The sequence below is a fragment of the Alkaliphilus serpentinus genome (genome assembly GCF_009017255.1).
GTDB lineage: Bacteria > Bacillota > Clostridia > Peptostreptococcales > Natronincolaceae > Alkaliphilus_D > Alkaliphilus_D serpentinus.
In genome coordinates, this window is record NZ_WBZB01000015.1 from 1 (window position 1) to 44,501 (window position 44,501).

The following is a 44,501-nucleotide window of genomic DNA, read 5'->3' on the forward strand; positions in this document are numbered from 1 at the left end:
AGAAGAAACGGTGGAAGCTATTGGAGTAAATGCTCGGCTGGAGGAGTTTGAGAATTGTGGTCATTCTCCATTGGTGGATTGTCCAGATGCTTTAGCAGAGAAGATTCTAAACTTTATTAAAGAGTAGGGTGATAAAATGCCACTAATAAAGATCAATGATTTGGAAATCAACTATAAGCTTACTGGGGAGGGAAATAGAGTCTTAGTTATCCTAAATGGCATCATGATGAGTGCCGAAAGTTGGAATGGACTAACCCCCTCCTATGCCAAGGCTGGGTATCGGGTATTGAATGTAGATTTTAGAGATCAAGGCATGTCTCAGTCTTCTCCTGTAGGATATGAAATAGGTCAACATGTAGAGGACTTAAGGGAGCTTTTAATGATTCTTGGAATAGAGAAGTGTAACCTGTTTGGCATTTCCTATGGAGGCCAGGTGGCAATGTTGTTTGCCTTAAAACATCCAGACATGCTAGAAAGCTTGCTGCTAGCCAATACAATGGCGAGACTAACCAACTATTTAAAGGCCATAGGTGGAGCGTGGGATGAAGCAGCAAAGCTTAAGGACGGTAGGAAGTTTTTTAGATTGGCAATGCCCCTAATCTATTCAGATAGGTTCTATGAGAAGAACTGGCAATGGTTGAAGGAGCGGGAAGAAACCATGGGTAAGGCCCTCAGTGAAGAGTGGTTTGATAGATATCTTAGGCTTTCCTCTAGTCATGGAGAATATGATATTGTAGAAAGGCTACATAACATCAACCTCCCTACCCTTGTAATAGCCGCTGATAGAGATGTTATAACCCCTTACGAGGAACAATTGATTATTCATAAAGAGATAAAGGGTTCAAACCTTGTGGTTATTCCTGAGGCTGGCCATGCGTCCTGCTATGAAAAAATGGAGGAGTTTATTTTCATAGTGTTAGGGTTCTTAGCTATAAAACCTTAATACAGTATTTGGAGTAGGAGGCTGAAGGGTTTATGGATATTTACAGCAAATATTAGATAGCTTTGACGAGGTTGAGGAAGTGTCTAATACCATTGCAAATCTTGCAAATATTCAGGTTTATTAGCAGATCACTTTTAGGAGGTAATTTCATGAAGGATATATATGTTGGAATTGTTGGTACTGGGCTGTATATTCCAAATACCTATGAAACTGCTGAAGAAATATCTCAGCAATCGGGAATTCCTGTTGATGTTATAAAGAATAAGTTTGGATTCTACAAAAAACCAGTTGCCGGCAGAGAAGACGGCACCATGGAAATGGGAGTAAAGGCAGCACTGGATTGTCTAGAAAAAACGAAAACTGACCCATTGGATATTGATGTCATCATTTGTATTGGCGAAGAATATAAGGAATATCCACTAACGACTTCCGGTATTTATATTCAGGAGGCTATAGGCGCCCATAGGGCTTGGGCCTTTGATATAGCCCAAAGGTGCGGGACGGCAGTTGTGGCTATGAAGATGGCAAAATCTTTAATGTTGTCAGATGACAAAATTAATACCGTTTTAATAGCTGGCGGCTATAGAAATGGCGACTTAATCGACTACAAAAACGATAGAGTTACCTTTATGTTTAATCTCGGAGCTGGTGGAGGCGCCATTTTACTTAAGAAAAACTACGGGAAAAACCTGTTATTAGAAACCTCCATCATTACCGATGGGTCCTTTTCTAGAGATGTGGCAGTGAAGTACGGAGGTACAGAAAACCCATTAACAAAGGAGAATATTGATTATGGCTTAAAATCTCTAGATGTTCTAGATCCCCAGCATATGAAAAAGGGCTTAGGCGAAAAAAGCATGCCGAACTTTGTAAGGGTAATAGATGAGAGCCTAAAGGCCAGTGGATATTCTCTGAGGGACATTGATTATATTGCTATGCTCCATATGAAACCCTCAGCTCATAAATTTGTTCTTGAGGAATTAGGTTTACCACTAGATAAATCTATATATCTTAAAGATTATGGTCATATAGGTCAAATTGATCAAATCCTTTCAACAACCCTTGCCCTTCAGGAAGGAAAAATAAAGGATGGTGACGTGGTAGTATGGGTTAGCGCAGGCATTGGCTATGCATGGGATGCTTGTACAATTAAATGGGGCAAGGCTTAAGGGGGGTTAAGAATGACAACAAGGATAATGGAACTATATAAAAAAAGGCTAACCAATATAGATGGTGCATTAAAGAATATTCAATCCAATGATTTTATCATTGCGGCCTTAGGGGGGAGTGAGCCAATTCCCCTATTAGAGGAGCTCCATAGAGTGAAGGATTTAGGGGTAAGGAATTGTGAGCTTAGTAACTGTCTTCCCATGAAGGATTATGAATTTATAAAGAACCCAGAGTACCAAGATGCCATATTTACAGCTGGGTGGTTTTATTCCCCTATCATGCGAAAGGCTAACAAAAATGGAAATGTCTCATTTGCACCCCAGCACTTGCATAATGCCTTTACAAAAAGATTATATGCTAGGGATGGTAGAAGGCTGGTACTATTGTGTAGCTGCTCCTCAATGGATAAGCATGGTTATTTAACCCTATCCTTGGGAACCACCTACGAGCGTCATGCCATTGAAGAGGGAGCCTTTGTGATTGCTGTGGTCAATTCGAAGCTTCCTAGAACCTTTGGAGACACAATTGTCCACGTTAGTGAAGTAGATGTAATTATAGAAGCGGATTATGAAGTGCCTACTTTACCAATAGCACCTATAAATGAACTGGATCAAAAAATTGGTGATTATATTGCTGAGTTGGTGGAGGATGGATCAACTATCCAGCTGGGGATAGGGGGCATTCCCAACGCAGTGGCAGAAGCACTGAAGGTTAAAAAACACCTAGGTATCCATACAGAAATGTTTACCGATGGTATGGTTGACCTCTTAAACTGTGGTGCAGTAGATAACTCTCACAAAACTTTATACAAAGGTAAAACCATAGCCACCTTTGCATTAGGTAGTGGAAAACTCTACGATTTTATCGATGATAACCCATCGGTGGTGTTTAAATATGGAAAATGGACCAATAGTCCCTATGTTGTTGGGCAAAATCACAAGATGGTATCCATCAATACTACAATAGAGGTTGATTTGTCCGGCCAATGTGCATCTGAATCTATTGGACCTGTCCAGTTCTCAGGAACTGGAGGACAATCAGATACAGCCATCGGAGCTCAACTTTCTCCTGAAGGCAAATCCTTTATTGCCCTTTATTCTACTACAGATATCAAGGACAAAGAGGGTGGAGTCACTACCATTTCCAAAATTGTGCCAATGCTTAAGCAAGGGGCAGCAGTCAGTCTTTCAAGGAATGATGTAGACTATGTTGTTACAGAATATGGAGCTGTAAGACTACGGGGTAGAACAATAAAAGAACGAGTAGAAAGATTAATCAGTATTGCCCATCCAGACTTTAGGGATCAGTTGAGATTTGAAGCAAAGCAGCATGGGATTTGGTAAAAAGCAATTAGTAATTAACAATTAATAATTAATAATTAAAAACCAAGAATTTAAGAATGAATGAAGAGTGAAGAATTAAGAATTAGGAATTAAGAATTAAGAATTAAGAATTAAGTATGAAGAATTAAGATAAGCAGATAACCCAATCTCTGATTGGTGCTAGTCACTTAGCTAGAAATTTGATATAAAATTTCATTTTGTTGTATCTGTATTTTATGTCAAATTAACTAGCAACATCAATTCAACATTCAACATTTAACATTTAACATTTAATTTGATATATAGGGGGTTTTAAAATGCGTTTAAAGGATAAAGTAGCAATCGTAACAGGCTCAACCAGAGGCTTGGGTAGGGCAATAGCCGAGAAGTATGCCCTAGAGGGAGCTAAGGTAGTGATTATTGATAGAAATGAAGAACCCTTAGCAACGGCTGTAAAGGAAATGAAGGAAAAATATAATGAAATATATGGCTATGTAATGGATGTTACAAATAGGCCGCAGGTAAAAGAGGTTTTTGCAAAAATAGTTGAAGAGTTAGGAACCGTGGATATTCTAGTGAATAATGCAGGGATTACAGCCGATGCACAGCTTTACAAGATGACGGATGATCAATGGGATCATGTGATCAATGTAAACCTTACAGGGGTATATAACTGCTCTAAAGAGGCTGTTAACATCATGCGACCTAAGGAATATGGAAAGATTATAAATATATCTTCTGTTGTGGGATTATATGGTAATTTTGGTCAAAGCAACTATGCAGCAACTAAATCAGGACTAATTGGTATGACAAAATCTATGGCTAAAGAGCTTGGAAGAAAAAATATCAATGTAAATGCAGTTTGCCCAGGCTTTATTGAAACAGAAATGACGGCTAAAATGCCAGAAAAGGTACTGGATATGATGAGGGATAAGGCACCCCTCAATAGGCTAGGTAAGCCATCAGATATCGCAAATGCTTGTTTATTTTTGGCATCTGAGGAATCAAGCTTTGTAACAGGTGCTGCATTATCGGTAGATGGTGGGATTGTTTTATAGAGACAGTTAGAAATAGTTTCCCCCAAAAATCAGTGGGACGGTACAGATTTTGTCCCACTGATTTTTTTATTTTTGCGCTTCTTGGAATATTGTTTTATAATGGATATAGAATAAAAAGATTATCTTGTTGTGAATTGAAGCATATTAATGTATGATAGATTCCAGTAATGAAATATAATGATATTTTTAGTTCTTATACATAAGTATTTAACTGAAGGGAGAAAGGCAATATGGATAGAAATCTAGCTATGGAGTTGGTTAGGGTAACGGAAACTGCTGCACTAACGGCTGCTGGGTATATGGGTAGAGGAGATAAGATCGGTGCCGATCAAGCAGCTGTTGACGGTATGAGGAGGGCTTTTTCTGGTCTTTCCATAAAGGGGACGGTTGTTATAGGTGAAGGTGAATTGGATGAAGCTCCTATGCTTTACATTGGCGAAACGGTAGGCTGTCTATGTGAAGCTGATGAAGAAGTAGATATTGCAGTTGATCCCTTAGAAGGTACCAATCTAATTGCAAAGGGATTACCAAATGCTATTGCAGTTGTTGCAATGGCACCAAAGGGATGTCTATTGCATGCTCCTGACACCTATATGAAGAAAATTGCTGTAGGGCCAAAGGCTAAGGGAGTTATTAATATTAATGGATCTGTAAAGGAAAATCTGGAGGCAGTCTCTAGGGTCTTAGATAAGGACATCGAAGATCTAACGGTTATTATACAGGATAGACCTCGACATGAAGAATATATTCGAGAGGTTAGGGAAGCTGGAGCTCGAATCAAGCTTTTTAGTGATGGCGATGTAGCTGCAGCTATTGCCACAGGCTTTGATAATACAGGAATTGATATAATGCTTGGTATCGGAGGAGCACCAGAGGGAGTTATTGCAGCAGCAGCAATAAAATGTCTAGGTGGGGATATGCAGGGAATACTAAATCCAATGAGCCCTGAAGAAATCGAAAGATGCCACCTTTTAGGAATTAAAGATGATGAAATCTATAAGGTATTAACCATAGAGGACTTGGTGAAGGGTGAGGATTGCTTTTTTGCCGCCACTGGAATTACCCAAGGAGATTTGTTAAGGGGCGTAGTTTACAAAGGAAACAATATGGCCCAAACCCATTCAGTGGTTATGAGGGGTAAAACCGGTACAATTCGATTTGTTGATGCAATCCATAGATTGAATAAAAATGATATTCTTACAGCCATGATGAAAAAGCATGGAAGAGGATAGGGGAAGGGCAATTAAGAATTTAGAATTAAGAGTGAAGATTTAAGAATTAAGGATGGGAAGAATTATGAATGAAGAACATAAGAAATTGAGAATTGAAAATTGAAATATATTTACTGCAAAACACTATATAATAATGGTTTTTATATATTAGTACTTTGGTACAAACTAATTAAGAAAAACACTATAAAAGAAACTTGCATGCAAATTTCAACTGAAATTCAACATTCATCATTTATCATTCAACATTAAATTTGATTTCAAGGAGTGTTTATATGGATCGTAATTTAGCCATTAATTTAATACGTGTTACTGAAGCAGCGGCCTTGGGTGCTGCAAAGCATATGGGTAGAGGAGATAAAAATGCAGCTGATCAAGCTGGCGTGGATGGCATGAGGCGGATGTTTGATACCATTGATGTTGAGGGCTTGGTGGTTATTGGTGAAGGGGAAATGGATGAGGCACCGATGCTATATATAGGAGAGGTTGTTGGATGCGGTGGAACTAAGGTGGATATCGCAGTAGATCCTGTTGAAGGTACCAATTCGGTGGCCAAGGGGCTTCCTAATGCAATAGCTGTAGTGGCAATGGCTCCAAGGGGCTGCCTTTTGAACGCACCAGATATGTATATGGATAAGATTGCTGTTGGACCGAAGGCTACCGGAAAAGTTCATTTAGATGCTCCCATTAGCGAAAATCTAAAGGCAACAGCCCATGCATTGGATAAAAGCATCTCTGATTTAACGGTTACAATGTTGGATAGGCCTAGGCACCAAGAAATCATTAAACAGTGTAGAGAGGTTGGGGCAAGAATAAAGCTATTTAAGGATGGGGACGTTGCAGCGGCACTATCTACATGCTTTGATGATACTGGCGTAGACATTTTATTAGGTATTGGTGGAGCACCTGAAGGTGTGATTGCAGCAGCCGCTTTGAAGTGTCTTGGTGGCCATTTTCAAGGTAGGTTAATGCCTAGTAGTGATGAGGAGCTTCAAAGATGTATAAGAATGGGGCTGGATGTCAATAAGATATTATATATGGAAGATCTTGTTAAAGGAAATGAAGTATATTTTGCTGCAACAGGGATATCCGATGGAGAATTATTAAAGGGCGTAGTGTATGTAGGTAAGGGTGCAGCTAAAACCCATTCTGTTGTTATGCGCTCAGAATCTGGTACTATAAGATTTATAGAAACCATCCATAAATTCAACAAAAAGCCTAAATACGCATATTAAATATTTATAAATGCAGATGAAAAATATACCATTGGAGGTGTAAGCTTGGATATTAATGAGATATCGTCCTTAAAGCTGACGGAGCTTAGGGAGATAGCCCATAAAATGGGTTTGAAAAGTGTTGTGAAGTACAAAAAAGACCAACTATTACAATGGATTAAAGAACATCAAGAAAAAAGCCATGAAATTGCAAATCAGGATGCCAAAGAGGAGTCTTCAGAAGATTTACAGCAGACAAGGGAAGGGGAAACTAAAAAGGAAAAGACAGCCCATAGGGTAAAAAACCCTAAACATCAAGATTTACCTGACCATCTCACGGACGAGATTCCAGAGGGGGAAGAGGTTAATATTGCTGCCGGCATATTAGAGATACATACAGACGGCTATGGCTTTTTAAGAAGGGAAAACTATCTGTCCAGTGACGAAGACATCTATATTTCTCCTTCTCAAATCAGAAGGTTTAATATGAGAACTGGTGATAAAATAACGGGAATAACTAGACCACCCAAAAGTGGAGAAAAGTTTAAGGCATTATTATACGTTAAAAAAATCAATGATCTTCCACCTGAATCCGCTACAAGAAGACCAAATTTCGAGGATCTCACCCCTATATATCCCCAACAAAGAATTAATTTAGAAATCAACTCAAATGAACTTTCAACAAGATTAATCGACTTTATCGCTCCCATTGGAAAGGGCCAAAGGGGTATCATTGTTGCGCCTCCAAAGGCAGGTAAAACAATACTACTACAAAAAATTGCCAACAGTATTTCTAAGAATTATCCTGATATTGATATTATCGTTTTATTAATAGATGAACGACCAGAGGAAGTAACGGATATGCAGAGATCTATTAAAGGTGATGTAGTGTATTCAACCTTTGATGAACTTCCAAGTCATCATGTTAAGGTGGCGGAGATGGTATTAAGTAGAGCCCAAAGGCTAGTTGAGCATGGCAAGGATGTTGTAATTCTTTTAGATAGTATTACAAGGCTTGCAAGGGCCTATAACTTAACCATTCCTCCTACAGGGAGAACCCTATCTGGAGGATTAGATCCAGGTGCCCTCCATAAGCCAAAGAGATTTTTCGGTGCTGCCAGAAAGCTTGAAGAAGCCGGCAGTTTGACCATTATAGCCACCGCTTTAGTTGAAACAGGCAGCAGAATGGACGACGTAATCTTCGAGGAATTTAAAGGCACAGGTAATATGGAGCTTCATTTAGATAGAAGGCTTTCAGAAAAGAGGATTTTCCCAGCCATTGACATAAATAAGTCTGGTACAAGAAGGGAAGAATTGTTGTTAAGTCAGGTGGAGTTAGAAACCATATGGAATATCCGTAGAGCTCTAAGCAATAATCCAGTTCAGGATGTCACTGAAAAGATCATAAGCTCCTTGGTGGAAACCAAGACAAATGCTGAATTTATTGAGATGTTTAGAAAACGGATATAAAGGAATTATTGCTTGCACCACCCCGCTGAGTGTGCTATAATGTAATAGTTAATTTGGCTTAACTCCGTTAAGATTAAATACTTATGATATATAAGGTATATGGAAAGAAGAGGTGAAGAATATGAAAAAAGACATTCATCCAGATTACAAAGAGGTAGAAGTTCATTGCGCATGTGGAAACACATTTAAAACTGGTTCAACAAAAAAAGAACTAAGAGTAGAAATATGCTCAGACTGTCATCCTTTTTTCACTGGTAAGCAAAAGACTATTGAAAAAGGCGGACGTGTTGAAAAGTTCAACAAGAAATTTGGAATGTAATTTTTCCATATTGTAAATTTCATCAAGGCTAGAGGGTTTCTTCTGGCCTTGATTTTTTATTTCATAGGAGTTTGTTTTAAGTCCTATGAAATGGGAGGTTGTTACGCATGAAATGCTTTTGTTCTTGCTTTCTTGATAGAGAGAGCTATGATATGGACACATTCTACTTTCAAATATTAAAAATCTGTCATATAATGTATTTATACGACTAAGGAATAGGGGGATGAAATATGGTAGATACTATGGAGTATTCTAAAAATGGTAGTATTGAAGTGATTGTTGGCTCGATGTATGCTGGTAAAAGTGAAGAGCTAATTAGGAGGATTAATAGGGCAAGAATAGCTGATTTAAAGGTTATGGCCTTTAAGCCTAAAATAGATAATCGTTACTCAATAGAATACATAACCTCCCATAATGGAAAGCAAACAGAATGTATTTCTGTGGATAATTCAGCAGAAATTATTGATATAATTAAAGATCAAGTATATGATGTTTTGGCTATAGATGAAGTACAATTTTTTGATGAAGGAATTATAAAGTTATGTCAAGAGGCTGCTGATAAGGGAAAGCGTGTTATTTGCTCCGGACTTGATATGGACTTTAGGGGTGAGCCCTTTAAGGTGGTGCCCCATCTTATGGCAATTGCTGAAAACGTTTTAAAACTAACAGCCATCTGTATGGTTTGTAAACTCCCTGCCACAAGAACCCAAAGGCTTGTTAATGGTAAGCCTGCCAATTACAATGACCCCATCATCCTTGTAGGTGCTAAGGAAGCCTATGAGGCGAGATGTAGGAAGTGCCATCAGGTGGTTTATTAAAAATGGAAATTTAATAAACATTAGGTATAATTATTAAGTTTAGTATTTAATTAAATAATAAATTGCTGAAACCACAAGGATTATATAATCCTTGTGGTTTTTTATGTATTTTAAGGGGAATGTTTAAACACTAAATTGATATAAAAAAGTCTTTGCAAAATGAAAGGAATGTATTATAATGAATTTATGATTTTTAAAGAAAGACAAATGTACATATGATATGAACAAAATAAACTTTTCATGTAATAATTATTCATCATACAAAAAAAACCTTATAAAAAAATTATAGGTACTAAAATTTAACTGGAATAAATTTAGAAAATGAAAAGTATCTTTTGGTATATTCACCTTCGTATAAGAAGGGATTATATATAGCAATTACAAACATAAAAGGAGGAATTGAAATGAAGAAGAGTTTATTAGTGGTACTGATATTAGTGCTAATTGCTTCGCTTTTTCTAGCAGGATGTAGCAAAGAAGAAGAAGACGTAATAAAGATTGGTGTATTTGAGCCTATAACCGGTGCCAATGCAGCGGGTGGAGAACTGGAGGTTGAAGGAGTTAAGCTGGCCAACAAATTATATCCTGAGGTTCTTGGCAAGAAGGTTGAGTTGGTCATCGCTGATAATAAGTCGGATGTAGTTGAAGCAGCCAGTGCTGCAGCTAGACTTGTTGACAGGGATAAGGTGGTTGCAATTGTTGGAAGCTGGGGAAGCGGTTTCTCTATGGCAGCAGGAGATATCGTTAGAGATGGCAAGGTTCCTGCAGTAGCTGCTTCAGCAACTAATCCCCTTGTAACATTAGACAATGATTATTACTTCAGAGTATGCTTCATTGACCCCTTCCAAGGAACAGTTATGGCAAACTATGCCTACAACAACTTAGGTGCAAAGAAGGTGGCCATCGTTAGAGAGGTAAATAATGACTATGCCGTCGGTTTGGCCAAGTTCTTTGAAGATGCTTTTGTTGAGCTAAGTGGAGATAGTAATGCTATAGTAGCAGTAACCAATTATAACACTGGAGATCAAGATTTTTCATCTCAGCTTCTTAATATAGCCAGCAAAAATCCTGACGTGATATTTGCCCCAGGGAACTTTACGGAATCAGCCCTAATTATTAAGCAGGCCAGACAATTGGGTATTGACGTACCTTTTATAGGTGGAGATACATGGGAGACACCTGAATTTATAGAGGTTGGTGGAGCAGATGTTGAGGGAGTAGTATTTTCTACCTTCTTCACTTCAGAGGTTCCGATAACCAAGGAATCAGAGAAATTCTTAGCAGAATATAGAAAGGAATATAACAAAGAACCAGCGGCCGTTACAGCTTTAGGCTATGATGCTTATATCTTAATTTTAGATGCCATTGAAAGGGCAGGCTCAACAGACCCTGTTAAGATTCGAGAAGCAATAGCTAAAACTCAGAATTTTGAAGGGGCTGCAGGAATTATAACCCTTGATGAAAACGGCGATGCTGTTAAGAGTGCTGTAATAAAAACCGTTAAGGATGGCAAGTTCACTTATCTAGACACCATCGAGCCAATACAATAATCAGAAGGGGACAGGGGGACAGGCACCTTGTCCCAGGGAATAAACTGGGACAAGGGACCTGTCCCCCTGTCCCAACTAAAAAACAATGAGGTGGTAGTATATGTTCTTCCAGGATATGACCTTTGAATTGTTCATGCAGCATCTTACCAACGGAATTTCTCTGGGTAGCTTATATGCATTAATTGCAATAGGCTACACCATGGTTTATGGAATATTACGATTGATTAACTTTGCCCATGGTGAAATTTTTATGATGTCTTTATATTTTGCTTTTTACGGGGTGGCAATGTTTGCAATGCCTTGGTATGTAGCATTTATTGTAACGATTATTCTCACATGCTTAATGGGGATGCTGGTGGAAAGGGCTGCCTATAAAACCCTTAGAGACTCCCCCAGAATTACTGTGATGGTATCTGCAATTGGAGCTTCTTTCTTCTTGCAAAACCTAGCAGTGGTTTTATTTGGTGGCAGACCTAAGGCCTTTCCAACGGTAGGTCTATTTACTGATGTACTAAAGATTGGTACGGTTTCATTACAAAGACTTACTTTAATGATTCCTATAGCAACGATGGTATTTTTGTGGGGCTTACTATATCTAGTCAACAAAACCAAAACAGGAATGGCCATGAGGGCTGTTTCCAAGGATCATGAAACTGCTAGGTTAATGGGGGTTGATGTCAATCGCACCATTACCATAACCTTTGCTGTAGGATCTATTTTAGCGGCTTTAGGGGGAATCATGTGGGGAATGAAGTTTCCGCAAATTCAGCCTACTATGGGTGTAATGCCAGGGTTAAAGGCCTTTATAGCAGCAGTATTAGGGGGTATAGGAAACATCCACGGGGCAGTAATAGGTGGATTCCTCCTTGGAATTGGGGAAATCCTGCTGGTGGCATTCCTGCCAGAGCTAACGGGTTATAGAGATGCCTTTGCCTTTATTATGCTTATAGCAATATTACTATTAAAGCCTACTGGTATTATGGGCGAAAAAATATCTGAGAAGGTGTAGCTTATGAAGAGACGAAATTTAGCTTTATCAATTATTGCAATAGCTTTACTGCTACTGTTCCTTATATTTGCCGACAGTAGCCTAGATTCCTATCAAAAAAGAATTCTAAATCTTTGTGCGATCTATGTTATTTTGGGTTTAAGTATGAATTTAATTAATGGCTTTACTGGCCTCTTTTCCCTAGGCCATGCAGGATTTATGGCAGTAGGGGCCTATACAACTGCCCTCCTAACAATGTCCCCTGCCATCAAAGAGCAAACCTTTTATTTAGAGCCTATAGTAGCTCCTTTGGCAAACCTTAATATGCCTTTTTTACCAGCTTTATTAATGGCGGGTATTCTATCAGCCTTTGTGGCCTTCATAATAGGTGCTCCAGTTTTAAGGCTTAAGGGAGATTACTTGGCAATAGCCACATTGGGCTTTTCGGAAATTATACGAATCATATTCACCAATACCCAATCCATTACCAACGGCTCCTTAGGGCTTAAATCTATACCTCCCCACACAAATCTGTGGTGGAGCTTTGGAGGGGCTGCCTTAACGGTGATCTTTATGGTATTTTTAATTAAAAGCAGCTATGGTAAGGCCTTTAAAGCCATCCGAGAGGACGAAATTGCTGCTGAAAGTATGGGGATAGGTTTATTTAAGCATAAGATGTTATCCTTTGTAACAGGAGCCTTTATTGCAGGTGTTGGCGGAGGTCTTCTAGGAAGTTTATTAGGAGCAATCAATCCTAATATGTTTAGATTTGTTCTCACCTTCAACGTATTGCTTGTTATTGTTTTAGGTGGTATGGGAAGTATTACGGGCACTGTTATATCCGCCTTTGTAGTTACCTCAGGACTGGAATATCTAAGGTTTTTGGATGAGACCATTGATTTGGGTTTTATTGAGATACCAGGGGTTGCAGGCTTGAGAATGGTGGTTTTCGCATTGCTTCTGATGATGGTGGTTGTTTTCTTTAGGAATGGTTTAATGGGAACCAATGAGTTTAGTTGGGATAAGCTAATAAGCTTCTTAAAGAGAAAATTCCCTTTTAAAAAGGAGGTGGGCCACTAATGACATTACTACTAAAAACCGATGGTATAACCATGAAATTCGGTGGACTAACGGCTGTAAAGGATCTCAATCTTGAGATAAATCAAGGGGAGATTGTGGCATTAATTGGTCCCAACGGTGCTGGTAAAACCACAGCCTTTAATATGATCACAGGAGTATATAAACCAACGGAGGGAAAGATTCACTTCTCGAAAAAAGATATAACGGGTTTAAAGCCCCATCTAATTACTAAGCATGGTATGGCTAGAACCTTTCAAAACATCAGATTGTTTAAAGAACTAAGTGTTATGGATAATGTACTAATAGCCAACCATCTTCACTTAAAGGCCAGCTACTTAGAATCCATATTACACCTGCCAAGATATAGACAACAAAAAAATGCCTCTGTAAAAAAGTCAGAATTCTTACTGGAACGATTGGGACTATCGCAATTTAAGGATGAGAAGGCCAGCAGCCTTCCCTATGGTCTCCAAAGAAGGTTAGAAATCGCTAGGGCATTAGCAACTGATCCAAAACTGTTGTTATTAGATGAGCCAGCAGCTGGAATGAATCCAAAGGAAACCGACGATTTAACCCATTTCATTAAAGAAATAAGGGATGAGTTCCAATTAACGATATTATTAATAGAGCATCACATGTCTGTTGTAATGGGAATATCCGACAGAATATACGTACTAGATCATGGAATAACCATTGCTGTGGGAAACCCTCAAAGCATTCAAAATGATCAAAAGGTAATAGAGGCATATCTGGGGGTGAGTGAAGATGCTTAAGATTGAAAATTTAGTAGTTTCCTATAATTCTATTGAAGCAATCAAGGGAATAACCTTAGAGGTAAATGAGGGGAAAATCGTTTCATTAATTGGTGCCAATGGTGCCGGTAAAAGTACTACCTTAAAGTCTATAGTAGGATTGGTAAAGCCTCAAAGGGGCTCCATAACCTACCAAGGGAAGGACCTTTTGAGTACACCCACAAAGGACATGGTAAAGCATGGGATTACCCTTGTACCTGAGGGACGAAGGGTTTTTGCCAATTTAACGGTTTTAGAGAATCTTAAAATAGGAGCCTATTCTAGAAAAGACGAAAAAGAAGTTCAAAAGGACTTAGAATGGGTTTATGAGCTCTTTCCTAAACTAAAGGAAAGAAGCTGGCAGCAGGCGGGGACCCTTTCTGGAGGAGAACAACAGATGCTAGCCGTTGGTAGGGGTCTAATGTCTAGGCCCAAGCTCCTGATGATGGATGAGCCTTCCTTGGGTTTGGCCCCTTTAATCGTAAAGGAAATCTTTCATATAATTAAGGAAATCCATAAACAAGGAGTAACCATACTTTTAATTGAGCAAAATGCCAATGCTGCTTTAAAGATCTCTGACGAAGCCTATGTGTTGGAAACTGGATTAATTTCTATGAAGGGCAAGGGTAAAGAACTACTGGAGAACAGTGATATCATCAAGGCCTATCTTGGTGAAACTGCGGGGCATAAATAATCAATTTAAAGAAATCCTAAAGGGTAAATAGTAGCTTAGATGATTCTAGGCTACTTTTTAATTACTTTTAAAATAAGCTTGTATACTATGGGGGGGTATGGTATATTATTTTTAGGAGGGGATTTAAATGGAAAAAAAAGAGAGAATGCCATCGGATCAATCGATTCAGGTGCAAAAATCCATAATGGATAGATTAAATCGAGTAGAAGGACAGATTAGGGGTATTAAAAATATGATTGAAAAAGGTACCTACTGTGATGATGTAATTATTCAAATTGAAGCTTCCAGATCAGCCCTTAGCTCAATCGCATTGATATTACTTGAGGGACATTTTAAAAACTGTATAGCCCAAGAGATTCGACAGGGTGATGACGAAGCCGTTGAGGCAGCCTTAAAGATTATAAAAAAACTCATTAAATGAAGGGATAGATTTGTATGGACAATAGAAATGTAAAAGCTACCTTTGGAGTAGAAGGTATGACCTGTACTGCTTGCGCCAAGGCGGTTGAAAGAAAACTGTCTAAGGAAGACGGGGTAATACAGGCCAACGTCAACTTTGCTACGGAAAAGCTTTCTGTAGAGTATGTAGAAGACAAAATAACAAAGGAAGAGATTTTTAACATTGTGAAGGGAATTGGTTATCTGCTTAGGGAAGACAGGCAGCTGAAGGAAATAAACATACCCATTGGGGGGATGACCTGCAGCTCATGCGCAGCGGCTGTTGAAAGAAAGCTTAAGAAGCTTGATGGAGTAGCTGATATTTCTGTTAACCTTACAACGGAGAAGGCTCATATTAAGTATGACAGTAGTAAGCTGAGGATTTCCCAGATAAAGCAAGAAATTGAGAAAGCAGGATATAAGGCCCTAGATATTGAAAGGGAAGCCTCTGTGGATAAAGAAGGAGAAAGGCGACAAAGGGAGATTAGCACCCTATGGATAAAGTTTGTGATATCAGCAATATTTACAGCACCACTCCTTTATATAGCTATGGGACATATGGTAGGGCTCCCTTTACCTGCAATTATTGATCCCCATCATCACCCAATAAATTTTGCCATGCTACAGCTAGTATTAACCATCCCTGTAATGGTGGCGGGCTACAGATTTTATACAGTAGGGTTTAAGTCTTTAATTAGAAGAAGTCCTAATATGGATTCATTAATTGCCATTGGAACAAGTGCAGCCTTTATATATGGTTTATATGCAATCTATGAGATCTTGAAGGGTAACAGCCATATGGTGATGGAGCTATACTTTGAAACGGCTGCAGTAATTATAACCTTAATATTACTAGGAAAATATCTAGAAGCTGTTTCAAAGGGCAAAACCTCTGAGGCCATCAAAAAACTGATGGGAATGCAACCGAAAACTGCAATTGTAATACAGGATGGTAAAGAAATTGTGATCCCCATCGAAGAGGTTGAGGTGGGGGATGTAGTTTTAGTGAAACCTGGTGAAAAAATCCCCGTTGATGGTGTTGTGGTTGAAGGTAACACCTCTGTGGATGAATCGATGCTGACGGGGGAAAGCATCCCTGTAGAAAAGCATCAAGGAGACAAGGTTATTGGAGGTAGTATTAACAAATATGGAGGAATAAAGTTTGAAGCTACCAAGGTAGGAAAGGATACAGCCTTATCTCAAATCATCAGATTGGTGGAGGAGGCTCAGGGTTCTAAGGCACCTATTGCAAAAATGGCAGATATTATTTCAGGTTATTTTGTGCCGGTTGTCATGGGTATTGCAATATTAGCCTCTGTACTATGGTATCTAACAGGTGAGTCTACTGTATTTTCTCTAACGATATTTATATCTGTATTGGTAATCGCTTGCCCTTGTGCTCTGGGCTTGGCTACACCAACGGCCATAATGGTGGGTACTGGTAAAGGAGCTGAAAATGGCGTTTTAATTAAGGGCGGAGGCGCTTTAGAAATGACCCATCGTATTAAAACCATTGTTTTTGATAAAACAGGAACCATAACAGAAGGGAAGCCTAAGGTTACGGATATTATTACCAAAGGTAAATTTAGTCAAGAGGATATTCTGATATTGGCAGCATCTGCAGAGAGGGGCTCCGAACATCCCCTGGGTGAAGCCATTGTTAAGGAACACAAAGATAAAAACCTAAACTATAGAGATGCTAAGGACTTTAAAGCCATACCTGGTCACGGTATAGAGGTAACAATAGATGGAGGGCAGGTTCTTTTAGGAAATAAAAAGCTTATGAAGGAAAGGAATATAACCATTAGTCTAGAGGAGGCCTCTGATAATTTGGCCAACGAAGGGAAAACCCCTATGTATATTTCTATAGACAATGAATTAGAGGGAATTATTGCTGTAGCCGATGTTGTAAAGGAAAATAGTAAACTAGCAATTGAAAAGCTTCATAGGATGGGTATACAGGTTGCCATGATTACAGGAGACAACAAACGAACTGCCCAAGCCATTGGTAAAGAGGTAGGAATAGACATCATTTTGGCTGAGGTACTGCCGGAGGATAAATCCAACGAGGTTAAAAAGCTCCAAGGGGAAGGCAAAAAGGTTGCTATGGTTGGAGATGGAATTAATGATGCTCCTGCCCTTGCTCAAGCAGATGTAGGAATAGCCATTGGTTCTGGTACCGATGTGGCAATGGAATCGGCAGATATCGTATTAATGAAGAGTGACTTAATGGATGTTGTTACTGCAATCCAATTAAGTAGAGCAACTATTAAAAATATCAAACAAAACCTATTCTGGGCCTTTGCCTATAATACGGCAGGAATACCCTTGGCAGCAGGTGTACTCCATATATTTGGTGGACCTTTGTTAGATCCGATGTTTGCTGCGGCTGCCATGGCCCTAAGCTCAGTATCGGTTGTAACCAATGCATTAAGGCTTAAAGGCTTTAAACCCCAGCTGGGAGATAAATAAACTAAAAAGATATTAAGGAGAGCATAATAGATGTATGCTCTTCTTTTGCGTTAACTTTAAGTAAAGTTTCATTTAATACATTGACATTTATCTATATGATGGGCATAATATACATAGATAATAATCAATGTGATGGAGGTGATTTGAATTTTGAAGGAGGTAGAGGTATTTAAAGCCTTAGGGGACGAGGGTAGATTAAAGATTCTATCTATGCTATCTCAGCATGAGTTGTGTGCCTGTGATATTCAGGATACTCTGAATCTAACCCAACCAACTATATCCCACCATATGAGAATCCTCCAGAAAGCAGGCTTAGTAGAGGTAGAAAAAAGAGGGAAATGGGCATTCTATACCTTAAATAAGGATGCTTTTCATGGGTTGCAGGATTACTTGAAGGATATAATATCCCCAACAGATGAAGAAAATTTCCCTATATCTAAATGTGATTGTGATGGTTTTAGAAAATAAATATTACTGTATTCAGTTTATAAAAGGAGTTGTTAGAATGTCAAAGAAGACGCAAGAGGCAGGCAAAGGCCTGGGCTTTTTTGAAACCTACTTAACAGTATGGGTGGCAGCGTGTATTGTTATAGGGGTTGTAATTGGTCAATTCTTACCTGTAGTACCAGAGATTTTAAGTAGATTTACCTATTACCAAATTTCATTACCCGTTGCAGTTCTTATTTGGTTAATGATCTATCCCATGATGTTAAAAATTGATTTTACCAGTATTATCGAGGCTACCAAGAAGCCTAAAGGACTTATTGTAACTTGCATAACAAATTGGCTAATAAAGCCCTTTACCATGTATTTAATTGCGGCCTTTTTCTTTAAGGTGGTATTTAGTAGATTTATTCCGGAAGTATTGGCAAATGAATATCTTGCTGGAGCTGTTATCTTAGGGGCAGCCCCTTGTACTGCTATGGTATTTGTTTGGAGTCACTTAACAAAGGGTGAGCCTGCCTATACCCTTGTACAGGTGGCGGTAAATGATCTTATTTTATTATTTGCCTTTACTCCTATAGTTGCTATTTTGTTGGGAGTATCAGATGTTATTGTACCCTATCCTACACTGATTTTATCGGTTGTTTTATTTGTGGTGATTCCTTTAACGGCGGGTTTTCTGTCCAGAAAATACATCATTAAAAATAAAGGGATAGATTATTTTGAAAAGGTATTCTTAAAGAAATTCGATCATATTACCATTGCTGGTTTATTATTAACCCTAATCATTATCTTCACCTTCCAAGGGGATGTAATCATTAATAATCCTTTACACATTTTATTAATAGCAATACCTTTAACCATTCAGACCTTCTTAATCTTTGCCATAGCCTATGGATGGGCAAGGGCTTGGAGGCTACCCCATAATATTGCAGCACCTGCTGGTTTAATAGGGGCTAGTAACTTCTTTGAGCTGGCGGTTGCTGTTGCTATTGCCCTCTTTACCATGGAATCCGGCGCTACCTTAGCAACTGTTGTAGGGGTACTGGTGGAGGTTCCGGTAATGCTTGCCTTGGTTAGAATAGCTAATAAAACTAAGCATTGGTTTGTTTAAAGGCAATGTCTAATGAGTAATGAGTAATTAGTAGCTAAAAGAATAATTAATGATTAAAGGATAAAAGACTAATAGAACTTGAATAATGAACCGGATATCATTGTGATAGAAGAGATATGAAAGGATTTGAGATAAATGAAAAAAAAAGTTGCATTTGTATGCGTTCATAATTCCTGTCGTTCTCAAATGGCAGAAGGATGGGCCAAGGCTTTAGGGTCGGAGGTCTTAGAGGTTTATTCGGCTGGAACTGAAGATTATCCTGAAGTTAAGGCTGGAGCTGTTGAGGTTATGGAGGAAATAGGCATTAGTATGAAGGAGCATTACCCAAAACTTTTAGCTGATATACCTGAGGATATAGACATACTAATCACAATGGGCTGTAATGTTTCCTGCCCCTATGTGCCATGTAAACACCAAGAGGATTGGGGTTTAGAGGATCCCTCGGGAGGACCCATTGAAGGCTTTAGAACTACAAGGGATTTAATAAAGGAAAAGGTAGAGAATTTGATAGATAGGGTTAAAAAGGGAGTTATATAGAAAACCAGCGTTGGCTGGTTTTTTGCATTTTATAATGGCACTGTGAAAGCGATTAAGGTTAATTATCTTATCCTGAATTTACAATTTTATATGAGACCATTCCTGACTACTTATAGGCTTTGGTTTTCATTTTCAACTTTCAATTTGATCATTATCAATTTTATTTACACCTTATAGTGAAGGATCATAGGAATATTTCCATAAACTTCTCTAACAAGCAAATAATCACTAAAGATCTTTTCCACCTTATCATGTATTACATGATGGGGAAGCTTTGCCTGTGTCTCCGAGTCTATTTCATAAATATCTACCTGTACCTCAACCCAATTAAGACGTCTAAGTTTAGGGGCTTGAAGGTTCTTAACCAGCTCTAAGGGCAGAGAGGCAAAAATATTACCGCTGGTAACTTCGTGGGCTTCCCAAAACTGATTATGAATCTCTAAGGCCCCACTTGTTTTCAAATCGGAGGTTCTCATAGAAGAGAATCTTTCTAGATAGTCACCATCATAATAATTTTTTACGGTTACTGGCTTATACAAAAATACTTCCTCTGAAATCTTTTTAAGCTTCAAATCTGATTGTATATTAGTATGTGGTTGCTGATTGTCAGGAGATGAAAGTTTAATTAAAGCCTTTTTATAGGATTCTGCATATTCAATCATCTGCTGTACTAATTTTATTTCTTCTTGAGGAGTACTATTATTTTTTTGCAGAGTCTTTAGTATGTAATTTATTTGAAAGAGTTCATTACTCAATATAGCCACCATCCCTGAAAATATTCATCATGCTTTTATATTATATTATAAAAAGTGTTAAAAATAAATCACTATACACAATCCTCATATAAATGTAGGGTTAATTAATGGCAAAAAATGATAATGGATGACCTCATTCCTTTAAATGAAATCACCCATTTATCTATTATAGAATCGGAAGTAGCTATGCCAATCAATGACATATGACTTTGGTGGACTATTATTTATCATTTCGTGTTATCGACATCCTTTCTTACTCTTTAGTGAAATAAATTTTACCTTATTCCCAACAAAACTGTTAAAGCCTAATACTAATGTACCTTAGATTTGATTGGAGGGAACTACCGGATTCTATATATCTATTATATACCATCAGGGGGAAAAATTAAACAGATAATTAAGAAAATTTAGAAAAATATTCTACTAAATTCTTCTTTTATTTTATACCAATGTAATTTGCTGCATAACATTCAGATAAAAGGATGAACTTACCAAATGTTTGATCATTATAGATTATTTTGTATTATTTCTTTATATAAAAACTGTAGGAGTATATCGTTAAAAGAATTGTAGAATCATGTAGACTTACAATGATCTATGTGTCGATTTTAAATGCATCATTAAAAAAATAGTTTATGCTAATTTAGTTAGGATATACCAATGATTGCAACATTTAGTTTTAATAAAATGTAAAGAATAAACATAATGAAGGATCCTTTAGCATTGTAGCTTATATTTTCATAAAAAATATGCTATATTTAATATAGAAGGAAAATTGGAGTTTAGAAAGGAAAGAAAACCATGGGTAAAGATCAATATACTTCTATAGGGGGTCAGGCATTAATCGAAGGCGTCATGATGCGGGGTCAAGATGAGATTGCCATAGCTGTAAGAACCTCTGAAACGGAGATTACTGTAAAGAAAGAGCCTGTTTCAGGTATTGTTAAGAAATATAACCTGCAAAAAATCCCCCTACTGCGGGGAGCTTTAGCTTTAATAGATTCTATGGTATTGGGAGTTCGCTCCCTAACCTATTCAGCAGAGCTATTGGAGGCTTCTATGGGGGAGGCTAATGAGCCCGATAAATTTGAGGAGTTTTTGAAGAAAATTTTCAAAGAGAAAACCAATGATGTAATTCTATACTTCTCGGTTTTTGTAGCTATTATAATGTCTGTGGGAATTTTCATCTTAGGGCCAACATTTATCGTAAGTGCTATAAAAAGATTTATCGATAGCATTGTTGTTTTAAATTTATTGGAAGGGACTATAAGACTAACCATATTTATTGTCTATATAGTTCTAGTATCAAAGCTTAAGGAAATGCAAAGGGTATTTCAATATCATGGTGCAGAGCATAAAGCCATATATTGTTATGAGAGTGGCCAAGAATTAACCGTTGAAAATTCTAGAAAGTTTACAACGCTACATCCTCGTTGTGGAACCAGCTTTATGTTTATTGTCATGATGGTTAGTATGCTGATATTCTCACTAGTAGGTTGGAATAACCTTTTAATCAGGGTTGTTAGTAGATTACTATTATTACCACTGATAGCCGGCATCTCTTATGAAATTATTAAGCTTGCAGGAAAAAGCAGCTCTCCGCTAATGAAAATCGTTAGTTATCCAGGATTGATGATGCAAAAGCTTACCACTATTGAACCTGATGATAGTCAACTGGAGGTGGCCATTGAGGCATTAAAGAATGTTCTTGTTGTTAATCAAGGAGGAATAGATAAATGAAGCTGTTGGACTTATTGAAGGCTGCTGAAGATCGGTTATTCAATAAAGGAATTAAAACACCTCGGCTCGATGCTGAGGTTCTTCTATGTCATCTGTTAGAAGTTGAAAGAATACAGCTTCATATATATCCTGAGAGGGAAATTTCCCGGGAAATTTGTCGGAAGTTTTGGATGTTGATAGAAAAAAGGTTAATGGGTATGCCTATTCAATATATCGTTAATCGACAAGAGTTTATGGGCTTGAACTTTTTTGTTGAAGAAGGAGTTTTAATCCCCAGGGGAGACACTGAAATTCTTGTCGAAGAGGTTATTGATCTTTTGAATCAATATGAAAAACCACAGCTCCTTAAGGTGGCGGAGGTAGGCACTGGCAGTGGCGCAATATCCATAAGCTTGGCGGTAATGATAGAAAAAATAAGGGTTTATTCCATTGATGTATCTGAAAAGGCCTTGGAAGTTGCTAAAAAAAATGCCATCATCAACAAGGTTGATGACAAAATCAAATTTATTTTAGGGGATAGGCTTTATCCTTTAATGGGAGATAATCTTAATGAAGGATATCAACTCATTGTATCTAACCCCCCATACATTCGGTCTAAGGAAATTGAAAACTTAGGCCCTGAGGTGAAGTTATATGAGCCTCATCTTGCTTTGGATGGTGGAGAGGATGGCTTAGATTTCTATGTGAACATAACAGCATCAGCTAGGGATTTGTTGGTTGATAATGGTTGGTTGGCCTTCGAAATTGGTTTTGACCAAGGAAGGGACGTAGAAAATATACTAAAAAGTAATAGCTTTAAGGATGTAAGGGTAATTAAGGATTTGGCAGGACTAGATAGAGTAGTGGTTGGAAGATGGAAACCATAGCTTTAGAGATCACAATATAGATTAAAAATGAGAGATGTAGGAAAGATAGGGAATAGGTAATAAGTAGTAGGGAAAAGTGAATAGTGAATAGTGAATAGTCGGAAATTAGCTATAGCCAATTTCTTCATCAATTCAACATTCAGCATTCAACATTCAACATTCAACATTTAGTATGGTTTATTATTAGTTTATTGGTCAAGAATAGATAATTATGGTATAATATTGTGTTGAGTAAAATATTGGTTGAGGTGAAAAAAATGTTTGATAAATTGGAGTTTCTTGAAGAAAAGCACATAGATTTAAGTAAGAAAATCAGCGATCCAGATGTAATTAATAATCAAGGCTTATGGCAAAAACTTGTTAAGGAGCATGCCGAGCTTGAGCCTATTGTAGAAAAATATAAGGAATACAAAATGTCTAAGCAAGGACTAGCAGATGCAAAAGAGGTTTTATATGATAAATCTGCTGATGATGAGCTTAGAGAGTTGGCAAAGATGGAAATGGATGATCTTGAGGAGAAAATAACCAACTTAGAGGAAGAGCTTAAAGTACTGTTATTACCTAAGGATCCTAATGATGATAAAAACGTTATAGTTGAAATAAGGGCTGGTGCAGGCGGAGATGAAGCTGGCTTATTTGCTGCTGAACTTTTTAGAATGTATACAAGGTATGCTGAAAATAATGGTTGGAAAACAGAACTTATGAGTTTGAACGAGACTGGTGTTGGAGGCTATAAAGAAGTAATCTTCCTGATTAGGGGCAAGGGTGCATACTCAAGACTGAAGTATGAAAGTGGTGCCCATAGGGTTCAAAGAATCCCTGCTACTGAATCTGGTGGAAGAATTCATACCTCTACTGCCACCGTTGCAGTATTGCCAGAGGTTGAAGATGTAGAATTTGAAATCAACCCCAATGATTTGAGAATAGATGTTTTTAGATCATCAGGAAGTGGTGGACAAAGTGTTAATACAACAGACTCTGCTGTTAGAGTAACCCACCTTCCCACCAATATGGTGGTATCATGCCAGGATGAAAAGTCGCAGCATAAGAATAAAGAGAAGGCAATAAAGATTTTAAAGGCTAGGCTACTGGACTTAAAGGTTAGGGAGCAGCAGGCGGAGATAGCAGAAAATCGTAAAAGCCAGGTTGGTACTGGAGATAGAAGTGAAAGGATTCGTACCTATAACTTCCCCCAGGGTAGAATCACAGACCATCGAATTAATATGACTATTTATAAGTTGGATAGCTTCATGGAGGGTGAAATAAGTGAGATGCTAGAAGCCTTAATAACCTCGGATCAAGCTGAGAAGTTAAAGCAGGTAGAAAATCAATAAATTGTGTTAAAAGCTAATGATCATCATTAGCTTTTTTATTTCTATTTCAGGGATATGAAAAATATTTTCGCTAGATTTTTATGTATGAAATGTTTTTGTTCTGCAAGCTATAAATTCCCTTACCAATGAATATATTTACATTGGAGTGAAAGGGGAGAGTTCCATGATAAATATATTAAGAACAACCTTTATTGGATTAGTGGTTGGAATACTAGGAACAGGATTAGGAGGATCGATGGCATTTTTTTTAAAGAACCCTTCTAAGAAATTTTTAAGTGGAATAATTGGCTTATCCAGTGGATTGATGATTGCTATTGTTACCTTTGAGTTGCTACCAGAGGCCTATATGCTTGGGGGTATCTATTGGACGATTCTTGGTTTAGCCTTGGGGGCCTTGATGGTGTCCTTTTTAGACGGTCTTCTAACGAGATTTTACCTATCAAATGTCAGGAGGGGTAAAGGCTTCATAAAGACTGGGATGCTTTTAGGGCTAGGGATTGCCCTTCATAATTTTCCAGAAGGCTTAGCAATAGGATCGGGCTTTGTTGCTCAAGAAAGACTTGGAGTTGGTTTGGCCATCGTAATAGCTCTGCATAATGTACCTGAGGGTTTGGCTATGGCCACTCCCATGAGGGCGGGAGGATTTTCTAGACTTAAAGCATTTATGTCTACAATATTAGCGGGTGTGCCTATGGGGGTGGGAGCTTTAGTTGGTTCAATGGTGGGTGAGTTTGCCAAGGGGCTAATCGGTCTTTGTCTAGCATTGGCCGGCGGTACTATGCTATTTATTACATTAGGAGAGCTTATTCCTAAGGGGAAAGAGCTTGATGGAGGTAAAATATCAACCTACTTTACCACTATTGGATTTATGCTTGGTATGCTCATATCAAAAAGGTTCTAGAAGACATTGTTTATTTATCATATTTTGGTATACAATATCTATAATAGGGTTAATGTTGAATGTTAAATGTTAAGTGTTAAATTGATGAAAAAATTTGCTTGGCAAATTTAGGTCTTTTTTATAAGAATCTGTAATCAGGTTTTGTGTAAATTTGGTCATCAAATTTCTACAATAATTCAACATTCACCATTCAATATTTTTCATTATGTCTTAAAAGCAGGTGATACCATGTATCAAATACTATCCTGGACCATTAGATATATATTTATTGTACTGATTTACTACTTTATCTATAGTATTATCAGGCTAATATATCTAGATATTCAGGCAATTAATAATAAGGGAAAAAGGAATGATAACCCCTACTTAAAGCTTGTCAATAGAAAGGACAGGCTAGATTTTCATGTTCAAGAATTTTATGACTTAAATGACTCAACTACCCTCGGTAGAGGAAAGGGAAATGATATTCAAATTGATGATAAATATATATCCTCAAAACACTTAAAAATTACCTTGGATGAGGGTGAATATTTTCTTGAAGATTTAGGAAGTGTTAATGGCACCTACCTAAACAGCACTGTGATAGAAGATGTTGTAAAGTTGAGGAATGGTGATAGAATTGGCTTGGGTCAAATAGAGTTTCTCTTTGTTAAAGAGGTGGATTAAATGAAGCTTGGAAGACTATTTGTAAAGAGACCCATAAACATTATAATAACTGTAAACCTCCTGCTCTTTTCACTGCTGTATCTTTTCCATGGAGTAGCAGACTATAGCGTTCCTTTGGCGGGGGGGTTGTTAACTCTCATTATGGTTATTTGTTATTATATAATTCTTAAGCTATCGATGGGGGATCAATATATCTTTTTAATCATATCATTACTATCCAGTATAGGCATTGCCATGCTATATAGATTAAATCCTGAATACGGATTTAGACAAATAACATGGTATGGTTTAGGAATGGTATTTTACTTCCTTTCCTATGGGATTTTTCTATGGATAAAGGGCTGGGATAGGTATCTTTATTTATACATCATTGCAGGTATAGGGTTATTTTTATTTACCTTCTTTTTTGGGACAACCATCAAAGGAGCCACCAATTGGATCAGAATTGGGCAATCTACCCTTCAGCCAGCGGAGGCAATCAAGATTCTTTATATTTTTTTTATAGCTGCTTACTTTAAGTATCCTGAAAAACTAAAAAAACCTTATGTTTTTCTTGGAATCATCTATATCCACATCTTGTTTTTGGTTCTTCAAAGAGATATGGGCATGGCGATGCTGTTTTTTGGTGTCTTTATAAGCATTTTTTATGCTTACAATACAGAGGTGAGACTATTCCTAATAAATATCCTTGCTTCTATTATGATTGGATTTCTTAGCTATTTTGCAATGGGACATATTCAAGTTCGTATAGAAACATGGCTGAATCCATGGAGGGATATAGCTGGCAAAGGATATCAAATTACACAATCCTTATTTGCCATTGCCTCCGGAGGATTTTTTGGAACAGGCCTAGGCTTAGGGCGGCCGGATTATATACCAGAGGTTCACACAGATTTTATTTTTTCTGCCATATGTGAAGAGTTTGGAATATTCGGCGGTATTGCAGTGATATTATTGTATTTTATTCTAGTATATAGATGCTTTAAAATCACCCTTAATATTAAAGAAACTTTTAAAAAGATTGTGGCATTGGGTATAACCTTGACTTATGCATATCAAACTTTTATTATTATTGGTGGCGTAATTAAGCTAATCCCTTTAACTGGTATAACTCTTCCCTTTATAAGCTACGGAGGAAGCTCTCTGGTATCTGCCTTTATAGCCTTTGGAATTATGCAGGCCCTTTCGAGAATATCTATAGATGGAGAGGGGTTGGATGTAATTGAATAGTCATAAAAAAATCATTCATCTTATTTTTGTAAGTAGTCTTTTGTTTCTAACTCTTATTGGCTATTTAACCCACTTTCAGATTTTTAGAGCTTCAACTGTGGCAAGAAACCAATACAACAGAAGACAATGGGCAAGGGAAGAGAATACCATACGAGGTACTATTTATGATCGAAATGGTGTGATTATAGCCGAAACTATTGATGATAATCAGCAGTTATTAAGGAGCTATCCCTTTGGTAATCTCTACAGTCACGTGGTAGGATATAGTCATCAGCAATATGGACGGGCTGGAATAGAAGCCCAGTATAATAATCAACTGATGGGTTATACCTCGGAAGGTACAGTGGCCAGATTACGTGATCGAATTATAGGGGAGCATTATAAGGGAAACCATATTTATCTCACCCTTAATCACCAGCTACAGCAGAGGGCTTTAGAGCTGATACAGTGGAAGACTGGAGGTATAGTAGCCCTAAACCCTTCAACAGGAGAAATATTGGCTATGGTAAGTGCTCCTGATTATAATCCCAATACCCTTAATGATGATTGGAGTAGACTGGTTGAGGATAATAGAAGTCCCCTCCTGAATAGAGTTACTACAGGCTTATATCCACCGGGATCTAGCTTTAAGCCAGTGATAGCAGCGGCAATTTTAGAAGCAGGAGATGTTGAAACAAATTATGATTGTACAGGAAGCATTGTAATTGATGGATATACCCTGTCTGACTTAAACCCCAGAGGTCATGGACCTCTAGATTTAAGACGCTCCTTAGTGGTTTCTTGTAATACCAATTTTGCAAGAATGGCTCAGGAGCTAGGAGAGGAAAAAATCGTTGATATAGCAAAACGCTTTAAAATAGGAAGTGATTTAAAGGCTGATTTTAATACTTCTGATAGTAGTATGAAATATCCAGAGGGTATGTCAGCTACCGATCTTGCGGCTGTAGCAATTGGTCAGGGGAAACTTCAAATGAGCCCCTTACATATGGCTATGATTGCTGCCACCATTGCCAATGATGGAGTGATGATGGAACCAAGGATTATCCGGGAAATGATCACCCCGGAAGGAAGGGTAGAAGATTATATTAGCATAAATGGAGAAACAATTGTTTCGTCAGAAATAGCCAGTGAAGTAAGAACCATGATGGTGGCTGTTGTTGAGGAGGGTACTGGTTGGAACGCCCGGATACCTGGAATAGGGGTTGGCGGAAAAACGGGTACAGCTGAAAATACCACTGGTGTCACTCATGGATGGTTTATAGCCTTTGCGCCAGCCGATAACCCTCAAATAGCAGTTGCTGTCTTGTTGGAAAGTGAAGGTCAAACTGGAGGAGCTTCGGCAGCCCCCATCGCTAGGGAACTAATAAGATTTGCAATAGAGAGGGGTGTCCTTTATTGAAGAATACATTAATTATAGAAATAAGTTGTGAGAACTTAGATAGAGGAAAGCTAAACTACTGTGGGGAGGTTCTCAAAGGGGGAGGCACTGTCGTATTTCCCACGGAAACGGTCTATGGATTGGGTGCCAATGCCATTTATGAGAAGGCCGTAGAAAAAATATTTAAAGCTAAGGGAAGACCCTCTGATAACCCATTAATTGTACATGTTACTGGGGAAGAGGATGTTATCCCTTTAGTTAAAGCTATTCCACCAAAGGCTAAAGAGGTAATGGATGCCTTTTGGCCAGGGCCCCTAACCATCATTATGGAAAAAAGCTCTAGGGTCCCCTATAATGTAACGGCTGGTTTAAATACAGTTGCCATAAGGTATCCTGCCCACCCTATAGCCAAGGCTTTAATTGAAGCTGCCGGAGTACCTATAGCTGCCCCCAGTGCAAATATCTCGGGAAAGCCTAGCCCAACAAAGGCCTCTCATGTTATAGATGATTTAGATGGTAGGGTTGATGTAATTATTGCTGGTGGAGATTGCAGTGTAGGTTTGGAATCTACTGTTTTGGATATGACCACAGATATTCCAACCATATTAAGGCCAGGGGGAGTCACAAAGGAGGAGTTAGAAGGGGTTTTAGGAAGGGTTGAGATGGATCCATCCTTGTTAACGGGAGTTCTGGACATTTCCCCCAAATCTCCAGGTATGAAATATACCCATTATTCTCCTAAGGCAGAGGTTGTGGTTTATGCCGGTGAGGATGAATCAGTGGTAAAGGCCATATCAAATAAAGCCAATGAACTAATGGCCAATGGCAAAGAAGTAGGGATTATTTGCACAAATGAAACCCAACACCGGTATAAGAAGGGAATTATTAAGCCTTTGGGTAGTAAAAAAGATATGAAGACAATTGCCGCTAAACTCTTTTCGACTCTGAGGGAGTTTGATGAAACAAAGGTAGATATCATTTTGGCAGAGGCCTTAGAAGAGGTAGAGCTTGGACAAGCCATCATGAATAGGTTAGTTAAAGCCGCAGGCTACAAGATTTACAGGGTCTAGAGGGAGTGAATTTATGAAAACTATATTGTTTGTTTGTACAGGAAACACCTGCCGAAGTTCTATGGCAGAGGCTATACTGATATCTATCCTAAAAGAAAATAACGCTGCAGAAAAAATAAAGGTAATATCGGCTGGAACCGGAGCTTTCTCAGGAGACCATGCTTCACCTAATTCTATCAAGGTAATGGAGGAGAAGGGCATAGATATTAGTGGACATAGGTCTACTCTCCTCTCTAGAGAGCTTATTGATGAAGCTGCTATAATATTAACCATGACACAAAATCATAAAAGGAATGTTCTGCGTTTAGCTCCTGATGCTGCTGAAAAGGTTTTTACCCTGAAGGAGTTTAGTTATGGTGATGATGTAGATTTAAATGAAAGAAATGATATTTTAGACCCCTTTGGACATTCTATAGAGGTATATAAAAGCTGTAGGGATGAAATTGAGGAGGCTTTACGCAGGGCGTGGGAAAAGAGGTATTTTAAATTTTGTGTAGAATAATATATAGGTTTGAGATTTTGAAGAGGAGACGGTTTTTATGAAAATTGCTTTAGGTAGTGATCATGGAGGATATGAGTTAAAGGAAACAATTAAGAAACATCTTGAGGAGAAGGGCTACACTGTAATGGATTTTGGCACCCATTCTGAAAGCTCCTGTAATTATCCTGATTTTGCGTTGGCTGTGGCAGAGGCTGTGGCTAAAGGGGAGTATGAAAGGGGAATACTAGTTTGTGGAACTGGAATTGGAATATCCATAGCTGCCAATAAAGTGCCTGGAATTCGTTGCGCTTTAGTTAGTGATTCTTTTAGTGCTAAAGCCACTAGGCAACATAATGATTCTAATGTTCTTGCCCTCGGTGGTAGGGTTATTGGTGTGGGATTAGCATTAGAGCTTGTGGATATCTGGCTTGCAGAAGAATTTCAGGGAGGCAGACATAAGAATAGAATCGATTTAATTGGTGATATTGAGAAGAAATATTTTTTAAACCATAAATGTTAAATGTTTAATGATGAATGTTTAATTGAGGTAAAATTTGCAAGGCAAATTTATTAGTATTCTTTAATAACAATCTTTAAGAAATTTAAATATAAATTTCCACAATAATTCAACATTTAACATTCAACATTGGAGGATTTACTCTAGAAATACTTTTAATTAATATAAAGGGAGGAATACGAATGGGCAAAGTAGTAGTAATTGATCACCCGTTGATTCAGCATAAGTTAACCCTCATCAGGGACAAGAACACTGGTTCTAAGGATTTTAGAGAAATCGTAAAGGAAATGTCTATGCTTATTGGTTATGAAATAACCAGAGATCTACCCCTACAAGAGGTAGAAATCGAAACTCCATTATGTGTAACTAAATCTAAGTCTATAGCCGGTAAGAAATTAGGCTTAGTTCCAATTCTAAGGGCTGGTTTAGGAATGGTGGATGGTATTCTTCAGCTAATTCCTGCTGCTAAAGTAGGTCATGTGGGATTATATAGAGATCCTGAAACTCTGGAGCCGGTAGAATACTATTGTAAGCTTCCAACAGATGTGGAAGAAAGAGATTTAATCGTTTTAGATCCTATGTTGGCCACCGGTGGTTCAGCTATTGCAGCCATTGGATTTTTAAAGGATAAAGGTGTAACCAATATTAAGCTTGCCTGTATAATTGCCTCTCCCGAGGGAATAAAAGCCTTCCATGATGCTCATGATGATGTGGATATCTACGTTGCATCTGTGGATGAAAAATTGAACGATCATGCATATATAGTACCTGGTTTAGGTGATGCAGGAGATAGACTTTTTGGGACAAAGTAAGCTCCAAAGACACTAAATCTAAGGATGCTTCAGCTGCCGATTCAAGCAATAATAGTTTTTAGGTGCCTCAAAACCCAGCTTTATTTCGTATAAATGTATATACGACTTAACATCTGGGTTTTTTATATGAAAATTTGAAGGGAGATAGGTAATCTCCTATAATAATCAAAAAGAAATGGAAAATATATTAAATTTCTATTACAAAATTTAAAAAAGCTTGGATTTGTGCTAAAATAGTGATATCAGTAAATTTTTCCGCAAGGAGGAGATGTAATGCGCCCATCCTGGGATCAATATTTTATGGAAATGGCTGAGGTGGTTAAAACCAGGGCAACTTGCTTAAGGAGGCAGGTGGGTGCTGTAATAGTAAAGGACAAAAGAATTTTAACAAGTGGTTATAATGGGGCCCCCAGTGGGATACCCCATTGTAGTAAAGTAGGCTGTTTAAGGGATAAGCTGAATATACCCTCCGGCCAAAGGCATGAGTTATGTAGAGGAATACATGCTGAACAGAACGCAATCATTCAGGCTGCCCTCCATGGAATAAAGATTGAAGGAAGTACAATATATGTTACGGCTCAACCTTGTATTCTGTGTGCAAAAATTTTGATAAATGCAGGTATTACTAAGGTTATTTATAAGGGGGATTACCCCGATGAGTTTGCTGCCTCAATACTGGTGGAGGCTGGAATTAAGTTGGTAAAATTCGATATAGAAGGTATATAGATACATTGATTGAAGTATAATATTCATGCTATAATTGGCAATGAATGCTTCTCGAAGGAGTGGAACAATGGATAAACTGTTAATTTCTTTTTTTGTGGCTGTAGCAATTTCATATATATTAACACCCTATGCAAAGAGGTTTGCCTACAAGGTTGGAGCCATAGATGTACCTAAGGATGAAAGGCGGGTTCATACAGTGCCTATACCAAGGATGGGTGGACTTGCGATTTTTTTAGCCTTCACCATAACGACCCTTTTTATGGCTGAGCTAGATAAATCTTTAGTAGGAATTCTAATTGGTGCAACCCTAATAGCAATTATGGGAATGTTAGATGATATTAAGCCTATATCTGCAAAATATAAACTTTTGGTACAATTTATAGCTGCTATGATTGTTATATATAGTGGTGTTAAAATCGAGTATATGAGTATACCCTTTGTAGGCGAATGGGTGCCACTAGGGAAGCTTAGTTTCTTTATTACAGTATTTTGGATAATTGGCATCACCAATACTGTGAACTTAATTGATGGCTTAGATGGCTTAGCTGCAGGAGTTTCGGTTATTGCTTCTCTAACACTGGCCTATGTTGCCTATGCAAACAATCAACCTACCGTAGCTATGCTGCTGATTATTCTAGCGGGAGGAGCTGTAGGATTTTTACCCTATAACTTCAATCCAGCCCAAATATTTATGGGAGATACGGGTTCTTTGCTAATCGGTTTCCTGCTGGCGACGGTTTCTATCCAAGGGGTTATTAAGAGTGCTACCACCATTGCTGTAGCCATCCCTGTATTAGCCTTAGGGGTGCCAGTGTTTGATACAGCCTTTGCAATCACTAGAAGACTCGTTAACGGAAGACCTATAATGGAAGCTGACAAAGGTCATCTTCATCATAGGCTATTAGAACAAGGCTTAAGTCAAAAACAAACGGTTTTGGTGCTTTATTTTATAAGTGCCTTGCTTGGTGGAAGTGCAGTATTTATATCTGATACAAGTGTAACAACTGCCTACCTATTTCTATTAACCGTTGCCTTCGTAGTGATATTTGGAGCCTTTAGGTTTGGACTCGTCACAAAATCCAGCCATAGAAAGGCCAATATGTAGGAAAAGTTTAAAGCTGTTCTATTATGGATTTAATCCATAATAGAACAGCTTTTTTATTTCATAGGATTCATTTTAAGTCCTATGAAATGGGAGGTTGTTAAGGGGGGCGTTCCCCCTTATTAAAGTAAGGAGAGGTGAGTTGTGTCACGAATAAGTGGCACTATGCCACGAACGGCGCCGAGACGGTGAGGCGACCGAAAACGAAACGTCCTAGGGAACACATGGGTTCCCTGGAAAACAAAAGCATTTTAACCATAGAAAATTAACACATGAAATGCTTTTGTTCCGAGTAAATATCATCAAATTTTATTCATAATTCTGTTTATTATAGAAACTCTTTAATATATAATATAGCTTAAGGGTTAAAACATATAAGAATATTGAAAGATCCTTTATTGTGGACAAAATCTATTAATCATTCCAGCAAGTGGTTGGAGTACTTTGTAAAGGGTTATGATTATAATTTTTAAACTATATAACGATAATACAAATATCTACATATATAAAAATGAAACCCTAGTTTTATAATGGGAAGGAGAATACTATGAAAAAACTAAAAGTACTGACGGTTTTTGGAACAAGACCTGAGGCAATTAAAATGGCCCCTTTAGTAAAGGCCCTCGAAAAGAATGACCAGATACAATCCATTGTATGTGTTACGGCTCAGCACAGAGAGATGTTGGATATGGTTTTAAGGATTTTTGAAATAAAACCAGACTATGATCTTAATATCATGAAGAATCGCCAATCCTTGTCGGATATAACAGTAGGTGTTTTAAAAGGGATAGAAGAAGTCCTTAATAAAGAAGAGCCAGACATCATTTTAGTACATGGTGATACCTCCACAACCTTCACTGCTGCTTTAGCGGCTTTTTATCAGAAGATTAAGGTTGGTCATGTGGAGGCGGGTTTAAGAACCGGAAATATGTATTCTCCATACCCTGAGGAAATTAATAGGAAGCTAACAGCTACCCTGGCGAACCTACACTTTGCGCCTACAGAGGAGAATTATAAAAACCTGATAAATGAGGGTATCGATGGTAAGAATATCTTTATTACCGGCAATACTGTAATAGATGCACTTCTACAAGTAGTTAAACCTAATTATTTTTTTAAAGTGGATGAGTTAAACAAAATAGATTTTGTTAATAAAAAAGTTATAGCCATGACCTGCCACAGGAGAGAAAATCAAGGGAAACCAATGGAGGATATCTTTGAGGCAATCAAAGAAGTGGTGGCTGCAGATGAAAGTGTTGAGGTTATTTATCCTGTTCATCTAAGTCCAGCTGTTAGAGAAATCGCCTTTAGAGTTTTGGGAGATGTAAAGGGAGTACACTTAATTGAACCTTTAGAATACGAGGATTTTGCAAATCTGATGAATAAGGCATATATGATTATAACAGATTCTGGAGGATTACAGGAGGAAGCCCCCTCCCTTGGTAAACCCATCCTTGTAGTAAGAACAGAAACAGAAAGGCCAGAGGCTGTAGCGGCGGGTACGGTAAGGGTGGTTGGAGTTAATAAAGAAAACATTGTGAAGGAAACTCGAAAACTTTTGCAGGATAATCATGAATATAATCAGATGGCCAATGCAATAAATCCCTATGGGGATGGTAGGTCCAGTGAAAGGATTGTAAAGGCACTATTGGATAATATTGGAATCTTATAAAAATACACAATTAAGTGACATCTGCAATAGCTTAAAATACAACAATTAAAAGTAGTTACTTATTTAACATTACTAAATTTTTAGAAAAATATGAGATTTATTTATATTAAAAAGAAGGAAAAAAATATTAATATGTCGAATAATACAAATTGGTCTAGAGTTAGTATTGCAACTAAATGCAATACTATTGAATAATTATTAGCGCGGTTATACTAAATATCTACTATAAAAGATACTCTGAGGGGATAAAATGGCTAAAAGAAAATCTCATCCATTGCAAAATCTTTCATTAATAAGCTACATAGGCATTTCTATGATTGTGCCAATCGCAGGAGGATTGTATATTGGAAGATGGATGGATCAAAAGTTTAATACACAGCCAATATTCTTATTTGCTTCAATTATAACAGGTGTCGTTGTAGCATTTATTAATCTCTTTAAGGTAGCAACCAAGGACATTGAAAAAAGGAAGAGGAAGTGAGGCAGTGAAGGCTATGTCTGTTAAAGAAACACAAGTTAATATTTTAATAGGAGCCCTCCTCCTCAATGGTTTTTTTGGTGTCGTTGGATTCTTTGTAGTGGAGGATTATTTTCCCTATTTAGGGGGAATTCTATTTGGTGTAATCATTGCATTACTTAATTTTAGGCTTTTATTTCTTACTCTAGATAGAGCTGTTAAGATGCCCCCTGCTAAGGCACAAGCCTATGCTACCTCTAGATATTTTATTCGCTATGTAATTACTGGTGTAGTGGTATATGTTTCAATCAGGGCCCAGCATATAAATGTATTGGGCACTATACTGGGGCTCATTTCATTAAAACTAGTTATATTTAAAACACAGCTCTTCAACAGTAAGGCATATTTTAAAAATATTTTTAAAAGAAAGGAGGAGAAATAATGGAAGGGTTTGGTCCTAGAGTTGTTTTCACACTACCTATATTTGATGGAATTCCAATAACCGATACGGTTGTTAACACATGGATTATTATGGCCATCCTGATTGGCTTTTCAATAATTGCTACTCGAAGCTTTGGCAAGATACCACGAGGCATTCAAAATGCTACAGAAGCACTGGTAGATGTCCTGAATAAGCTGACGGTACAAACCATGGGTGAGGACAAAGTATTCTTTGCTCCTTATATAGGTACCTTATTTTTGTTCCTATTACTTGCTAACCTTTGGGGATTAATTGGTTTTAGACAGCCTACTGCTGATATAAATACAACCTTTGGTTTAGCGATATTAACCTTTGTTGCAATACATGGCTTTGGCACAAAAAGAAAGGGTGTTGGTGGATATTTAAAGGGTTTTTTACAACCCCTACCTTTTATGTTACCCTTAAATATTATTGGCGAGCTAGCCACTCCAATTTCATTGGCCTTCCGTTTGTTTGGTAATATGGTGGGTGGATTCATCATAATGGCATTGCTATACGGTGGCTTAACCAGTTTAAGTGGTGCCCTTGGTTTAAGTTTCTTCCCTGTTTTACAAGCGGGAATACCAGTAGTCTTTCATTTGTATTTTGATTTATTCTCAGGGGTGTTACAAACCTTTATATTCGTAATGCTTTCTATGGTATTTATTTCGATGGCAATGGATTAATTAACTTTATCACCTAAGGGGGTGAGAACTTGGAAAATACAAATTTTATTATGCAGTTTCTAGAATGGTTACATTCCTTTGATAGAAAGGCATTGATTTTGGCAGCATCCGCCATCGGTGCTGGTTTGGCAATGATTGCAGGAATTGGACCTGGAGTAGGACAAGGCTATGCCGCCGGTAAGGGAGCTGAAGCTGTCAGCTATAACCCTAAAAGTAGCAAGCAAGCCACTATGGTTATGCTTCTTGGAGCTGCAGTGGCTGAAACCTCAGGTATATTATCATTGGTTATTGCCTTGATTTTATTGTTTGCAAATCCTTTGGTTAATTTACCAGGAGCAGCCCTAGTAGTTGGTGCTTCCGCCATTGGTGCTGGCCTATCTATGATTGCAGGCATTGGTCCTGGAATTGGACAGGGCTATGCAGCAGGTAAGGGTACAGAAATGGTTGGTAAGAGACCAAGACTACAATCGGCTATTATAAGAACCATGTTCTTAGGTCAGGCAGTAGCCCAAACAACAGGCATATATGCCATGATTATTGCATTGGTGTTGATGTTTGCAAACCCACTAATGCGTTATCTATAGAAACAAATAAATTTAAAATGATAATTTATGAAAATTTAAAGGAGGAATTACAATTATGGAACCAATCACAGGTAAAGCGTTAGTTTTAGCAGCTTCAGCTATTGGAGCAGGTTTAGCGATGATCGCAGGTATAGGACCAGGAATCGGTCAGGGATATGCTGCTGGTAAAGGTGCAGAAGGTGTAGGAAGACAGCCTGAGGCTCAAGGGGATATTGTTAGAACAATGCTTCTTGGTGCAGCTGTTGCAGAGACAACTGGTATCTATGGATTAATCATTGCATTAATTCTATTGTTTGCTAATCCACTTATTGGTCTTTTATAGGCAGAAGAGGATTGCTCCCAAAACAATAGAAAGGAGGCAAAGGGATGACATTTTTAGGATTAGTTGAATTGAACTGGACCTTCTTCTTTATGATTGTGAACTTCTTAGTTTTATATCTTGTTCTAAAAAAGTTTTTATTTAAACCTGTTACAGAGTTTATGAATAACAGAGCAAAGAATATAGAAGATGCCTTCAAGGAGGCAGAGGATAAGAAGTACGAAGCCCAAGCCCTTTATGTTGATTATAAAGATAAGCTTGATCATATTAAGGAAGAACGAACTCAGATTATTAAAGATGCAACCAAAAGAGCAGAAGAACGAAGCGATGAAATCATAAAGGCGGCTCAACAGGAGGCAAAGGAAATAATTCAAAGAGCCAATGTGGATATAGCTAGGGAAAGACAAAAAGTAATTAATGATCTTAAGGATCAAATATCTACCCTTGCTATGATGGCAGCCTCTAAGGTCATCGAAAAGGAGTTGGATGAAAAGGCTCACCAACAATTAATCCAGCAATTTATTGATGAGGTAGGGGATACAACATGGCAGAATTAGTAGCCAAGAGATATTCCAATGCTTTGTTTGAAGTGGCTCTTGAAATTAATACAATAGATGTTTTTAAGGAAGAGCTTATGTTTATTTCCAACTGCTTAAAAGAATATAGCCAATTGGATGAATTATTAGCATCTCCCTTAATTCAGCTTCAAGAAAAGAAGGACCTAGTAACCCAAATCTTTAAGGATGGGGTAAGCAATGAAATGTTGAACTTTTTGTACATATTACTTGACAAAAGACGACAAGGCTACTTGCAGGATATTACCACAGAATATGTGGCTCTTGCCAATGCTTCCAAGAATATGGTTTCTGCAGTTGCCATTACTGCTTCTCCTATGAAGATGGTTGACCTACAGGTTCTGGAAGCTAAGCTTTCAAAGTCTTCTGGTAAGAATGTTCAATTAACCAATCAGGTTGATGGTGACATCATTGGTGGTATTCTGATTAAAATGGGAGACAAAGTTATCGATGGAACTATTAAAAACCGCCTTGGGCAACTAAAGGAGCAATTAAGTCAAATTATAGTATAGAATAGGGGTGATGCACGTGAATCTTAGACCTGAAGAAATCAGCTCTATTATAAAAGAGCAGATTAAGAGATACGAAGGAAAGTTAGAAGTAAAGGATGTAGGTACGGTTATTCAGGTTGGTGATGGTATTGCAAGGATTCATGGTCTGGAAAAATGTATGTCTGGGGAGCTATTAGAATTCCCTGGTGGAGTATATGGAATGGCCTTAAACCTTGAAGAAGATAACGTTGGATGCGTACTTCTTGGCTCTGATGATAATATTAAGGAAGGGGATACCGTTAAGCGTACCCAAAGAATTGTTGAGGTTCCCGTTGGAGAAGCCATGCTGGGTAGAGTTGTGAATGCTCTAGGTCAGCCTATTGATGGTAAGGGACCCATCAACACCGACAAATTCAGACCAGTTGAAAGGGTTGCTCCTGGAATTATCAAGAGAAAATCCGTTCATGAACCATTACAAACCGGTATAAAATCTATAGACTCAATGATTCCAATTGGTAGAGGCCAAAGGGAATTAATCATCGGTGATCGTCAGACAGGTAAAACTGCCATTGCTATAGATACAATCATTAATCAAAAAAATACAGATGTCATGTGTATTTATGTTGCAATCGGCCAGAAGAAGTCTACAGTTGCGCAGATTCAAGATATTTTAACGAAGAATGGAGCTATGGATTATACCATCATCGTTTCAGCTACTGCAAGTGAGCTGGCACCACTACAATATTTAGCACCCTATGCCGGTTGTGCTATGGGCGAAGAATTTATGGAGAATGGTAAGCATGCATTAATTATTTATGATGATCTTTCTAAGCATGCAGTTGCTTATCGTGCCATGTCGCTATTGCTTAGACGTCCTCCAGGACGTGAGGCCTACCCAGGAGACGTATTCTACCTTCATAGTAGATTACTTGAGAGGGCTGCAAAGCTAAATGATGCCAATGGTGGAGGGTCCTTAACCGCTCTACCTCTTATTGAAACCCAAGCAGGAGACGTTTCTGCCTATATACCAACTAACGTAATATCCATTACTGACGGACAGATTTTCCTAGAGTCAGAGCTGTTCTACTCTGGTATTCGACCAGCTGTAAATCCTGGTATATCCGTTTCCCGTGTTGGTGGTAGTGCTCAGATAAAGGCTATGAAGAAGGTATCTGGAAAACTGAGATTAGAGCTTGCTCAATATCGTGAACTAGCTGCCTTTGCCCAGTTTGGCTCAGAGCTAGATAAAGAAACTCAAGAGCGATTGGCTCAAGGTGAGAGGATTGTTGAAATATTAAAGCAGCCTCAGTATAAGCCAATGGCAGTAGAGGAGCAGGTAATCATCATATATGCTGTAACCAACAAATACCTTACTGATATCGATATTGAAAATGTAAGGGATTTTGAAGTAAAGCTATTAGAGTTTATGGCAAGCAATCATCCAGAGGTTGGAAAAACCATTAAGGAGACAGGTGTCCTAGAGGGTGAAACGGAAGATAAATTAAAAGCTGCCATTGAAGATTTTAAGAAACAGTTCATACAAGAGCTGGAATAGACGGTTAATAAATTTAACCGGGAGGTGAGAATTTGGCTGGTCTAGGAATGCGGGACATTAAAAGACGGATAAAGAGTGTTAACAGCACTAAGCAGATAACGAAGGCTATGGAGTTGGTTTCTTCTGCTAAGCTACGTAAGGCGAAGGAGAGTTTAGAAAAAACAAGACCCTACTTTACCATGATGGGTGAAACCATTAATGAAATCATCGCCTCCACCAAGGGCATCAAGCATGAATACCTTATATCCAGAGAAGTTAAAAAAACAGGGTATATTGTTATTACTGCAGATAGAGGTCTTTGCGGCGGTTACAATTCCAATGTAATTAAAAAGGCAACAAGCCATATGGAGGATAAGGAGCGGGTATCGGTTATAGCCATCGGGCAAAAGGGCCGTGATTTCTTTAAAAAGCAAAATTACGACTTAGATGGAGAGTTTGTATATGTTTTAGAAAATCCAACCTTCATTACGGCCCAAAGTATAGGAAACCTCAGTAGAGAGCTTTATAAGCAACAACTAGTTGACGAGGTATATCTTGTGTATACAGAATTTGTCAGTACCATAAGTCAGAAACCCAAGATGGTTAAGCTCTTACCCTTAGAGGTAGAGGTTGGTAATTCGGTACTCAAGGATAGGGATGAAAGGATGACCTATGAGCCTTCCCCTGAAGCTGTCCTTGGATATTTGATACCTAAGTATATTGATAGTATGATCTATGGGGCCATGGTGGAGTCTTCAGCCAGTGAACAGGGAGCAAGAAGGGTGGCAATGGAGAGCGCCACTGATAATGCTGAAGATATGATTGATAGCTTAAAGCTTCAGTATAACCGAGCAAGACAAGCCTCCATCACTCAAGAAATTGCAGAAATTGTTGGTGGAGCAGAAGCGTTAAAATAGTGAAAAATGAAAAGTGAAAAATGAAAAGTGAAGAAAAGTGTAAAATGAAAATAAGTAGGATATCAGTCGTTAGTTGTTTACGATTAAAATCTAATCAATATTAGATTCATAGATGTTTGCTAATCTTTCATAACTTTTAACTTTTAACTTTACACTTTTAACTATCTTTTTTAGAAGGAGGTTAGATAATGGCTGAAGGAAAGGTTGGTAAAGTGGTTCAGATCATTGGACCCGTTGTAGATATAAGCTTTAAGAATGAAGAGCTACCAGCATTATTAAATGCCATTAAGATAAATGCTGAAAATCACAGCGTTACAGTTGAGGTTGCTCAACATATCGGTGACGATACAGTTAGATGCGTTGCCATGAGCTCAACTGATGGATTAATGAGGGGTATGGAGGCAATAGATACCGGAGCTCCCATTACGATTCCAGTAGGTAGAGCTACTCTTGGTAGAATATTTAATGTATTAGGTGAGGTGGTGGATGAGAAGGAGCCAGTTGCATCTGAGTTCCAATCACCTATTCATAGACAACCTCCCGCCTTTGAGGACCAAGAGACTGCAACTGAAATATTTGAAACTGGAATAAAGGTAGTTGACTTAATTGCACCCTATTCAAAGGGAGGAAAAATTGGACTCTTTGGTGGTGCTGGAGTAGGTAAAACAGTACTTATTATGGAGCTAATTAACAACATCGCCAAGGAGCATGGGGGTCTTTCTGTATTCGCAGGTGTTGGTGAGCGTACAAGGGAAGGAAATGACCTTTATCATGAAATGATTGATTCAGGTGTTATTGATAAAACTACTCTAGTTTATGGACAGATGAACGAGCCACCGGGAGCCAGGATGAGGGTTGGTTTAACCGGGCTTACCATGGCCGAGTATTTTAGAGATCAAGAGGGACAAGACGTTCTTCTATTTATTGATAATATTTTTAGATTTACCCAAGCGGGTAGTGAGGTGTCTGCGTTATTGGGACGTATGCCTAGTGCCGTTGGTTATCAGCCTACGTTGGCGACAGAAATGGGTGTTCTTCAGGAGAGGATTACATCAACTAAGAAGGGCTCAATTACATCGGTTCAAGCAGTATATGTTCCAGCTGATGACTTAACAGACCCTGCTCCGGCAACAACCTTTGCCCATCTTGATGCAACTACAGTTCTTTCAAGACAAATATCTGAGCTTGGTATTTACCCAGCAGTTGATCCATTGGATTCAACCTCTAGAATCCTTGATCCAGCCATTGTTGGTGAAGATCATTATGCTGTTGCTAGGGGTGTGCAGGAGGTACTACAAAGATATAAGGAGCTTCAAGATATTATTGCCATCCTTGGTATGGATGAATTATCCGATGAGGATAAGCTAATCGTTTCTAGAGCTAGAAAAATGCAACGTTTCTTATCTCAACCCTTCCACGTTGCTGAGCAGTTTACAGGAATGGCAGGTAAATATGTACCTTTAAAGGAAACCATCCGCGGATTTAAGGAAATACTAGATGGAAAGCATGATGATTTACCAGAATCAGCCTTCCTTTATGTAGGATCAATTGACGAGGCAGTAGAAAAGGCCAAAGGGAAGTAGGTGAAGAGATGGCTGAAAAGTTTCATCTCCAGATAATAACCCCCCATAGGATTTTTCTGGATGATAAAGTAGAAAGGGTAATTATAAGATCGACTGAGGGTGATTTTGCCATCCTTCATGATCATATACCTATGGTTACCCCCTTGAGGATAGGTAAAATGACAATTATCAATGAAGGTAAGTCTAGAGAAGCCGCTATGGCTGGAGGCTTTGTTCATATAGATTTGGACAAGACTGTTGTAATGCTAGATGCAGCAGAGTGGCCAGATGAAATAGATGTAAACAGAGCCAAAAAGGCTAAGGAAAGGGCAGAGGATAGGCTAAAAAACAATCATGGAAATATAGACCAAATAAGAGCCGAAATAGCCCTCAATAAAGCATTAAATAGACTAAACCTTGTTGAGAAACACAAATAAATGAAGTTAATGATTGAAGATTGAGATTTGAATCATCAATTAATTCAATTTCAAAAAAGCTAAAAGCTGACCCAAAAGGTCAGCTTTTTTGATTCACTTTAATAGGAAATAGCATCGAACTCCTGTTGTTGGGGATTATCCTCTTCAATGGTTATATATAGCTTAACGGGCAAGCTTACAATCACCTGATAAGTTTCGCTAATCCAACCCATATCTGCATGTATGGATAATGGAGAAATCTCTTCCGATAAACGATGAAGTCTTACCCTTCCATCCTTTATTTCAAGCTTACCTATATACTCCTTACCTCCAAAATTAAAGGGAAAGTCTATAAATTCTGATTCGCTACTTTCTGTTAAAGGAAAGCGATAGATAACTTCATTATCAAGATTTAACACAATATGTTTACCATCAGCAGATGTATTTAAAAGCAATGGTATTGTAAATAAAGATATAATACTGATAATCAATATAGCACCTATTAGTATTTTGTCACCTGTAGTCATGAATTTCATCTCTATACCTCCATCAGTAACATAACCACACAGATGATGAGTTCCTCCGTGTGGCCACTTGACCAATTAACTACTTATCTACTATAATTATGTGAACCTATACATATTATAAACGATTTATCGCTAGTTGACAATAAAGAGGATAATAAGACAATTAAGAATGAAGAATTGAGAGAAAAATTAGTAATGAGGAAATAATATTTCCATTCAATTTTCAACTTTCGTCTTTCAACTTTTAATTATATGGGTAGTATTTATCTGTAAAGGCAAAACTATTTTTAGAAAAACATTGATGGATATATAAAGAAGGTTTAAAAAGTCTTTAATTACTAATTATTAATTACTAGTTGATTTTACTGGAGGGATAATATGTCTGATGATAAGTTAAAGAGAACAATTGAATTTGCCATACATGGTGCTCCTGAGTTAAAACTTCAAGAGAAAAGAATATGGCTTGGAGAGTTTAGAGAAAGGGTAGTTATGGCTTTAACCCTTGAAGATACCAATAAAACCCTAGCTATAGATAAAATTCAGGAAGGTATTAGAGATCCTGAGGCTGAAATGATCATTGTAAATAATCGAGTACCCATAGAGATTATGTCCAAATATATGAAGCTTGCAAAAAACTTTAATAAGGAATACAAGACTGTAGATGCCATCAGCCATAAAGCGATGGGTGTGGTAATAGCCAGCAGAAGGGCAGTTAACAGGGAAGATGTAGTGTTGGAGATTCCTGTAATACCAGAAAAATTTAAAAACATCAATCATAAGGAGCTCTGCCCTCAATGCTACAATCAGCTTAAAGAGATTTCATCTGAGTATAGTAAAGAGTTTAAGCGCCTCAATGTAATAGATCGGATGGTAGGGATAAAATGTGGGGCATGCGAAAGGGATATCGACGGAGGACCGTTGATGTAGAGGACTAAACCAGTGAATAAACTAATAGTGAATAGTGAATAGTTAAAAACTACAAGTGGTAAGTTAAAAGTGAAAATATAAATCTTAATGAAAAGAACAATGTTGAATGTTAAATGTTGAATGTTTATAATGAACCCATAGGGTG

At 37.9% G+C, this 44,501-nt stretch carries 47 protein-coding genes; 45 read left to right on the forward strand and 2 right to left on the reverse strand.

Features of this window, described 5'->3' with window-relative positions:
• Positions 1-136: 136 nt before the first annotated feature.
• The 19 genes from F8153_RS05890 to F8153_RS05980 all read left to right on the forward strand — a co-directional run bounded on the left by F8153_RS05890 (position 137) and on the right by F8153_RS05980 (position 19,651).
• On the forward strand, positions 137-943 hold the full coding sequence (locus F8153_RS05890) for an alpha/beta fold hydrolase (RefSeq protein ID WP_151865448.1): 807 nt from the start codon (positions 137-139) through the stop codon (positions 941-943).
• Positions 944-1,092: 149 nt separating this feature from the next.
• A complete protein-coding gene (locus tag F8153_RS05895; protein WP_151865449.1) occupies positions 1,093-2,112 on the forward strand; it encodes a 3-oxoacyl-ACP synthase in 1,020 nt (339 codons plus the stop codon).
• 12 nt (positions 2,113-2,124) lie between these two features.
• Positions 2,125-3,456, forward strand: a complete 1,332-nt coding sequence (locus F8153_RS05900) for an acetyl-CoA hydrolase/transferase family protein (protein WP_151865450.1) — start codon at positions 2,125-2,127, stop codon at positions 3,454-3,456.
• A gap of 296 nt (positions 3,457-3,752) precedes the next feature.
• Positions 3,753-4,493 (forward strand): 3-oxoacyl-ACP reductase FabG, encoded by a 741-nt coding sequence (fabG, locus tag F8153_RS05905; protein ID WP_151865451.1) that lies wholly within the window; start codon positions 3,753-3,755, stop codon positions 4,491-4,493.
• Positions 4,494-4,723: 230 nt separating this feature from the next.
• A complete protein-coding gene (gene glpX, locus F8153_RS05910) occupies positions 4,724-5,725 on the forward strand; it encodes a class II fructose-bisphosphatase (protein ID WP_151865452.1) in 1,002 nt (333 codons plus the stop codon).
• 272 nt (positions 5,726-5,997) lie between these two features.
• Positions 5,998-6,957, forward strand: coding sequence for a class II fructose-bisphosphatase (gene glpX, locus F8153_RS05915; RefSeq protein ID WP_151865453.1), 960 nt, complete (start codon positions 5,998-6,000; stop codon positions 6,955-6,957).
• A gap of 105 nt (positions 6,958-7,062) precedes the next feature.
• Positions 7,063-8,406: a transcription termination factor Rho gene (gene rho / locus F8153_RS05920; protein WP_243136918.1), complete on the forward strand. Its 1,344-nt coding sequence runs from the start codon at positions 7,063-7,065 to the stop codon at positions 8,404-8,406.
• 121 nt (positions 8,407-8,527) lie between these two features.
• Positions 8,528-8,725 (forward strand): 50S ribosomal protein L31, encoded by a 198-nt coding sequence (gene rpmE, locus F8153_RS05925; protein ID WP_151865455.1) that lies wholly within the window; start codon positions 8,528-8,530, stop codon positions 8,723-8,725.
• Between the two features lie 230 nt (positions 8,726-8,955).
• Positions 8,956-9,543 (forward strand): thymidine kinase, encoded by a 588-nt coding sequence (locus F8153_RS05930; protein ID WP_243136912.1) that lies wholly within the window; start codon positions 8,956-8,958, stop codon positions 9,541-9,543.
• 404 nt (positions 9,544-9,947) lie between these two features.
• On the forward strand, positions 9,948-11,093 hold the full coding sequence (locus F8153_RS05935; protein WP_151865456.1) for an ABC transporter substrate-binding protein: 1,146 nt from the start codon (positions 9,948-9,950) through the stop codon (positions 11,091-11,093).
• A gap of 100 nt (positions 11,094-11,193) precedes the next feature.
• Positions 11,194-12,102 carry a branched-chain amino acid ABC transporter permease gene (locus F8153_RS05940; protein ID WP_330577754.1) on the forward strand — a complete coding sequence of 303 codons (909 nt, stop codon included), beginning with the start codon at positions 11,194-11,196 and terminating at the stop codon, positions 12,100-12,102.
• Between the two features lie 3 nt (positions 12,103-12,105).
• Positions 12,106-13,161: a branched-chain amino acid ABC transporter permease gene (locus F8153_RS05945; RefSeq protein WP_151865457.1), complete on the forward strand. Its 1,056-nt coding sequence runs from the start codon at positions 12,106-12,108 to the stop codon at positions 13,159-13,161.
• A complete protein-coding gene (locus tag F8153_RS05950) occupies positions 13,161-13,934 on the forward strand; it encodes an ABC transporter ATP-binding protein (RefSeq protein ID WP_151865458.1) in 774 nt (257 codons plus the stop codon). Before F8153_RS05945 ends, F8153_RS05950 begins: the two co-directional genes overlap by 1 nt.
• The gene (locus F8153_RS05955) at positions 13,927-14,646 is read left to right on the forward strand and encodes an ABC transporter ATP-binding protein (RefSeq protein WP_151865459.1); all 720 of its coding nucleotides are present in this window, start codon (positions 13,927-13,929) and stop codon (positions 14,644-14,646) included. The genes F8153_RS05950 and F8153_RS05955 overlap by 8 nt, the downstream gene beginning before the upstream one ends.
• Positions 14,647-14,773: 127 nt before the next feature.
• Positions 14,774-15,067 (forward strand): metal-sensing transcriptional repressor, encoded by a 294-nt coding sequence (locus F8153_RS05960; protein ID WP_151865460.1) that lies wholly within the window; start codon positions 14,774-14,776, stop codon positions 15,065-15,067.
• Between the two features lie 14 nt (positions 15,068-15,081).
• Positions 15,082-17,556 (forward strand): heavy metal translocating P-type ATPase, encoded by a 2,475-nt coding sequence (locus F8153_RS05965; protein ID WP_151865461.1) that lies wholly within the window; start codon positions 15,082-15,084, stop codon positions 17,554-17,556.
• Positions 17,557-17,706: 150 nt separating this feature from the next.
• A complete protein-coding gene (locus F8153_RS05970; protein WP_243136913.1) occupies positions 17,707-18,024 on the forward strand; it encodes an ArsR/SmtB family transcription factor in 318 nt (105 codons plus the stop codon).
• 37 nt (positions 18,025-18,061) lie between these two features.
• Positions 18,062-19,114 carry an ACR3 family arsenite efflux transporter gene (gene arsB / locus F8153_RS05975; RefSeq protein WP_151865463.1) on the forward strand — a complete coding sequence of 351 codons (1,053 nt, stop codon included), beginning with the start codon at positions 18,062-18,064 and terminating at the stop codon, positions 19,112-19,114.
• A gap of 135 nt (positions 19,115-19,249) precedes the next feature.
• Complete coding sequence (locus tag F8153_RS05980; protein ID WP_151865464.1) at positions 19,250-19,651, forward strand: arsenate reductase ArsC; 402 nt, start codon at positions 19,250-19,252, stop codon at positions 19,649-19,651.
• A 164-nt stretch (positions 19,652-19,815) separates the two neighbouring features.
• On the opposite strand, the gene F8153_RS05985 is transcribed toward F8153_RS05980, so the two are convergent.
• Entirely contained in the window at positions 19,816-20,406 is a 591-nt protein-coding gene (locus F8153_RS05985; protein ID WP_151865465.1) for a hypothetical protein, read from the reverse strand.
• 801 nt (positions 20,407-21,207) lie between these two features.
• On the opposite strand from F8153_RS05985, the gene F8153_RS05990 reads away from it, so the two are divergent.
• The 25 genes from F8153_RS05990 to F8153_RS06110 all read left to right on the forward strand — a co-directional run bounded on the left by F8153_RS05990 (position 21,208) and on the right by F8153_RS06110 (position 42,923).
• Positions 21,208-22,146 (forward strand): DUF1385 domain-containing protein, encoded by a 939-nt coding sequence (locus F8153_RS05990; RefSeq protein WP_151865466.1) that lies wholly within the window; start codon positions 21,208-21,210, stop codon positions 22,144-22,146.
• Positions 22,143-23,012, forward strand: a complete 870-nt coding sequence (gene prmC, locus F8153_RS05995) for a peptide chain release factor N(5)-glutamine methyltransferase (RefSeq protein WP_151865467.1) — start codon at positions 22,143-22,145, stop codon at positions 23,010-23,012. The genes F8153_RS05990 and prmC overlap by 4 nt, the downstream gene beginning before the upstream one ends.
• A gap of 257 nt (positions 23,013-23,269) precedes the next feature.
• Complete coding sequence (gene prfA / locus F8153_RS06000) at positions 23,270-24,346, forward strand: peptide chain release factor 1 (RefSeq protein ID WP_151865468.1); 1,077 nt, start codon at positions 23,270-23,272, stop codon at positions 24,344-24,346.
• A gap of 163 nt (positions 24,347-24,509) precedes the next feature.
• Positions 24,510-25,247, forward strand: coding sequence for a ZIP family metal transporter (locus tag F8153_RS06005; protein ID WP_243136914.1), 738 nt, complete (start codon positions 24,510-24,512; stop codon positions 25,245-25,247).
• Positions 25,248-25,475: 228 nt separating this feature from the next.
• A complete protein-coding gene (locus tag F8153_RS06010) occupies positions 25,476-25,913 on the forward strand; it encodes an FHA domain-containing protein (protein ID WP_151865469.1) in 438 nt (145 codons plus the stop codon).
• Entirely contained in the window at positions 25,914-27,143 is a 1,230-nt protein-coding gene (locus tag F8153_RS06015) for an FtsW/RodA/SpoVE family cell cycle protein (protein ID WP_151865470.1), read from the forward strand.
• On the forward strand, positions 27,136-28,542 hold the full coding sequence (locus F8153_RS06020; RefSeq protein WP_151865471.1) for a peptidoglycan D,D-transpeptidase FtsI family protein: 1,407 nt from the start codon (positions 27,136-27,138) through the stop codon (positions 28,540-28,542). Before F8153_RS06015 ends, F8153_RS06020 begins: the two co-directional genes overlap by 8 nt.
• Positions 28,539-29,591, forward strand: coding sequence for an L-threonylcarbamoyladenylate synthase (locus tag F8153_RS06025; protein WP_151865472.1), 1,053 nt, complete (start codon positions 28,539-28,541; stop codon positions 29,589-29,591). The genes F8153_RS06020 and F8153_RS06025 overlap by 4 nt, the downstream gene beginning before the upstream one ends.
• Positions 29,592-29,604: 13 nt before the next feature.
• A complete protein-coding gene (locus F8153_RS06030; protein WP_151865473.1) occupies positions 29,605-30,093 on the forward strand; it encodes a low molecular weight protein arginine phosphatase in 489 nt (162 codons plus the stop codon).
• Positions 30,094-30,130: 37 nt separating this feature from the next.
• Complete coding sequence (gene rpiB / locus F8153_RS06035; protein ID WP_151865474.1) at positions 30,131-30,592, forward strand: ribose 5-phosphate isomerase B; 462 nt, start codon at positions 30,131-30,133, stop codon at positions 30,590-30,592.
• 179 nt (positions 30,593-30,771) lie between these two features.
• Positions 30,772-31,401 (forward strand): uracil phosphoribosyltransferase, encoded by a 630-nt coding sequence (gene upp, locus F8153_RS06040; RefSeq protein WP_151865475.1) that lies wholly within the window; start codon positions 30,772-30,774, stop codon positions 31,399-31,401.
• A 273-nt stretch (positions 31,402-31,674) separates the two neighbouring features.
• Positions 31,675-32,127 carry a deoxycytidylate deaminase gene (locus F8153_RS06045; protein WP_151865476.1) on the forward strand — a complete coding sequence of 151 codons (453 nt, stop codon included), beginning with the start codon at positions 31,675-31,677 and terminating at the stop codon, positions 32,125-32,127.
• Positions 32,128-32,194: 67 nt separating this feature from the next.
• The gene (locus F8153_RS06050; protein ID WP_151865477.1) at positions 32,195-33,232 is read left to right on the forward strand and encodes a glycosyltransferase family 4 protein; all 1,038 of its coding nucleotides are present in this window, start codon (positions 32,195-32,197) and stop codon (positions 33,230-33,232) included.
• A gap of 544 nt (positions 33,233-33,776) precedes the next feature.
• On the forward strand, positions 33,777-34,901 hold the full coding sequence (gene wecB, locus F8153_RS06055) for a non-hydrolyzing UDP-N-acetylglucosamine 2-epimerase (RefSeq protein WP_151865478.1): 1,125 nt from the start codon (positions 33,777-33,779) through the stop codon (positions 34,899-34,901).
• A 250-nt stretch (positions 34,902-35,151) separates the two neighbouring features.
• On the forward strand, positions 35,152-35,382 hold the full coding sequence (locus F8153_RS06060) for an AtpZ/AtpI family protein (protein WP_151865479.1): 231 nt from the start codon (positions 35,152-35,154) through the stop codon (positions 35,380-35,382).
• A complete protein-coding gene (locus tag F8153_RS06065; protein WP_243136915.1) occupies positions 35,360-35,800 on the forward strand; it encodes an ATP synthase subunit I in 441 nt (146 codons plus the stop codon). The genes F8153_RS06060 and F8153_RS06065 overlap by 23 nt, the downstream gene beginning before the upstream one ends.
• Positions 35,800-36,504 (forward strand): F0F1 ATP synthase subunit A, encoded by a 705-nt coding sequence (atpB, locus tag F8153_RS06070; protein WP_151865480.1) that lies wholly within the window; start codon positions 35,800-35,802, stop codon positions 36,502-36,504. The genes F8153_RS06065 and atpB overlap by 1 nt, the downstream gene beginning before the upstream one ends.
• Before the next feature lie 29 nt (positions 36,505-36,533).
• Positions 36,534-37,088, forward strand: a complete 555-nt coding sequence (gene atpE / locus F8153_RS06075; RefSeq protein ID WP_243136916.1) for an ATP synthase F0 subunit C — start codon at positions 36,534-36,536, stop codon at positions 37,086-37,088.
• Positions 37,089-37,143: 55 nt separating this feature from the next.
• Positions 37,144-37,410 carry an ATP synthase F0 subunit C gene (gene atpE / locus F8153_RS06080; RefSeq protein WP_151865481.1) on the forward strand — a complete coding sequence of 89 codons (267 nt, stop codon included), beginning with the start codon at positions 37,144-37,146 and terminating at the stop codon, positions 37,408-37,410.
• A gap of 44 nt (positions 37,411-37,454) precedes the next feature.
• A complete protein-coding gene (gene atpF, locus F8153_RS06085) occupies positions 37,455-37,964 on the forward strand; it encodes a F0F1 ATP synthase subunit B (protein ID WP_151865482.1) in 510 nt (169 codons plus the stop codon).
• Positions 37,952-38,494, forward strand: coding sequence for a F0F1 ATP synthase subunit delta (locus tag F8153_RS06090; protein ID WP_151865483.1), 543 nt, complete (start codon positions 37,952-37,954; stop codon positions 38,492-38,494). The genes atpF and F8153_RS06090 overlap by 13 nt, the downstream gene beginning before the upstream one ends.
• Before the next feature lie 16 nt (positions 38,495-38,510).
• Entirely contained in the window at positions 38,511-40,028 is a 1,518-nt protein-coding gene (gene atpA, locus F8153_RS06095) for a F0F1 ATP synthase subunit alpha (RefSeq protein ID WP_151865484.1), read from the forward strand.
• Between the two features lie 32 nt (positions 40,029-40,060).
• Positions 40,061-40,924, forward strand: coding sequence for an ATP synthase F1 subunit gamma (gene atpG / locus F8153_RS06100; RefSeq protein ID WP_243136917.1), 864 nt, complete (start codon positions 40,061-40,063; stop codon positions 40,922-40,924).
• A gap of 188 nt (positions 40,925-41,112) precedes the next feature.
• Positions 41,113-42,507, forward strand: coding sequence for a F0F1 ATP synthase subunit beta (gene atpD / locus F8153_RS06105; protein ID WP_151865485.1), 1,395 nt, complete (start codon positions 41,113-41,115; stop codon positions 42,505-42,507).
• 8 nt (positions 42,508-42,515) lie between these two features.
• Positions 42,516-42,923 (forward strand): F0F1 ATP synthase subunit epsilon, encoded by a 408-nt coding sequence (locus tag F8153_RS06110; protein WP_151865486.1) that lies wholly within the window; start codon positions 42,516-42,518, stop codon positions 42,921-42,923.
• 98 nt (positions 42,924-43,021) lie between these two features.
• On the opposite strand, the gene F8153_RS06115 is transcribed toward F8153_RS06110, so the two are convergent.
• Entirely contained in the window at positions 43,022-43,438 is a 417-nt protein-coding gene (locus tag F8153_RS06115; RefSeq protein ID WP_151865487.1) for a NusG domain II-containing protein, read from the reverse strand.
• Between the two features lie 369 nt (positions 43,439-43,807).
• Here F8153_RS06115 and F8153_RS06120 point away from each other — a divergent pair, with 369 nt between their 5' ends.
• Entirely contained in the window at positions 43,808-44,356 is a 549-nt protein-coding gene (locus F8153_RS06120; RefSeq protein WP_151865488.1) for a DUF1694 domain-containing protein, read from the forward strand.
• Positions 44,357-44,501 lie beyond the last annotated feature (145 nt).

What these genes read in the sequence shown, in the direction of transcription:
- F8153_RS05890 (WP_151865448.1), top strand. Translation starts at nt 137, where the DNA reads ATGCCACTAATAAAGATCAATGATTTGGAAATCAACTATAAGCTTACT.
- F8153_RS05895 (WP_151865449.1), top strand. Translation starts at nt 1,093, where the DNA reads ATGAAGGATATATATGTTGGAATTGTTGGTACTGGGCTGTATATTCCA.
- F8153_RS05900 (WP_151865450.1), top strand. Translation starts at nt 2,125, where the DNA reads ATGACAACAAGGATAATGGAACTATATAAAAAAAGGCTAACCAATATA.
- fabG (WP_151865451.1), top strand. Translation starts at nt 3,753, where the DNA reads ATGCGTTTAAAGGATAAAGTAGCAATCGTAACAGGCTCAACCAGAGGC.
- glpX (WP_151865452.1), top strand. Translation starts at nt 4,724, where the DNA reads ATGGATAGAAATCTAGCTATGGAGTTGGTTAGGGTAACGGAAACTGCT.
- glpX (WP_151865453.1), top strand. Translation starts at nt 5,998, where the DNA reads ATGGATCGTAATTTAGCCATTAATTTAATACGTGTTACTGAAGCAGCG.
- rho (WP_243136918.1), top strand. Translation starts at nt 7,063, where the DNA reads ATGGGTTTGAAAAGTGTTGTGAAGTACAAAAAAGACCAACTATTACAA.
- rpmE (WP_151865455.1), top strand. Translation starts at nt 8,528, where the DNA reads ATGAAAAAAGACATTCATCCAGATTACAAAGAGGTAGAAGTTCATTGC.
- F8153_RS05930 (WP_243136912.1), top strand. Translation starts at nt 8,956, where the DNA reads ATGGTAGATACTATGGAGTATTCTAAAAATGGTAGTATTGAAGTGATT.
- F8153_RS05935 (WP_151865456.1), top strand. Translation starts at nt 9,948, where the DNA reads ATGAAGAAGAGTTTATTAGTGGTACTGATATTAGTGCTAATTGCTTCG.
- F8153_RS05940 (WP_330577754.1), top strand. Translation starts at nt 11,194, where the DNA reads ATGTTCTTCCAGGATATGACCTTTGAATTGTTCATGCAGCATCTTACC.
- F8153_RS05945 (WP_151865457.1), top strand. Translation starts at nt 12,106, where the DNA reads ATGAAGAGACGAAATTTAGCTTTATCAATTATTGCAATAGCTTTACTG.
- F8153_RS05950 (WP_151865458.1), top strand. Translation starts at nt 13,161, where the DNA reads ATGACATTACTACTAAAAACCGATGGTATAACCATGAAATTCGGTGGA.
- F8153_RS05955 (WP_151865459.1), top strand. Translation starts at nt 13,927, where the DNA reads ATGCTTAAGATTGAAAATTTAGTAGTTTCCTATAATTCTATTGAAGCA.
- F8153_RS05960 (WP_151865460.1), top strand. Translation starts at nt 14,774, where the DNA reads ATGGAAAAAAAAGAGAGAATGCCATCGGATCAATCGATTCAGGTGCAA.
- F8153_RS05965 (WP_151865461.1), top strand. Translation starts at nt 15,082, where the DNA reads ATGGACAATAGAAATGTAAAAGCTACCTTTGGAGTAGAAGGTATGACC.
- arsB (WP_151865463.1), top strand. Translation starts at nt 18,062, where the DNA reads ATGTCAAAGAAGACGCAAGAGGCAGGCAAAGGCCTGGGCTTTTTTGAA.
- F8153_RS05980 (WP_151865464.1), top strand. Translation starts at nt 19,250, where the DNA reads ATGAAAAAAAAAGTTGCATTTGTATGCGTTCATAATTCCTGTCGTTCT.
- F8153_RS05990 (WP_151865466.1), top strand. Translation starts at nt 21,208, where the DNA reads ATGGGTAAAGATCAATATACTTCTATAGGGGGTCAGGCATTAATCGAA.
- prmC (WP_151865467.1), top strand. Translation starts at nt 22,143, where the DNA reads ATGAAGCTGTTGGACTTATTGAAGGCTGCTGAAGATCGGTTATTCAAT.
- prfA (WP_151865468.1), top strand. Translation starts at nt 23,270, where the DNA reads ATGTTTGATAAATTGGAGTTTCTTGAAGAAAAGCACATAGATTTAAGT.
- F8153_RS06005 (WP_243136914.1), top strand. Translation starts at nt 24,510, where the DNA reads ATGATAAATATATTAAGAACAACCTTTATTGGATTAGTGGTTGGAATA.
- F8153_RS06010 (WP_151865469.1), top strand. Translation starts at nt 25,476, where the DNA reads ATGTATCAAATACTATCCTGGACCATTAGATATATATTTATTGTACTG.
- F8153_RS06015 (WP_151865470.1), top strand. Translation starts at nt 25,914, where the DNA reads ATGAAGCTTGGAAGACTATTTGTAAAGAGACCCATAAACATTATAATA.
- F8153_RS06030 (WP_151865473.1), top strand. Translation starts at nt 29,605, where the DNA reads ATGAAAACTATATTGTTTGTTTGTACAGGAAACACCTGCCGAAGTTCT.
- rpiB (WP_151865474.1), top strand. Translation starts at nt 30,131, where the DNA reads ATGAAAATTGCTTTAGGTAGTGATCATGGAGGATATGAGTTAAAGGAA.
- upp (WP_151865475.1), top strand. Translation starts at nt 30,772, where the DNA reads ATGGGCAAAGTAGTAGTAATTGATCACCCGTTGATTCAGCATAAGTTA.
- F8153_RS06045 (WP_151865476.1), top strand. Translation starts at nt 31,675, where the DNA reads ATGCGCCCATCCTGGGATCAATATTTTATGGAAATGGCTGAGGTGGTT.
- F8153_RS06050 (WP_151865477.1), top strand. Translation starts at nt 32,195, where the DNA reads ATGGATAAACTGTTAATTTCTTTTTTTGTGGCTGTAGCAATTTCATAT.
- wecB (WP_151865478.1), top strand. Translation starts at nt 33,777, where the DNA reads ATGAAAAAACTAAAAGTACTGACGGTTTTTGGAACAAGACCTGAGGCA.
- F8153_RS06060 (WP_151865479.1), top strand. Translation starts at nt 35,152, where the DNA reads ATGGCTAAAAGAAAATCTCATCCATTGCAAAATCTTTCATTAATAAGC.
- atpB (WP_151865480.1), top strand. Translation starts at nt 35,800, where the DNA reads ATGGAAGGGTTTGGTCCTAGAGTTGTTTTCACACTACCTATATTTGAT.
- atpE (WP_151865481.1), top strand. Translation starts at nt 37,144, where the DNA reads ATGGAACCAATCACAGGTAAAGCGTTAGTTTTAGCAGCTTCAGCTATT.
- atpF (WP_151865482.1), top strand. Translation starts at nt 37,455, where the DNA reads ATGACATTTTTAGGATTAGTTGAATTGAACTGGACCTTCTTCTTTATG.
- F8153_RS06090 (WP_151865483.1), top strand. Translation starts at nt 37,952, where the DNA reads ATGGCAGAATTAGTAGCCAAGAGATATTCCAATGCTTTGTTTGAAGTG.
- atpD (WP_151865485.1), top strand. Translation starts at nt 41,113, where the DNA reads ATGGCTGAAGGAAAGGTTGGTAAAGTGGTTCAGATCATTGGACCCGTT.
- F8153_RS06110 (WP_151865486.1), top strand. Translation starts at nt 42,516, where the DNA reads ATGGCTGAAAAGTTTCATCTCCAGATAATAACCCCCCATAGGATTTTT.
- F8153_RS06115 (WP_151865487.1), bottom strand. Translation starts at nt 43,438, where the DNA reads ATGAAATTCATGACTACAGGTGACAAAATACTAATAGGTGCTATATTG.
- F8153_RS06120 (WP_151865488.1), top strand. Translation starts at nt 43,808, where the DNA reads ATGTCTGATGATAAGTTAAAGAGAACAATTGAATTTGCCATACATGGT.